Raw genomic sequence first — 56672 nt, 5'->3', positions numbered from 1 at the left:
TGGCGGCGTCCGCACGGTCGATCCGCGCCGATCGAATCGGGCCCTACAGCCGTTTGCCGCTCGTTGACAGGGTCGGATAGTTTTGGGAAGTCCTATATCCTTTTACGCGCCCATTACGGAGTCGTATACCATGACGACGTGTGGACGCCCGCAAGCGGGAGGTGTCGGCGATGGATAACGCCGCCGACGCCGGGGACGAACCGGACGGGGACGCCGAGACCGACGGCGGTGTTCGCGCCTACACCGTCCGACTCGAACTCGTCGACGAACCCGGCGAGTTGCTTCGCGCGCTCAAACCGATCTCCGACAACGGCGGGAATCTCCTGAGCATCCACCACGAACGCGGCAACATCACACCTCGCGGGCACATCCCCGTCGAGGTCGACATGGAGTGTCCGCCCGATCGGTTCGACGACATCGTCGGGGGACTGCGCGACGCCGGCGTCAACGTCATCCAGGCCGGTGCCGAGCGCTACGGCGAGGAGATCAGCGTCGTACTCGTCGGCCACCTCGTCGCGAACGACCTCTCGGGGACGCTCTCGCGGATCGAAGACGAAGCCAGCGCCGTCGTCCTCAATCTCTCGCTGACCGCGCCGGAAGGGACCGAAGGCCTCGCCAGCGCCCGGGTTCGCCTCGCGATCGACTCCGGCCAGACGACCGAGGCCCTCGAGTCGATCCGGGCGATCGGTTCGGCGAAGGACCTCACCGTCGTCGAACCACTGCTCGGAGGTGATGCCTGATGCGACTCGCCGTCCTCGGTGCCGGGGACGTCGGACGATCCGTCGCCGACCTCGCCGGCGAGTACGGCCACGAGGTCGTCGCGATCGCCGACTCGACCGGCGCCGCGATCGACCCCGACGGGATCGACGTCGAACAGACCCTCGAACGCAAGGTCGGCGGCGAGGCCGTCGGCACGGGCGACCCCGAGGCCGTCTTCGAGACCGACTACGACGCGCTCGTCGAGGCTACCCCGACGACGCTGGGCGACGCCGATCCCGGCTTCACGCACGCGAAACGTGCACTCGAAGCCGATCGGCACGTCGTCTTGGCGAACAAGGGCCCGGTCGCCGAACGCTACGAGGACCTGCGGGCGATCGAAGCCGAGAGCGCGGGGTCGATCCGGTTCGAGGCGACCGTCGGCGGGGCCATTCCGGTGCTGTCGACGATCGAGGACTCGACGCCACAGGCCGTGACCGCGGTCCGGGGCGTGCTCAACGGAACGGCAAACTTCATCCTTACGCGGATGGCCGCCGAGGGACTCGACTACGAACACGTCCTCGCGGAGGCCCAGGATCTGGGCGTCGCGGAGGCCGATCCGACCTTCGACGTCGACGGCACCGACGCCGCGCTGAAGTTCGTCATCCTCGCGAACGTGCTGGCCGACGGCGGCTTCGCGCTCGACGACGCCGACGTCACGGGGATCCAGGACGTCCCCGGCAGCGCCCTCGACCTCGCGGCCGAGGACGGCCGGACTATCCGCCTGATCGGCGAGGCGACCCGCGACGGCGTCCGCGTCGGCCCGCGACTCGTCCCGGAGAACGGCGCGCTCGCGGTCACGGGGACGCGCAACATCGTCCAGATCGAGACCAAACACGCCGGCAGTCTTCACAACAGCGGCCGCGGTGCGGGCGGCCCGGAGACGGCCACGGCCGTCCTGTCGGACGTCGGCCGACTCCCGGACCTGTAACCGGGACGTGCCGCTCCCCGGAACCGGAAACCGGTACGTGGCACCTCGTCGGATTGCTGCGGCTCTCGTTTCGCATCCACGATCTTGCGTCCGGTTCGTCTCACGTCTCCGATCCTGCCGCGATTCAGGGTCGACTCCGCTCGACTCCACGACGCCGTTCCCCGATCGTCCGCTCTGCGGTGGCGCCGGTCCCGACGAGCGAGGCCGAGTCAGGGCCAGGACTCCATGGCTGTCGGTGTCTCGTCGTGCCGGACTCGATCGAGATCGATCGACGTTACGGATTGCTGTACCGATTTACCGGCGCAACCGCGATCCAGGCGGTGGTTGCGCCGAAAATGACTTACAACAAACCGTAGTGAGCGCGGTCGCCGAAACCATGTGTACGAGACACAAACCGCCAGAGGGCGCCGGGTTCGTCCGAATACGCTTTCGAAATGGTTTTAACCGCAACGAGCAAAAGAGACCGATATAAGCGCCTCTGCGCGTGAGCTACAACAATGAGCGAACAACACCAGAACCTGGCCATCATCGGCCACGTTGACCACGGGAAGAGTACGCTCGTGGGACGCCTCCTCTACGAGACGGGGAGCGTACCAGAGCACGTCATCGAACAGCACCGCGAGGAAGCCGAGGAGAAGGGCAAGGGCGGCTTCGAGTTCGCCTACGTCATGGACAACCTCGCCGAAGAGCGCGAACGCGGTGTCACCATCGACATCGCCCACCAGGAGTTCTCGACCGACGAGTACGACTTCACCATCGTCGACTGTCCTGGTCACCGCGACTTCGTCAAGAACATGATCACGGGCGCGTCCCAGGCGGACAACGCCGTCCTCGTCGTCGCCGCTGACGACGGCGTCGCGCCCCAGACACAGGAGCACGTCTTCCTGGCCCGCACACTCGGGATCGACGAACTCATCGTCGGCATCAACAAGATGGACATCGTCGACTACGAGGAGTCGACCTACGACGAGGTCGTCGAAGAGGTCACCCAGCTGCTCAAGCAGGTCCAGTTCAACACGGAAGACGCCTCGTTCATCCCGATCTCGGCGTTCGAGGGCGACAACATCGCCGAGGAGTCCGACAACACGCCGTGGTACGACGGCGAAATCCTGCTCGAGGCCCTGAACGACCTGCCGGTGCCGGAGCCGCCGACGGACGCGCCGCTTCGACTCCCGATCCAGGACGTCTACACGATCTCGGGTATCGGTACCGTCCCCGTCGGACGGATCGAGACCGGTGTCATGAACACCGGCGACGACGTCGTTTTCCAGCCCAGCGACGTGGGCGGCGAAGTGAAGACGATCGAGATGCACCACGAAGAGGTGCCCAAGGCCGAGCCCGGTGACAACGTCGGATTCAACGTCCGCGGCATCGGCAAGGACGACATCCGCCGCGGTGACGTCTGTGGCCCCGCCGACGACCCGCCGAGCGTCGCCGAGACGTTCCAGGCCCAGATCGTCGTCATGCAGCACCCCTCGGTCATCACGGCCGGCTACACCCCGGTCTTCCACGCCCACACGGCCCAGGTCGCCTGTACGATCGAGTCCATCGACAAGAAGATGGACCCCTCGAGCGGCGAGGTCGCCGAGGAGAACCCCGACTTCATCCAGTCGGGCGACGCTGCTGTGGTCACTATCCGACCGCAGAAGCCCCTCAGCATCGAGCCGTCCAGTGAGATCCCCGAACTCGGGAGCTTCGCCATCCGCGACATGGGTCAGACCATCGCAGCCGGCAAGGTCCTGAGCGTCGACGAGAAATAAATGCAGCAGGCACGCGTTCGACTCGCGGGCACGAGCCCGGACGACCTGGACGACATCTGCGACGACGTCCGCGAGATTGCGAACAACACCGGCGTCAACCTGAGCGGTCCGATCCCGCTGCCGACGAAGACCCTCGAGGTGCCGACCCGGAAGTCGCCTGACGGCGAGGGCACCGCGACGTGGGAGCACTGGGAGATGCGCGTCCACAAGCGCCTGATCGATCTGGACGCCGACGAGCGCGCGCTCCGTCAGCTCATGCGCATCCAGGTGCCGAACGACGTCTCGATCGAGATCGTCCTCGAAGACTGACGATCGCGATCGGAACCGCCGAGCGAGTTTTCGCTTTCTTTGGGTCCGAGCCGTAGCTGTGCGGTCGTCGATATCGTGACTGCGGGAGCCGACCGGGTACCGCCACCGCGAACGTCCGCCATCGCGCCGACGCCTCCCTCGTGGGCCCGACAGACCGCTCCAGTCGACGCGGTATCCGGCCGCTGCTCGTCGTAAGCCGCGCAGACTTTTGTGGCTCGCCGCCCCACTGCCGGCTATGGCAGACCGATCGTCCCCGCGGTCGGGGCCGAAACTCGCGGGGCGACCCGACGGATCAGCCCCATCCTCCGGGACCGGACCGAGCCCCATCCTCGAACTGCTCGCGATCTTCGTCGTCGTCTTCGTCGTCCAGGCGCTCACGGCGTTCGCCGGCGCGATGACCGGCCTGTTCGTCCTCGCACCGCCGCTGGTCGACGATCCGTGGACGATCGTCACGAGCGTCTACGCCCACAAGACGGTCGGGCACCTCCTCTCGAACAGCGTCGCGCTGATCGTCTTCGGCTGGCCCGTCGCGCGGGCGACCACTCGGGTCCGGTTCCACACGTTTTTCCTCGTCACGGGCGCACTGGCCGGGGTGTCCCAGATCCTCGTCACGGGCGCGCTCGCTTCGATACCGATCGTTCCGGCATCGCCGACGGCCGGCGTGCTCGGCGCAAGCGGTGCGGTTTTCGCCGTACTCGGCTACCTCATCGCCTCGAACCGGCTCTCGGACGCGTTCGCGTCGGTGATCGACGTTCCGCGCTGGGCTACCCTCCTGGTCTTTTTCGTGCTCGCGGCGATCGTCACGCTGGCGACCGCCCAGCCAGGGATCGCGCTGGTCGCACACTTCACCGGCTTCCTGCTCGGGCTGCTGACCGGTCGAATCCGGGTGTTGAATCCGTAGTCGAGCCGATCCGGTGCGTCGAGGGGTCTCGCGGACGGACGAAGCCACGACAGTCGCCGATGTCGGCGGTGCTGTCGTTCAGTAGGTTTTTTGCTCGCTCGTTGTGATTCGGTAGCCAACAGGTCACCGACGATGAACGACTATCGGCTCCGGCTTTCGCTACTGATCCGCATGTGCGCGGCCGTTGGCGTGCTCGCGACGCTGTCGGTCGTCGTCGCACTCGTCGTCGCCCTTCTCGGCGGAGCGCTGGGGATCGTCGCCTGGGAGTGGATCGGGACCGGCCTCGAACTCGTCGGGCGGTTCCCGGGAATCAGCGACGCGACGGCCGTCTCACCCCCGGCCGCAACCCTCGTCGCCGCGGTCGGCCTGATCGCCGTGGTGAACTGGTGGCCGCTGATAACGCGCTACACGCCCGTCGAGTACCTATTTCGGCCGACCCCGTCCTCCCTGGCCGTTACGGGCTGGGTGCTCGGCTGTCTGTACCTCCTCGTGGTCGAGGGAAGCGCGGCGACGACGTGGGCGATCGCCGAGGCGCTCTCGCCGATCGAGAGGCTCCTGCTCGGGTTCGGGCTGAGCGGACTCCTCGTCACGGTCCTGCTGGTCGTCGAATCGCGTCGGGAGATCCGTCGTCTTCAGGACCAGCTCGTCGCGGACAGCGTCCCCGCCGCGGCGGCCAACCCGGGGCTCGAAGCGACTGTCCGGCGGCTCGCGAAACTCGCAAGCGTTCCGGAACCGGACGTCTACGTTACCGAGTCGGACCGTCCCGAGTCGTTCACCGTCGGGAGCGGCACGTCGGCCGTCGTGGTGGTGTCGGCGGGGCTGTGCGAACGGCTCTCCGGAAACGAACTGGAGGCCGTGCTCGCCCACGAGGTCAGCCACCTGGCGAACGTGGACAGCCGGCTCATGTCCGCCGCGATCGTCCCGGTGGTGATCGCCGACGACTGGATCGAGCGGGACTCGCGGGACGTGGGCGACCGGCTCTGGAACCTGTTTTTCGGGGCCCTGAAACGCTACGGCCAGTTCGGCGTCGCCGTCCTCTCGCGGGGGCGGGAGTACCATGCGGACGCCGGTGCGGCCGCGCTGGTCGGTTCGCCCGCGCCGCTGGCCAGCGCGCTCGCGACGCTGGACGGCGCCAGGCACAGGCCGGCGACGGACCTCCGGGCGTGGGAGCAGTCGATCGTCGCCCTGGATATCCTCCCGCCCGCGCTCGAGGACCGCGTCTCGGGGCCGTTTCGAACCCATCCCCCGACCGAGGACCGGATCCGGCGGTTGGAGCGTTTGGCGGCGGCCGCCGGAGAGTGATCCACAGCGGCGTGGTCCGGGACCGACCGTCGCCGGCGATCGAGCCGTGCGTGCGGTTCACGTTCCGGTGTCGAAACACAAGGTACAAATACAAACCCGAGTTAGAAACGGGCGAGGGCTCGTAGATCAGTGGCAGATCGCTTCCTTCGCAAGGAAGAGGCCCCGGGTTCAAATCCCGGCGAGTCCACTCCGATTCTGCAACGTTTCGAATTGTTCCGATAGTCGTAGCTGTAGCTCCTGAGGAGCAATTCTGCAGTCGTACGTCGAGCGTACAAACCCCCTCTCAAAATCGAGTGAGTGAGGGTGCGGGATTCGCATCCGCGCTGTCCTGCGATTTTATCGAAGGAATTCGGGGGTGGTCGGCGTGACGATCGCGACTCGGTTGTCAGTCGATCGGTCGACGTGCCTCCACTGCGGGGCCCACGTCACCGATCGGTTCCGTCGCGTCTTCGGTGACGATCGCGATCGGGCCCATCGCTGTGGCGAGTGTGACACCTATGCGCGACTGAGCCGCGGGTCCGCAGCTGGCGCGGACGTCGAGATACCCGATCCGGAGACGTCGCCGGGACGTCACGGAGGGGAGGCAAATGCGTGATGGGGCGTTCGTCCCGGCGAATCGGCTGTACGATGTCGAAACCGGGACGCCCATAGCCCACCCAGCGACGCAAGCGACGGACGAGCAAGTTCGTCGTGCGATCGAAAGCCGAGGTGAGTCGGCGTGAGCCGCCTCGTCGAATCCGACGAGTGCGAGCGTTGTGGCGATCGCGTCGATGCACTTCGCCGACTGTGTGCTGACTGTACGCGCGACGTCCGCGATGCGCGGGAGGGTCCGCTATGAGTTCGCGGACGTCGGAACTCGAGAGTCCGACGGCCAGCGGGGACGATCGCGACCTCGAGGCGGAACTCGCGAGCGCGAGTGCGGGCCACGTCGGTATCCCCGTTGATGCGATTTGCGTGGGCTGTGGGCGGACTCGCGTCAAACGCGCCGATCTCGAGGAGATGGGACAGCACCCGCAGGTCGATCTAACGACGATCGAAGTCGCGAACCTCGAGTCGTTCAAGCACGTCTGCCACCCGTGTCAGGGGGCAACGTGGTGGAATCCGGTGGCGGTGTTGACCGGTCTCCTCGAGAGTGAGCGGGGTGAGTAGCGGTGGTCCAAGTCGAGACGACACCGCACGAGATCGAGGGCCGCTGGAAGTGGCCCGACTGGGACCGTGGTCCGTACGACGCGCTCTCGTCGGTGATGCTGGGGCCGCCATTCGAGGGCTACCTCGAACTGAGTACCGAAGTCGACGGCGAACCGTGGTGGCTCGAGGTGAGATACAGCAAGTCGGGGTTCGCGCCGCGGTTATCGGACGGGATCAACGCCGAACGGCTGTACGAGTGGGACATCGTGGGCCGCGGGCAGGACGAAAAGAAAGCGTCGTTCAACATCTCCCCGAGGTTTCCGAACATGCGCCACTGGGAGACCGGCGAACCAGTGCAGCTCCCGTGGGAGAATCAGGTCGGCGAGACCGAAGGCGTCGACGTCGAGTACCACACGAGCAACATCGAAGCCGAGCGCGGCCTCGAGTTGCTGCCGGAGTTCTTCGCCGCAATCTTCGAGGAGGCGGAGGAACGGGTTCACCCGGAGTACTTTCGGGCCGATCCGCACCCGGCGAGCACGATGTGGGCGTACGAGCGGTACGTCCGAATCCGGCGCGAATGGGCGCGAAAGCTCTCGTCGGCGGGAGTTCTCCAGAAAGTCGCGCTGTATCTGTCCGACCTGGAGGGCGTCAAGGCCGAACTGCACATCGACAACACGGAGGTGATGAACCACCAGAACCGGCTGTTCCTCGAGCCGTCGTCAGTATCTGAATTGCTGCCGGGCCACACCTACGGCCGCAAGTTCGAGATCTACCAGCTGAAGGATCCAGACGCGGTATCAAAGGATCACCCGTCGTACCATCCGAAGGTCGAGGTGCTAGTCAACAAGAAAATGAACGGTGGTCAGGCGTGGGCGTGGGCCGATCGCCACGAGGTGACCGAGGAGATCGACGAGACGCTGCTGAACGCGCTGCACTGGGAAGACATCCCGCTGGCCCCGGACGGAAACGGCGTGTACGTCGCGGACGATCACTTCGACGCAGTGGCCCGTGACGATCTCGTCGAACTGTACGAGGATCCGACGCCGCGCCTCGAGGCGAAGACGGACCACCTGTTGATGACGACGCTGCGGGACATGGGCGAGACGGCTCGCGACGTCACCGAGACGGTCGCGACCGACGGCGGTGCGACCGTCGACGACCTCGCCGACCAGCTGGGGAAACACCCCGCGACAATCTACCGGGCGATCAATGATCTCGGCGAGATCCTCGAACTCGACCAGGGGAACGTCTCGTTCCGGGCCCGGAAGTATCGCGAAGAGCTGCGGGCGCTCGTCGAGAGCGCCGAGTACGCGATCGAGAGCTTCGCCGATCGCATCCAGCACGTGATGGGCCTTGCCGATCACGTCGCCGAACTTTCTCCGTTCCAGGAGTGGCTCGCCGAGAACGGCGCCGAAATCGAGTTCGACCAGAACGGTGACCCGGAGCGAGTCAGGGTCGACACGATCCTCTCGGAACTGAAAGCAAGTAGCTTCGAGAACGTCGCGACGATCGCCACCGAAGCCCTCGAGAAGTGGTCGAAGTCAGGGAACGACCCGGCAGTCCTTAGCGGCACGCGGATGACCTGGAAGACTCCCGGCGGCGGTACCGAGGAAGGATTCGTCGGCGCGATCGCCGATCGCTGAAGCGGCCTCGATAGTGGCAACACTATTCTGGCACCTTGTTTCGGCAAGTCTGATTGTCCTATAGCGGTGACTGTCCAATTCTGGTTGTAGTTCTCGCCTCGAGGACAGGGTCGGCGGCGCGATCGCGCCGCGAGCCGGCGGGGTCGTTTCGCGCTTCGCGCGAAAGCCCCCTTGGCGGGTGTCGCCAAGGCGACAGCGCCAAAAAATTACAGTATCTTACCCACACTTCCACACCGCAGTTGTTCCAAGGGATGCACTCGAAACGGCCCTCAATCGCAATGAATATTTAGATTTGCAGATAAAACGATTAAGCATGTTAGTAGAAGTGGAGGAGGTCGCCAACTGGTTTATTGGGGGCATTGCAGCGCTCTTACTATGGTCCGTATTATCATCTCTAATCAACACACAAAGGCCGGAATCACAAAAACGAATTATCACCGGAATCGCTATAACCAATGGGTTTCTATTTGAACTTAGTGTCTCCCCAATTAGTACTTTTGCTGCTGAGTTAGTATCTCTGACTCCGTTACTTTCCATCGGTTACTCGAATTTCGTACAGAGTCTGATTTTGTTAGGAACTACATTTGATCTACTATACGGTCTATCGAAAATGTGGGAAGGGAGTGGTTGGTTAGGAGTTTTGGCATTTTGTGTTGGTTTTTTGGGAGGAATGTTACTATTATATTCACCCCTAATTGCTATTCTACTTATTTTCTTTACTATTCCTTCATTAGAGATTGCCCCGGCAGAACAGTGGGTTCGAAGATAGTCTGCTAAGCCCTTGAGAGCAAGCTATTAATCGTTTATATCCATGGATCATTCACTGTAAAAAGTGTGGAAATCATCCATAAATATCATTTCGTATCTCCTGAGAAAGCTCAATTGCTTCACTCATTGATGTCAGCCACACCATTGTTTCTTTGCGATCTGAATATTCGAGTGGAATATCATCATCATCATCCATTTTCTCCACAATACGCTTTACATATTCGTCATCTTCGCCGACGATCAAATCACAAAGTTCCTTAACTTCAATTTGTACAGAAAGATGACGTGTTTTTTTGCATATCTTAGAAGAGTATAACATCCCTAAGATGCACGCGATTATCACTCTCTCTTTATCCACGTCAGAGCACATTTATCGGCTTGAAATTCTTGGTCGCGGGTATTAAACCCATTGTTGCAACAGTGCAAAGGGGAGATGAATCAGTGCAATTTTGTAGGTGGTGGTAGTAGTAGTCACCATGAGCCCGAGTAGTGACTCAACCGAGATTAACGGCTACGCGGATACTTCCACGTTTGTCCGTCTTCTCGCGACTAAAGGGCGTGTCCGGATACTGGATGTGTTATTGAGAAGACCAGCATCAAAATTAACAGCGCAACAGATCTCAGAAGCCGCTGGCATTGATCCTGGTACGTTTAGCCGTAACAAAGACGTGTTGATAGAATTCGACATAGTTGAAACTCATAAGATAGATAATAAAACGCATTACAAAATAAATCTAGAAAATCCGGTCGTGAAAATCCTTGGCAAAGCTCATAACGAGTTGATGGAATATGCTCCAGAGTATGTTGCAAACACTAAGGTAAAAAAGAATGACTATATTGGGAGAGTGATGTCTATCGAATATAGTGGATCCGAAGATTTCCAGATTGCGAACGGCAAAGACTCGCCTGAAGAAGAAGAAGAGAGCGAATGGGATCCGACTGATGAATTGACAGTAAATAGGTGACTGGAAATATGGAACGAGATATTGATCGTGGGTTTCATCGTCCGTACTATCTGGTGAATTTCATAGATACAACTGATGATGAAATAATTGCTGAGTTAACAGAACGACATGATTTCCCAATCCCAGAAAAAGGAGCAAATGTCACCCTGACATCAGTCTATTACGAAGGTCCGATTGAAAGTGACACTCGAAAAGAAGAGACCGTCGGAAGGTATACTGTAGAAGATATTTCCTATGAATATAGTATTGTGAGCCCTCCAACTAACTCTGATGAACAAGAGGAGAAGGAAGCATCTGATGAGAATGAACAAGAGGAGAAGGAGGAACGGCCAGATGTAATGTTTGTCCGAGCTGATGTTGAAGTCACACCAATTCAGGAGTGATTATACTTTTTCTTCACCTGGACCTCTCTCACAGGCCCCAGGGGTCGGATGTCGTGACGATCGGTTTCCCGAATATGAACACGAGACGAGTACCGACCGTGTTCATATCGGGCCATGCCCATCGCGATCGCCCCGGCCACCGCGCCGCTCGAGGCGAGCCCCGACACCCTCTTTATAACATGGACCGGTTCGAGTGGACCGAAAAAACTAGGAATAGCGGATCGTGTTCACGGCTATGTCTCACAACGAGACTCCGGGTTCAGTCCGAATCCGAACCGACGACGGGAACGAATGGCGGTTCGACGCCATCCAGAAGGCCGCGAAATTCTACGACTGTAACCGATCGAACGCGATCGCGTTCGCGTGCAACGACGTCGACGAACTCGTGGCCGCGGCTCGACGCGTCCTGGAGCGCGACGATCTGACGACCAAGCAGCGACGGGAGATCGCGGAGACACTGAGCACGAGAGCTGTCAGTTTTGATGTTGAGACCGAGGTCGCCATTCAGACGAAAGGAGAAATGTAATGCACAGACCTGGATCGTTACTCGCGATAAGGATCTGTGGAGTACATCAAAGGTGAAAGCACCCAACAAATATGCCGGAACACTAATGTAACTTGACTATTATGTGGGCGATATGCAACGCCGAAAGCTATTGCTGTTGACCAGTGCATCGATTTCTGCTGTGCTTGCAGGCTGTGCAGGTAACGAAGATGATGTTGATGGCGATTCAAATGAGGATGGAAGCAATAGCGACACATCCGATGATGAAGATAGTGACGAAGATGCTGAGGAGTCTGATAATAGTAGTTCCGAGTCAGATGGCAGCAGCAATGATGATAGCGGCAAACCTTCGTTCGAGGTCAAATCACTTGATATGCCTGACGAGGTGGAAATGGGTGAAGAATTCAGTTGGTCGATTACCATCGAGAATACTGGTGATTCTGACGGCACATTTGAAACAGCTGTTTACGCGAAATTGGCCGATACTGATTTTGAGCACATTGGCGACCTTTCACTCGAAATCGCCGCAGGAAAGACAGCCACACATGAATCAGATACAGGTAGTGTCGACTACCTCACGCGTGCAACCTACAGATTCGAAGAACTCGATCTTGAACATGAAATCAGCGTCGTCTCTCGTTCATTGACGTTCGGGGAATCGTATGAAAACCCGGAAAATATTAAGACGACTGCATACGGGATCGATTTACGCGATCGCTATAATTACGAAGGGTATAACGGTGATACCGAAACCGAAGAAGCCAGTTCCGGTAACCAGTGGGCTTTCGTGGATTTTGAAGCTGTAAATGAATCCGGATCAAGCGGGTATGCCCCGCTCGAAATGGATATCAGCCTAATCGCTGAGGACGGCCAATTCGATTCGGAGTACATCAGCAAGGAGGAGGGTAAATATGAAGGAGGAGAGATCAATGATGGTATTACTCGTCAAGGATGGATCGCTTATGAGATTCCAGCCGACCTGACAGTTGCTGATCTTGAGGTGGCGTATAGCGATTCGGATTTCAATGGTGAATGGTCGGTCCGCTGGCGGTCTCAATAACATTCGAGATTTGTTCCTTTATTAATCACAACGCCATCATTGCGGGACCGTTAAGGGCGTGAATCCTCCCGTGTATTACGGCTACTGAGTTCGTTAAAACACATCTGTAATAGCGATTTTCGCCTGCTCGGTCCCACGGTGATCGCCACCTCCATGCCACCGAAGCAGCGGGAGATCGACCGATCGGAACATCTTATCTCGTAGAATCGTCAGCCCGCTACGCCCATGCGGGCGATACACCACGAAGCAGTACCAGCCGCCGTGCCGCCGCAGTTTCTCGTGATACTTCCGATAGATCTTGAAGTTCCCCGGTTGGCCGTTGGCGTGCTCGTGCATCGTCGATTTGATCTCGACTGGCGTGCCGTTGCCGAACTTGGCATCGTGCCAGCTGCACCGCGCAAGCTCGAACTGGCGCTTCTTGGCCATCCGTTTCTCGACGATCGTGCCGAAGTGGTTGGCGCGCTTCGATCGCGACCGACTCACACGAACCACGCGCTCCGCGCGCCGATATATATACTCCTCCGCTGGCCACGAGATCGCGCGCCCATTGCGATCGCCTCGTTCCCGCCAGGGAGCGAGCGCAGTGGGCTGTGGGCTACAGTGTAGGGGGCTCGCTTACGCTTTACAGCTTGACACCCCGACGCTCTCATGCGATCACCTGCTCGACGGTGTCAACCCAGTCTCGCTTCTCGCCGCCTTCGTCGATCTCCTTCCACCAGTTCGAGACGGTAGCGTGGCTGTAGGGGACGAACTCGGCGGTTTCGCGTGCCGACATTCCTTGCTTTCGACACTCCTCCATCGTCCAGGCCGCGACCTGCTTCACGTCCTGTTCGTCGATCGGGTCGTCGTCATCGTCGCCTCCAGGAGCGTTCCAGTTCCAGTCGGCCTCGTCGTTCGTGTGCGGCTCGAAGTCCGCGGGCGGGATGCCGGTCAGCGGCCGCGGATCGACGTCCTGAAGCTTCCCGCCGGAGATGCGCTCGGCGACGATCGCCTTGCCCTTGCTGTTCCGATCGGGTTTCTTGATGATCGTGCCGACGCGCCAGAGCAGCGGGTGGATCGAACTCTCGTCGTGGCCGATGTAGATGAGCGCGCCGTTGTACTTGCGGATCTTGAACACCAGCGGCCCCATCAGTTTCCGCACCTTCTGCCCGTCCGCACCGGTCCCCGAGGCGTTCGTCGAGAACTCGTCGCCGATGAAGAGCTTCGGCTGTTGGGGGTTCTCGACCGGGTCGCCGTCCTGCTCGACCCACTCCTCGAGGAGCGGGTAGTGCGGAATCCAGCCATCCTCGACGCTCCCGTCGTCGCGTACCCAGTCGTCGTTCCGATCGAGCGTGCGGATGTTCGATCCCACGAGGAGGTCGCCGTCGGTCCACCGGTCGCGCAGTTGGGCGAGCAGACAAGCGAGGTTCGTCTTCCCCGCGCCCATCTCACCCAGCACGACGATCACCGGTGCGGGTCCGGCGACGATCTCCTGGAGGCGCGTAATCGCCTTGATGCCAGCGAGGTCGGCCTCTTGCGCGGGATCGCCGATGTAGTGTTTCAGCGTGAGCGTGTCGCCGTTCTCGAGAGCGTTGCGGGCGGTATGGCTGCCCTCGCCGCGGAGGATGTTGCGGTTCTTACCGACGTCCATGTACGTCGCCGCGGCCTTGGTGTTCCACCGATCGGGGTCGTGATGGAGCGCCCGTACGGTCAGCTGCCGATCAACCTTCTCGTCGCGGACGAATCCTGAATGCGGGAGTACCTCGTCAGGATCACGTTCGAGGTTGTTGTTCTGGTACTCGCGGAAGCCACCGACCGTGTAGTTGTCCTGTTCGTCGCTCATCGGTCGGTCCCTCCGTCGGTCGCTGCCTGTTCTGCAGCCTGTGCGCGCGTCTGAGGTGGCCCGCTGGCCGTCTGGATCCCGTGTTCGTCCGCGTAGTCCTGGACGTGCGCGGTGACGTCTTTGATCTCGTCGATGTCGCGGTCTTCGGCGTCCTTTTTCGCCGATTCGAAGCGCTTCTTCACGGCCGTTCGCGGGTTCATCAGTCCGCGCTCGTCGGCTTCTGCTTCCTCGTTGATGACGTCGCTCTGGATTTGGAGGCCCATCTTGCTGATCCGACCACGAAGGCGATTATACTCGAGGAACGCCTCGACGAGATCGCCGTGGACGTCCTCGAGCATGGCCTTGGTCGTGACGAGTTTCGAGTCGGCCATCTGGCTGAAGTAACAGCCGGTGACGATCAGCGTCCCGGTCTCGCCCTGGTCCGGGTGCCAGTCGAACTCGCGAACCTCGAACGCCTCGTCGTCGTTCACCCGGTACGGACTCGGGCCTTCGACGACTTTCTCGTCCCAGAGCCCCGGCTCGACGTAGTACTTTTCGCGGGTGTCGGTCACGCCGTTGATGTGGTACACCTCGACCATGTTCCGACTGCGGAGCTTCCGTGCGCCCGTGATGAATAGACCGAGCAGCGGCGGGCCGAGCAGCATGATCGAGGCGATCCAGCCGTGCACGATAGGTGGGATGCCCGGCAATTCCGGCCGGAGCCAGATCAACGCGATCGCGATCGACATCACGACGCCTGCGACGAGCAACTGGGCTTCGGCGACGACGTAGGTCACTCGATCGCTCCAGGAGCCGAACGTGGCGCTGGTCTCGCTCATGCCTCGAGCACCCCGCTGTTTTCGGATCGGACGACGTAAGCGGCCGAGACGGCCGCGATCGTGACTGTCAATACCACACCCGAGAACAGCCCGGACTCACCGCCGAAGTGCCGGAACGGGTTTTGCTCGATCTGGCCGATCGAGACGAACACACCGCTCCCCTGCGAGAGTGACCGGCGCGTCGCGATCGCGACTCCCGCGCCGGGCCGATCGGTGACCGGCATGGTGACCGTGTTCGATCCCTCGTCTAACGAGACTTCCTGATAGTTGAAGCTCCCCGTTCCCTCTTCAAAGTCGCCGGCTTCGGTCATGCTCACTTCGGTTTCGCGATCGGCCTCGATTTCGATCGTGAACATACCGGGCCGGTAACTCCAGTCCGTGATTCGGGTCTCGCTGTCGATTTCTCTCAGATACTCGCCGTCGGTTTCGGCGACCGTCTCGTTCTGGTCGGTCTCGTTCGCCGGCTCGTCCTGGTCGCCGTCACGATCGTCGGGAGAGTTCGGACCTTGGTCGCCGGGGTACACTTCGTCGGTCTCGTTGGTATCGTTGGTCGCGTTCTCCTGCGCCGCGACGCCCATACTGCCCATGCCCATCGCGAGCGCGAATACCAGTGCTACTGCCGCTGTAAGTCTGAAAATCCTCTGCATGGTTAGTTACCCAGTCCTGGAATGAGGTCGGTCGCGACGCCGACCATCCACATAATGATCAGCGCGATAATTCCGAGACCCAGCAGGTCGCCGTTCGACCAGTCGCCGAATCCCGACAGGAAGCCCCAGCCGTCGTCGCCGTCGTCCGTCGTCTCCTCCTCGTCAGCCTCCAGTTGCTCCAGATACGACTCCAGTGTGTTCAGATAGTCGGCGAACTGCTGGCTGTCATATGTGTCATACTCGGGTCGCTGGTAATCCGTCTCCGTGACCGTCACGTCAGCGCCGTCGCCTTCGCCGCCGATCGTCGCGTCAGCCCCGTAGTGGTCCAGAATCTCCTCAACATGGACGATATACTTGATGTCGTCCACCGAATCAAACTGGTCCATGTCCGATACCACCGAGTCAATCGAGTCCGGCGTTGCGTCCAGCGCCTCGATGTCGGCGATCGTCTCGTCGCTGACGTGCTCGATCGTCGCGCCTCCGGCGTCCCACATATCCGTTACGTCGATGACTCCGCTGGTGAACGAGAGTTCCTTGTTGTTTTCCTCGTCGTGCATCAGCGCGTCATGAAGGATACCGTCCACCGGACCCGGATCGTGGATCGCGATAAATTCGGGATCAGCGCCGGTGTTCCAACTCTCGATTACGGAGCCGTCCTCGGCGTCCAGTATCCAGCCGTTTTCTTCACCAGACAGCGCCACAACGCGATTTCCGTCCGGCGTGAAGTGTGCAGAGTAATAATCGAAGGACCCTTCGGAATGTGTCCAAACCTCCGTATCATCGTCAATATCGTACATGATGAGCGACGGCGAATCGCCACCACACAACACAGCGCGACCGTCTCGAACGTCAGTAACTTGGCCGAATCCTCCGCTTTTGAGGTCACTTTCGGACGATTGAGTACTCTGGATTTCGGAGCCGTCCGACGTGTCGACGACATAGATCATCCCGTTTTCGTTGTAGTACAGGACCCGATCGCCGTCGTCATCGAACCCGATACCCATTACGTTCGCATCGGTATCGTAGTGCTCGTGAAGCACGTCACCGGTTTCCGCATCGAGAATGTGCAGACCGTTCGAGTAGTCGCCAGTGGCGACTAACTCGTCGTTCGGGCCAACAGCCGCTCGCGTATCGCCGTCAGTGAGAGAGTGAGACCACAGTTCTGACCCGTCCTCGATGTCGAACCGTCTAATCGTCTCATTCGCATCGTCAACGCCGACCAACACGTCGCCAGACTGCGAGACACGGACCAGATCGGACGTGGTGGATACCGACCACAGTTCTGTCTCAGGGTCCGAAGCATCAACAGCACGGGTGTTGCCACCGGCACAATACAGCGTCGACCCGTCCGGCGAGATCGCCATTCCAGGTGCCGACAGGTCCCCGTACTCCGGCCTCGAACTGCCATCAGACAGGTTTCGGCGCGTCACGTTACCGCTTTGGTCCATCTCGAAGAACAGCGGATCTACCAGATACGTCCGACCCGTTTCAGGACTGACAGTCGACGAGTCGTCTTTGAACAGCACGCCGGTATACTGCTCGTCAGATACGTAGTCGCCAGGGTAGACGTGCCGATCGCTCAGGTCCGGGTCAGTATCCACGTTGCGGCCTGTCGCGCCGGAATACGTCACGTCCATGCCACTGACGAGACTGAAATCCGGCTGTTCCATGCCGAACGTTTGGAGCATCGAGATCCGCCAGCGCGCGTTTGTTGGGTCGTCTGTCCCCGACAGATAGCGAACCATCCCGTCCGGTCCCCTCACCTGCTCCGGCGTGATGTTTCCGGCGTCCAGCTCCGCATAGATGTCCTCGACGAACTCGACCGAATAGTTACCCACCACGTCGTCGCTTTTCGCCTGGATGTCCGACAGCAGAGTGAAAAACTCCACCCCGTCGAACACACGTTCGGACTGCAAGTCTTCGCTTTCGCTCGGGATCGTGAAGCGCAGGTCCGTTTCGTAGGTGCCGTTCGCTAGATCGTAGGTCACGACCTCGTTGGACGAGTCCCACGAATCAACCACGTCCTGCGTCAGGATCGGACTGGTATCGTCCGGCTCGCCGTCGTAGGTATCAGCGTCACTCTCCGGCCAGAACTCCACGACCGGCACCTCCAACTCCGCGCTTTCATACTCGTCCCCGAGTACGGCGTCTTGCTCCGCATCGGACGGGTTTACGTTGCTGATCGCGGTCCCGTTGTGAAGGTTGATCGTAACCGTCTCACGTTGGGCCGAGATACGCATCTGATGGAATGCGTCACCGTCGGCTGTGTCGTCGGCGCTCCCCACGATGTCGAACGTCGGATCGGTCGAAGTACCAGAACCAGCGATGTAGCTGTGTTGAAGTAGCGATTTGTTCGTAACGTGGTAATGGTTAAACTCCAGAAGTTCGTAATACTGCCGTATAAGGTCCAGCGCGTCGTTATACGCCTCACTGGAGCTTTTGTTTTCTTCCCACGCCGTCGCGATCCCGTGCCGCGCCTCCAGGTTCGCGATCGGTCGCGTATCCTCCAGGTGGTTTCCGAAATCGACCTCGTGAGTCGTCAGCGACTCCATTTCTGAGGTAGCCAACTGGTGAAGGATCGACCGATCAGCCGAGGGACTCTCGTTCAGTGACTCCCGCAGTTTTCGATACGCGATCACGCCGGTCATCCCGCCGAGAGGATGGGCCGCGATCGCGTATTCCGCGCCGTCGATCGAGGCCGCGCGATCGACAGCCGACCGAACGCCATCAACCAGATCAGCCCGCGCGGTCCTGGTTCCGAATGCTGTTACCCCCGTAACTGTGGAACCTGCCGCCAGCGCGCCGGTCTTGATCGCGTCACGTCGCGAAATTTTGTGGGCCGTGGGCTGTGGGCCGGTCTCCCGATCGGGAGCCGGCTCGGTATCAGTTGACATCAGGACCCACCCCGGAAGCGAGCGACGCCGGCCGCGACCGCGATCGCCGCGACCGCGATGGTCGCGCCGAATCCTGGCTGCGAATCGTCCCCGTCGAAGAACCCACCGCCAATCGTGGCATCGTCAGGCGAGACGTACCCGCTGGCAATGTGGTTCTCGTCGCCGGCTTCGACGAAGACGCGATACGTTTCGTTGGCCGCGAATTCGGTTTCGTTCAGCGTGTAGTGAACGTTCACCGTGTCAGATGGGCCGCCGGTCACCGTGTCCGAGACGACGGTATCTGCGGTGAGTGTGAGCGACAGCACCGTGTCGTCGTCTGTCAGCGAATCTTCCGTGTGATCCGCTAGGTCAACCGTCCCGTCAGACGCGACGTCGCTCCCGTTGAACTCCACCGTCGTCCCCGATGAATCCAACTCCGCGGAATACGTCGCCGGCGTGTGGACCGTGTCGTCAATCGTCAGGACCGTCCCGTTAAGGGTCTCGCTGTAGTTCCCAACCTCTTCACCGTCGTCTTGCCAGGCCGACTCGTTGTACGCATTGAATTCGACGGTCTCCTCGGACGTGTCGTTGAACGAATCGGCGAACTGTACGTCTAGTTCGACGTATTCGGTCTCGTTCGTGGTCTCGATCGTACTGTTCTCGATCGTGTCCAGGTCGGAAGACTGAGCCGCGGCCATGCCGACCAGCCCGACGCCGATCGCCGCGATCGCGGCCAGAACCAGGAGCGTGACTGTCGTCGATCGACTGAAAGAATTGCTCATGTTCGGTCACCTCAGTAGTACGCGATCAGGTAGTAGCCGGCTCCGTTGATCGCGATCAGCAGGAAGCCCGCGTACCAGTACGTCGTCAGCGCGCTGTTCACCGCGGGAACGATCGCCGAGAACAGGTTCAGTAAGACCATCCCACCGACGACGGCCGCCTGTTCCTGGCTGAAGTCGTCCCAGTCGCGCGCCTCGTTCGAGAGCCAGGCGATCGCGATCGCCCCCATCGTGAAGATGAACGCCCAGGTGATCTCGGTCCCGGACGACGAGTACAGCGCGTCGCTCAGGTAGAACGTGACGGGGTTGTCGATGCCGATCGTGCCGATCCCGCTCATCGCGAGCGTCGCCGCGACGAACAGCGGGGCCAGCACGGCGTCGATGAGGTCGACGCCCTCGTGATTCTTGATCGAACCGAAGGTTCTCGTTGCCATAGTGCAACGCCGGCAGATCTACCCACCTCGTTGAAAGCGTCAGGAAAACCGCCGGAATCCCTCGGGAGTCCCGATACTCACCAACTTTTATGAGTTGGGGGGTTGCCCGCCGGATATGGCGCTGAACAAACTCCGGCAACTGGACCAGGATTCAGTCGGGATCACGCTCCCGAAAGACGACGTCCGCGTGGAGGGGCTCCTCGACGAGAACGGGCGGCTCGAAGGCGAGCACCACGTCCACATTCGGCACGTCGACGAGGGCGAATGGACACTCGAACTGGTCGAAGAGATCGGAACGTAGGAAGTCAGTTTTCGGGTTCTGACCGTGTTCGGTATCGTGGCTGCAGTCGAAGTGAACGAGCGGCGTCGGCCGAGATCGTCACCATTCGATCGCCGGACGTGACGCGCTCACCGGCGACGTCCTCGATGAGCGCGGCCAGCTCGTCGCGGTACGATTTGGGCCGCTGTTCCTGTATCTGGACCGTATCCTTGTCTCGATGGTGAAGCGCGCGGTTCGCGAGGTACGCGAGCACGAACGTTTCTCGGGTCTCGTCCGGTGCATCGTCGAGATACTCCGGTAGAGAGATGTCGTCGACCTCGGTCTTGGGGCCGATCGGAGCCCCCAGGACGGTGAGCACTCGCCCGAGTACCGTTCCGTGTTCGGTTGGCCGAACCTCGGTCGCACGATCGTCACTGTCGTCGTGGACGAACTGATAGTCGACACCCGTCGCCTCGAGCGCGTCGACGACGTGCGAATGTCGTCCGTTTTCGTTGAGCGCGAACGACGGACTGTAGTTCTCCGCCGCAATCGAGCCGCCGGAGAACACGTTCGCGACGAGTGCGTTCAGTCCGGTGAACGACTTGTTGTCGTAGCCCACGTCCAGCCAGCCGTGCTCGCGAGCGGTTTCGATCGCTCGGACCGGATCAGGATAGCCGCCGTCGTCGATCCAGGTACGAAGCCGTCCCCGTGGAAGATCGAGTGCACTTGCGGTCGCGGTCGAGCCACAATCGTTGCGCGTGGCGTACGCGATCGCGCGTCGATACTGCGCTACCGCTTCCCAGGCGTCGGTGTAGTAGCCCCCATCGAACGTGCGCGCGAGTCGACGTTCGTCGACGAGCGAAACCCCATCTCCCATACGTGTCCGTCTGATTCCGTGGCCATAATCGTTGTTGCCCCGCCTTCGGCTGAACGAAATCGCCAGACAGAACGGTTTCAAGAGGGTGTTGTACGAATTCTGCGACCCGCTGATTATCACAATTGAAACCGTTGTCAGACAGGGATACACTCACGATCCCATAAATATATGAACCCCCGACCGACTGGTCACTATCAGCACCGGAAACGGAGACGGCAGGAAGGTGGGCGCTGGGATGGTGTGCTTACCCCCAATCCCCGAGCGCACGTCGGGGTACCAGATACCCCGGCATAAGCCTTCTCACCGTTCACGTGGGTGCTGTGTGGTAAACAATGCTCGAAAACATCGGAACAAAGCTCGTCGGAGACGACGAGGAACGTGCAGTAAGTCCAGTTATCGGCGTCATTCTCATGGTCGCGATAACCGTTATTCTCGCGGCCGTGATCGCGGCGTTCGTCCTAGACTTAGGTGGCAGCGTAAGTCAAGAAGCAAATGCTGCCGTCGAAACTAATGTGGACAATGATGCGGGTGATGGGGAGATTGAGTTTTCCGTGACATCCATGGGTAACTCCGAAGAGATTGTTCTACGTGGAGATGAAACTGATTTCGACGGCGCCTCAGATGGCAGTGATTTAGGAGATGGTGATGATTTGAAAGAAGCTGGTGATAAAGTCACACTGGAGGCTGTAAGCGCCGCTGAAGATGGTGAAGTTGCAGTTGTCGCAATTACCGAAGATGATGAGGAAACCGTAATCACGACGGTTGAGTACGACTTTGCCTAATCAACAATGATCCTTTCATCCAAATTGGTTGGTGAGAAGGACGAACGGGCTGTGAGCCCAGTTATCGGCGTTATCCTTATGGTTGCGATAACTGTCATTTTGGCAGCAGTGATCGCCGCGTTCGTTCTGGACCTCGGTGGTAGTGTGGATAATGAAGCGAATGCAGGGACAGATATCGAGATTGATGATCGTGCTGGAACAGTAGAAGTTTCAGTAACCTCGATGGGGAACTCTGAAGAACTCGAGATCCGTGGTGAGGGTATTAACAGTCCTGGTTCTCCACTAACGGAAGCAGGTGAACACCGAGTCCTTGACGTTGATGAGGGGGATATAGAGGCAGACGGTACTGTATCTATAGTCGGCATTACTGACAGCGGTAGTGAAACGACAATTTCAAGTGAGGACTTTGGGTTCGAACCAACTGTTGACTTCAGCACCGGTGATGAAGAGATTGAAGTAACTGCAACAACTCTTGCGGATACTTCAAGTATTGAATTTGAAGTCTCCAGTAGTGGTGACTCAGATGGAGATACCATCTCATTCTCTGATCCTGATACTGATACATTCGATCTTGATGCTGGTGAGTCCGGTACTGTGACAGCAAAAGATGCTGACGGTACGGAAATCGATAGTATCGAGTTCGACTTCTAATAGCATCTCTCACTAATCCAACTCCTATTATATTAGAATAGTTGTGAAAGTCTATATCAGCTTTCACGAAGTACGTCCAATGTAAGCCGCTATTCACTTAGTTATTTGAATCAGTTTTTAAGTCGTTTGCATCGAGTTGGCCTTTGAGATAGGCTTGTCCACGGTTAGTGATCCGGTACAGACCCCGGTCTTCGTCGTAGTACTCGACAAGTCCGCCATCCTGCAACGCCCGGAGTCGACGACGAACGTGTGATATTTTGTAATCGATATTCGCCTCGACGGTGGACGGGTTCGCGACGATCGGCTCGTTCCCCTCGTTCAATAGGAACTCGAGGATCGCGTCATCGGCTCGCGTCATCCAGTCCACCCGTGGTCGTCGCATTCGCTTTCTAAGACACAGAACTCCATGTTAGAATGCTCGGTACGATGGTATTTGAACGCTATTCGACTCCTTGTAGTGCATTGTTCAATGCATTAGTTTGAAGTGCTACCCGTTCCTGGGTGAGTGCAACGGAAGCCAGACGGACCCGCCGCTGCCCGGTCGGGTCCTTGTGAGAACGCGGACCCGGTGTTAGGGGCACCGGCCCGCTGGCCTCCGTAAGTGAGTACGGAAGCATGCTATCGGAGAACGCACCGGGGGAAAAGTCCCCCGATCGACCGCATCGATCGACCCGCGGCCCACAGCCCACGCCCGACTCGGACAGTTATCGGAACGGTATCGGAAATCACCGAGAGTTCCAAAATCGCATTCGAGAAGCAGTCAATCACCGATTCCTGAGTATCAGAAATATCGGAAACCACCCTCGAGAAACTAAGAGGGTACCGTGCAGTCGTTACGAACCACCGACGGACAGTGACCGCGCGCGCCGACCAGTCCTACGTAGCAGCGCGCGCGGTGAGTCCGCGGTCCCACAAGTGTGAGACCATGACACACCAGACACGCCACGACGGTAAGCGTACCGGATACTGTAACCAGCACGATACTCCCGAGGTGGGGCGATGAGTGCCGCCGATCGCGACGTCCCACGCTGCGACGGATGCGGGCTGACCGCGGGCCGAGTCCGTGAAGTCGAGGTCCAGGACCCTGACGGACGAGTCACCGTCTGCGACAGCTGCGAAGACAGCCTTCGAGCGACGATCGTCGCGGAGGTGCGGGTCTATGTCTGAGACCGATCGCGATCGGCGAGTCGACGCGATGGAACGCCAGGCCGAGGCGCTCGAGGCGATCGCGACGGAACTGCGCTACCAGAACGCGGCGCTCGTCGAGACGATCGACGCGATCGACGACTTGGCCGCACGCGTCGACGAGTACCACGTACCGGATACCCGGCCGCGGGATCGATCCGGAACCGCGCTCCAGACGGCGATCGCCGATCGGCTGTTCGAACGCGACGATCTCGAAGACAGCCCGATGAGCGCGCTCGCGCGCGCCGAGAATTGGCAGGAGCGTGATCGGTAGTGAGCGACGATTTGGAACCGCTCGCACCCGAGGAAGGTGTGGATATGTTCCTCGAACATCGGAGCCCGAGTATTCGGGAATCATCGATGCAGAACGCCAGGCACCGCCTGTCGGTGTTCCTCGAGTGGTGCGAAGAGAAGGAGATTAACAACCTGAACGACCTGACCGGTCGTGACCTCTCGCTGTTCGTCAGCTGGCGGCAGGGCGATGTCGCACCGATCACGCTGCAAAAGCAGTTGAGTAGCGTCCGGATGGCCCTGCGCTGGTGGGCCGACATCGAGGCAGTCGAAGATGGGCTCGCAGAGAAACTGCATGCCCCGGAATTGCCGGATGGTGCTGAGTCCCGCGAGGTCTTCCTCGAGGCTGATCGCGCGAAGCAGGCGCTCCGGTACTTCGACCGGCACCACTACGCTAGCCGAGACCACGCGCTGATCGCCTTGATCTGGCGAACCGGAATGCGACGCGGTGCGGTCCGTGGGCTCGACGTCGACGATCTCGACGAGGATGACCAGGCGATCCGTGTAGAACACCGTCCTGACACGGGGACACCGCTGAAGAACGGTGACGACGGGAGCCGCTGGGTCTACCTGGGACCGCGCTGGTACCGGATTCTCGGCGACTATGTGGATAACCCCGATCGGGAAGACGTCGTCGACGAGTACGGCCGCCGGCCACTGTTCACTACCCGACAGGGAACCCGGCCCAGCGGCCACTCGATCTACAAATGGGTGATCCGGGCGTTGCACCCGTGCACGTACGCGGAGTGTCCCCACGATCGAACGCCAGCCGAGTGCGAAGCCCGAAGCCGTGATTCGGTACCGTCGAAGTGCCCGTCGGCGCGATCACCCCACGCGATCCGTCGCGGTGCGATCACGAATCACCTGAACGAGGAAACGGCTCCAGAGACCGTGAGCGAACGGATGGACGTCTCACTCGACGTACTGTACGAACACTACGACGCGAGAACTGAGCGCGAGAAGATGGCGGTCCGTCGTCAAAACATTCCAGACTGAACCATGATTTGCAAAACCACCCGACTCGTCGGGGTTTCACCATCCCGGCGAGTCCATGATTCTCGCGTTGCGAGCAAATTCGCGAGCGACGCGAATGGTATTGTAGCCACTGAAAGTCACTGCACACCTGATCGCAGGGCAGCGTTGCGATCAGTGTGTAACTCGTTTCAGTGGCTACTATAGACCGCCGGTGCGATCGGTCCCGTTTACGATCGTACTCGGCCAGACGGTAAACAGTTAGGCAGAATCGACATGACTGTATCTGCACAACTCAGGGTCAGGCTGGAGTGGTAGGTGGGACTAGTGGTGGTCTCTCTCCAGCCCGATTTTGGATTTTCCAACGTTGGTCTTCAATCTCACGTTATTAGTTGACGGACACCAGTGGATCGAAATGGAGTGCGCCTAGCGATCGAACGGCCACGATTTTCGCCTATTCGGCCCCTGAGGTGTCCCACAGCAACTCCGGTTCCCGGCTAGCACGCGCCATGTTCGTGGATCACCGATTCGACCGAATTTCCGAAAGCGGACGTGGGTCGCCCGCGAGACGTCAGTCCCGAACCGCAGCCAGCGTATCCAGGTACCCGTGGCCGTAGTACTTCCGATCGTATTCGGCCGGCACCTCCGCCGTCCGAGTCAACGCGTTCGCCACCTGGTTCGCGTTGTACCCCGGATTCGCACTCGCAACCAACGCAGCGGCCCCGGCGACCTGCGGCGCGGCCATCGAGGTCCCCGCGAACCAGGCGTGGCCGTAGTCGGCACCGAGATACGTACCGTCGTCGTCGAACTTCGGGAGCGCGATCGCGTTCAGCACGTTATCGTGCGTGAACTCGCCGCCCGTGCCGCCGGGAGCGGCGAGATCGATCGCACCGACGCCGTGGGTCGTGTACGTCGAGGGCGAGTAAGGTGGCTCGTCGTACGCTCCAGTCTCCGGATCGAACCCGACGGGGCCCGTGGCGCTGGTGGTGAGTCCGCCGGCCGTCTCCGAGGAGTCGGTCTCGTCCCGGTTGAACTGGAGGCTCTCGCCCCAGTTGCCCGAGGCGTGGGTGTGGACCATGCCCTGGCGTCGGACGTAGCGACCCACGCGCTGGTGGACCGTGCCCCAGAATTTACCCCAGCCGTCCATCCGCATCTCCCAGGTCCAGCCGAGGCTGAGGTTCGCGACGTCGCAGCCGATCTCGGCGGCGTAGACGAGCGCCGCCATGACGTCGCCCATGTACGTCTCCCGCCAGTACGCGGGCGGCAGATCCCCGCGATCGCGGCTCTCGAGCGCCGCCCCGAAGACGCGCAGGTCGACGAGTTCGGCGCCCGGGGCGGAGCCGACGACCCCGCTCCCGTCGTCGGTCGCGGCGACGATCCCCGCGACGTGGGTCCCGTGGGCTCCGCCGTACGGTTCGCCGACGCCGTACTCGTCCGGGGCGAAGCTCCGGGACAGGTCGAGGTCGACCTGCCCTGTTAGGTCGGGGTGGCCGGCCGCGATCCCGGAGTCGATGATCGCGACGCGCGTTCCCTCGCCCCTGGTGATCTCGTGGACCTCGGGAACGCCCTGGTCGCGTTTGTCCCACTGGAAGTCGGTCAGGTCTCGTGCCGGTGCGGACGACTCCACACCGGCGACGGCCGTCGGCCGGTATCGATCGACCGCCAGTTGCCGGTCGGGGGCGTACGCGGCCCCCGATCGATCGAGTCGGTCCGCCGTCGCCCGGACGACGAGCAGATCGACCGGATCCAGTTCGTGGACGATTTCGAGATCCGACTCGGTCCGGAGGCGTGTGCGATCGACGACGAAGCGGCCGGTCGAATCGGCCGTCGCGGCCGTCGATCCGAGAGTGAGTGCCCCGAGCGATGCGCTACCCGCCGTGATGAAGGTTCTTCGATCCATGGTATGAGGGTGGAGAGGTACCGGCCCCGTCGCCGGGTCCGGCTGACACCGCGATCGTCTCTCACGCCCGGAATACTGTCGAAAACGAAGTTATATTTGTGTTGGATTATCAGAAACTGTGATTGAAACCAACGTTTATGATTCGGACCGGTTCCGGGAGCAGGGCGGTAATGGCGGACGGCTGGTCGGGGAGTACAGCCAAGGTCCCGGCGTGCCAACGTCCGAGTATGCCTGCGGATTCCAACCGCGCCGACGACCCCGACCCGATCGAGGAGGAGCCGACGGACACGCTCGACCTCGCACACCCCGACGAGGTCCAGATCGGCGTCACCCGCGGCGAGGCCGACCTCGAGATCGGGCCGCCGCGGGACTACCCCGATCGGGCGGACGTCTCGGTCCGACCGGCGGACGATCGGGTGGTCCTGAGCGTCGATGCGATGGCCGGCGACCACGGGACGGGTCACGCTGACGCGACGCTGACCCCGGTGGAGGCGCGCCAGTTGTCCGAGCGCCTCGCCGAGACGGCGCGCTGGATGACCGAAGACGAGCCACCGGACGAGGAGGAGTGATCGACCTACGGCGTTCGACTCGGGACGATTACCGATCGGGCGACGGGGTAGAAACCCGCGAGAGGTACGCCGCCAAGTCCGAGGTCGTGACCATTCCGATGACGCCCTCCTCGTCGTCGACGACCGGCAGGTGGTGGAACGAGTGTTCGACCATGACGTCGGCCGCGTCGACGATACTGTCCTGCGCCGAGGCGGTGATGACGTCGGTGGTCATGTACCGCGAGACCGTCGTCTCGGCTTTCGGGTGGCTCTCGGCGACGATGTTGACGAAGTCGGTCGTCGTCAGGATCCCCTCGAGCTGGTTGTCGTCGTCCACCACGACGACCGAACCGATGCCGTTCTCGAGCATAACGTCTCCCGCCTCCTCGACGAGCGTGTCCGGCGTCACGGTGTGGAGTGACGTGGACATTACTCGTGCGACGAAAATGTCGTCCATAGACGATCATGATCCTATATCAGTATAAGGGTTGGCCAACCGGTTCGATTCGTCGGGACCGCGGTCGGGCGTCAACCGCCCGCTGGCGGTGACGATCCGGCGGTCGCAACCGTCCCCGCGACTCGCTCGTCGCTGTCGGGGCCGACTCCGGACCTCGCTCACGGGCTCCCTAACAAAGCCCCTGGGGGCACGACTGCAACGTATGGCGGACGACGACGCGGTCGACGATCGCGAGGGATCGTCTTCGCTGGCGTTCGACGGCGGCCCTGACGCCGGTAGCTCAGGTCCGGATGTCGTTCCCTCGCCCGCGGACACGAGCGGCTACGGACTCTCCCTGACGCTCGTCGGGGCCGTCCTGCTCGCGCTGGCGTACTACGGGGTGGTCGCGACCCGGGGCCCGCGAGAACTCGGGCAGGCGATCCCCGAACCGTTCTACGGGCTGGTCGTCGCCTTCCTGTTCGTCGCCGAGTTGCTCCAGCGGGGCCGCCTCGACGCCATCACGCTCGGCCGCGCGATCGCGCTCGCCGTCGTCTACGGCGGCCTATTCGTCTTCGCCGTCGAGGGCGCGGCGTACCTCTGGGAACGGCCGGAGGTCGCCCTCACCGGCTACGTCGGGGTTACGGTGTTCGCGGCCGCGCTCGTGGTCGCGGCCCTGCTGTACGTGGGCTACCTGACGATCGTCGGGACCGATCGTACCGGGTCGTAAGCGAGGGTCTTCGGAATCGCACCGGGTCGTAAGCGAGGGCGCTCGAAACCGCGCCGGATCGGGCCGGGGCGTGATGGTGGGCTTTATTCGCGATCGGACGAACACCTCGGTATGATCGAGGCGACGCTGTGCTTTCCGCTCCAGGAGCGCGGGTCCGCCGACCGAGCGGGCGGTGACGTTTGCGACGCCGCACGTGACGAAGTGCTCCTGATCGAGAAGCGCCGCGGACTCGGAGAGGGGTGGTACAACGGCCCCGGCGGCAAACTCGAGGACGGCGAGACGCCCCGGGAGTGTGCCGTCCGCGAGACGCGCGAAGAGGTCGGACTCGCGGTCCGGGACCTCGAGAAGGCAGGCGAACTCACGTTTACGCTCGACGGTGATCCGCACACGTTCTGTCACGTCTATCGGACGCGATCGTTCGACGGCGAGCCGACCCCCTCCGACGAGGCCCGCCCGGAGTGGGTCCCGATCGACGAGGTGCCGTACGATCGCATGTGGGAGGACGATCGGCTCTGGCTCCCGACCGTCCTCGAGGGCGACACCGTGGCCGGCGAGTTCCGGTTCGAGGGCGGCGAACCGCTCGACGAAGCCGACTTCGTTGATCACGACCTCGAACGAGACGTCTCGTTCGAGGATCGATCGTAGTCGATCGCGACGCGAATCTGTCACCGCCCTGAATCGACGTTCGCGGCCAGTGAGAGGGTCGAGAACTCTCTTCACCGGAGTCGTGGTAGCCCCGAGTTCGCATGGTCGACCAGTCTCGACGCCGATCAGTCCTCGTGGCGGCCGCTGGGGCGGTGACGACCGCGCTCGCGGGCTGTCTGGGCGACGACGGAGGCGACGACGAGTGTGCCGACTGCGAGAACGAGATCAGGGACGTCGGTGGGGAACGATCCGCCACCGGCTACTCGGGGACGGCGGTCACGATCGACGATGATACGGACGAGAGCGTCACGGTGGACGGTCCCGTCGAGGTCCGCGCCGGGGTCGCGGTCGGCGGCGACGTCAGCGGCGTGTCGGTGACGATCGGCGAAGACGCCGCCGTGGACGGGAGCGTCTCCGGCACCGCGGTGACGATCCGTCCGGGCGCGATCGTCGCGGGTGACGTGATCGCCGAGTCGATCGAGGTCAGCGACGACGCCGAGGTCAGCGGGACGGTCGAGGCGGCTGAAGAGGATGCCGACGGAGGTGGCGATGAGGACGAAGACGAGGAGCGCGAAGATGACGGTAATGAGGGCGACGACGAGGACGGCGATGACGCTGACGAGGAACGGGACGACGACGAGGGGGGCGATGATGAAGGGGAGAACGAGGAGGATGATGACGGAGGCGAGGACGAAGACGACGAGGAGGACGATGACGGAGGAGAGGACGAAGACGACGGGGACGATGATGACGAAGATGGGGACCAGGCTGACGAAGACGAGAGCAACGGTGACGGCGAAGACGAGGACGGGGACGATTGAGGCGGCGACGAACACCGATGGTCACCCAGTAGCCGATCGGGCGTCTCGACCGGGAACGCGATCGGTTCGGCTCCGTTTCATACGGATTGCTGTAACGATGTACCGGCGCAACCGCGATCCGGGCGGCGGTTGCGCCGGAACTGACTTACAGTAAACCGTATCAGGGCGTCAGGACGACTTTACCGGAACTCTTGCGGTCTTCGATGTACTGATGGGCCTCGGCGGCGTCCTCGAGCGCGAACTCCTCGCCGAGGATCACCTCGAGGTCGCCGCTCGTGAGTCCTTGCGTGAGATCGGGAACGGCCTTCATGATCTTGTTCGGATCGTGGTAGGCTGCCTGCCCGAGGTGGAACCCTTTGACGGTCTTGTTCTCGAAGAGGAGCCGCTGGTTCTCGGCGCTCGCGGGGACGCCGCTCGCGACGCCGTAGGTGACCATCCGGCCGAAGTGGGCCATCGCGTCGAGGCTGCGATCGAAGACGTCGTCGCCGACGCTCTCCAGGACGAGGTCGACGCCATCGCCGTCGGTCTCCTCGTCGACGACGTCGCGAAAGTCCGTCTCGGTGTAGTTGATCGGGTGGTCACAGCCCAGGTCGGCGGCGAGGTCGAGTTTCTCCTGCGTGCTCGCGGTGCCGAACACCTCCGCGCCGTGGTTCGAGGCCAGCTGGACGGCGGCCGTCCCGACGCCGCCCGCGGTGGCCTGGATCAGGACCGTCTCGTCTTCCTCGAGTCCGCCCCACTCGAACAGACAGGAGTGAGCGGTGAGGAATTGGACTGGAAAACCCGCGGCCTCCTCGAAACTCATGCCCTCCGGGATGGGAAAGAGCATCTGCGCGTCGGCCGTGACGTACTCGGCGTAGCCGCCGCCGTTGAGCATCGCGACGACCCGATCGCCCTCGTCGAGGCCGACGCCCTCGCCGGTCGCGTCGATCGTTCCGGCGGCTTCCATGCCGGGGATGTAGGGCGCGTCCGGCCCGCCCGGGTAGTGCCCCCGGCGCTGCATGATGTCCGCGAAGTTGATGCCGGCGGCCTCGACGTCGATCCGGACCTCGCCCGCGTCCGGCTCCGGTCTCTCTCGGTCGACGACCGCGAGCTGTTCGCTGTCTCCGTACTCTGTTACCTCGATCGCTTTCATAAACTTACATTCGTAATCGAAGACCATAAAAATTCGACAACTGGAAAGAACGCACGGGACGTTGCGGCGGTTCGGTGTGCGCCTCTCGGGTCGGCACGATCCGTCGCCGGGGCGATCGGCGGGGGATCACGGTTCCGTCGAACCTTCGCATGGTTTAAGCCCGCCGTGGCAGTGAGTCGATGTATGAGCGACGAGAGTCAGGAACTCGGGATCACCGAGTCGAAATCGCACAAACCCGGCGAGTGGTACGCCGAGGTCGTCCAGAAGGCGGGACTGGCGGACTACGCGCCGATGGGCGGGTTCATTGTCACGAAGCCCCGCGGCTACGCGCTGTGGGAGTCGATCCAGGACGCGCTGGACGGCTGGTTCAAGGAGACCGGCGTCCAGAACACCTACTTCCCGATGTTCATCCCGGAGAGCTACCTCGAGCGCGAGAAGGACATCGTCGAAGGGTTCGACCCCGAGGTGGCCTGGGTGACTCAGGGCGGCCACGAGGAACTCGAGGAGCGCCTCGCCGTCCGCCCGACCAGCGAGTCGATCATCGCGCCGTTCATGGCCGAGTGGGTCCGGAGCCACCGCGACCTGCCGCTACGACTGAACCAGTGGTGCTCGGTCGTCCGCTGGGAGGCCACCGAGACCAAGCCGTTCTTCCGGACGAAGGAGTTCCTCTGGCAGGAAGGCCACACCGCCCACGCGACCGACGCGGGGGCCTGGGAGGAGGTCTGGACGCGGCTAGGCCAGTACGAACGCGTCTACGAGGAGGTGCTCGCCATCCCGGTGCTTCGCGGCAAGAAGCCCGAACACGACAAGTTCCCCGGCGCGGACACGACCACGACGGTCGAGGCGCTGATGCCCGACGGCAAGTCCGTCCAGGGCGGCACCAGCCACCACCTCGGTCAGAGCTTCGCCGAGGCGTTCGACATCACGTTCGTCGACGAGGACGAGAACGAGCAGACCGCCTACACCACCTCGTGGGGACTCTCCTGGCGCGCGCTCGGCGCGCTCATCATGACCCACTCGGACGATCAGGGACTCGTTCTCCCGCCGACGATCGCACCCACTCAGGTCGCGATCGTCCCCATCTGGCAGGCCGACACCAAGGAGAAGGTGCTCGACTACGCCGAAGAGATCGCCGACGAACTCGAGGCCGCGGGCCTGCGCGTCGAACTCGACGATCGAGACGAGCGCAATCCCGGCTTCAAGTTCAACGAACACGAACTCAACGGCGTCCCGCTCCGGATCGAGATCGGCCCCAACGAGGTCGACGACGAGGAGGTCACGCTCGTCCACCGGCCGGACACCGAGAACGTCGTCGCCGATCGCGAGGGACTCGTCGAGACCGTCGAGGAGAACCTCGACGCGATCTACGACAAACTCTACGAGGCCGCCGAGGAGACCCTCGAGGAGAACGTCCGGGAAGCCCACAGCCCCGAGGAGATCCTCGGGACGATCGGCAAACACGGCGGCTACGTGAAGACGCCGTGGTGTGGCGACCAGGCCTGCGAGGAAGCCATCAAGGAAAAGATCGCCGCCGAGATCGTCATGCAGCCGCTGGCGGAGGAAGGCGGCGCGAGCGCGGGCGAACCCGTCCGTCCCGACGACGACGCGACGTGCGGCGTCTGCGGTGACGACGCCGACGAGATCGCGTACTTCGCGAAGTCGTATTAGGGACGGTTCGGGGCCGTCTCGGAGAAGTGAGAGGGCCGTCCGTCGCGTCATTACGTTTCGGTTTCTCGAGCACGGAGTGATCCTTCACTGAGAGAGTACTTTTGGCCGACCCCATTTTCGAAATGCGTAACCGCACTCCGTGAACGGGACCCGAGGGCGGACGTGGGATCGTTGAAGACCGATTCGCAGCCGCTCCGTGCCGATCTGTTAGCGACTGTTTACTTTTCTACTGGGAGACTATCCAGCGCACTAGAATGCAACGGAGAGATCTTATTCGGTTGCTGGCAACTGGGGGGCTGACGCTCCCGCTCGCAGGCTGTACCAGCGGTGATGAGAGCAGTAGCGGGACTGGGGAAGGTGGTGCTGACGGGAACGACGGTACTGGCGAGAGCGGTAACGAGGGCACTGGCACTGGAGACGATGATCGTGACGACGAGAGTACCGGTGGTTCCGATGGGCCGGAACTCCTCGACCACGAGTTCTACGAGGAGGAACTCCAGGCGGGTGTCGACGGGAGCGTACGCAACGATACTGGTGACGAACTGGATCACGTCGCGGTCACGGTCCGGTTCTACGATACGGACGATCGCCAGATACACGAGGGGGTCGATAGCACGGAGGGCCTCGACAGCGGGGCGGAATGGGCGTTCGACGTCCCCCTTCTCGGTGCGCGCGCGGAGGAAATTGGTGACTACGAAATCGAAGTCTCCGAGAGCCCCGTTTAGCGATTCCAGACTCAGCTATCGCTTCGCTTCGATCTTTGCGACGTCGTACTGCTCAGTCGCACGCGAACGGTGCCGTTCTGACCGATGGGGTTTTCTGCCAGCGTTGTTCGGTACTACCCACCTGACGACCGCCGCCAGGCGGTGTCACGGAGCGCAGTGCGTGCGACGACGTAACTAGTCGAACGACGATCGACGTCACTCTACTCGAATATCGGCCACACAGACCCTGAGGGGGCGGTCTGTGGGAGTGATGCACATGGCCGTGACCGTAGTACCAATCGAGTGAACCTAATCGTTTACCCAAATAGGGCTTCCCACTGGAGAACGAACCACGGGTGTGGTGTTCACTCTGGTGGGTGAGCACTACATGCCTCTGACACTTCTGTTCCTTCGTCCGGTCATTTATCGTCCGGCCGTCGCCAGTTCGGACCGGTGACCGACGATCCAGAGACCGCGTCGATTTCGTGCCCGAGATCGATCGTCGGTGCGGGGACGATCGAACGCCGCGATCGGCGTTCGATTTCGAGCGTTTTATACCTTATATTCGATTATATGTGATTATAATACATTTAGCCATTATGGAGTAGCCTCTTATGTACGGTCGCGCGAGTGAGGGGTATGCCACAGCCACACTCATCCACCGAGCGTTCGCAGGGTCTCGCCGATCCGGCGGACGAGCGGTCGAACTGCGGGGTCGGCGTCGTGATGGACCTCGACGGTGAGGGGGGACACGACGTCGTCACCGACGGTCTCGAACTGCTCGTCAATCTCGAACACCGCGGGACCACGGGCGCCGAGAAAGACACCGGCGACGGGGCAGGCATCATGCTCCAGCTTCCGGATACGTTCTTCGAGGGCGTTCTCGACGCCCCGCTTCCGGATCCCTACGCCGCCGGCTCTATCTTCTTTCCGCAGGACGAGGCCGCACGCGACGAACTGATCGCGATCGCCGAGGACGTCTTCGATCGGTACGATCTCTCTGTCGTCGAGTGGCGCGACGTGCCGACGGACAACGGGGACCTCGGGGCGACGGCCGTCGACTCCGAACCCGACGTCTGGCAGGTGTTCATCACGCCCGAGGACGACGTCACGGGCGCGGACTTCGATCGACGGCTCTACGTCGCGCGACGCGCGCTCGAAAACGAAATTGAAACGCGTGACGTCGAGGGCGCGGATCGCTTCTACGTCTGCTCGCTCGACTCGAAGACGATCGTCTACAAGGGCCTGCTCAAGGGCGAGCAGGTGCCCGCCTACTACCCCGATCTCACGGACGAACGGATGACGTCGACGTTCGCCATGGTTCACGAGCGGTTCTCGACGAACACGCTCGGCGCGTGGCACCTCGCCCACCCCTATCGGAACATCGTCCACAACGGCGAGTTCAACACCATCCAGGGCAACATCAACTGGATGCGCGCCCGCGAGACGGACATCGAGAGCGACGTTCTCGACGATCTCGAGGCCGTCAAGCCGATCATCGACGACCCCGACCAGTCCGACACCGCGAGCGTTGACAACGCGCTCGAACTACTCATGCAGGACGGACGCGACCTCGCACACGCCCTGCGGATGCTCATCCCCGAGGCCTGGCGCGGCGACGACGCCATGGATCAGGATCGCAAGGACTGGTACGACTTCCACGCCTCGCTCGTCGAACCGTGGGACGGCCCCGCGCTCGTCGCGGCGACCGACGGCGAACGCGTCGGTGCGGTGCTCGATCGCAACGGCCTCCGGCCGTGCCGGTACGACGTCACGACTGACAACCGACTCGTCATGGCCAGCGAGGCCGGGGCGCTCGACACCGATCCCAGCGAAATCGAGGAGCGCAGCCGCCTCCAGCCCGGCCAACTGTTCCTCGCCGACCCGAACGAGGGACGCGTCATTCCCGACGAGGAGGTCTTCGACGACCTCACCGACGATCGGTACGGCGAGTGGATCGAGGAGGAACAGGTTCACCTCGACGACGTCCACACCACGGCCGACAGCACCCCGCGAGAGGCGGTCGACGGCCTCCGCGACTACCAGGCCGCGTTCGGCTACACGCGGGACGAACTCGACAACATGATCGCGCCGATGGTCCAGCAGGGGAAAGACCCAGTCGGTTCGATGGGCGACGACACGCCGCTGTCGGTACTCACGGAATTCAACCGTCCGCTCTTTTCGTACTTCAAGCAGCTGTTCGCGCAGGTCACCAACCCGCCGCTGGACTACATCCGCGAGGAACTGGTCACCTCGATGGAAAGTCGGCTGGGCTTCCAGCGCAACCTGCTTTCCGAATCGCCCGCACACGCGCGCCAGCTGGTGCTCGACTCGCCGATCCTTACCGACGCCGAACTCGCGTCGATCCGCGACTGTGACGCCAACGGGATCACCGCGGCGACGGTCGACATGACCTACGAACCGACGAGCGACGAGCCCGGAACCGACCTGGAGGCGGCGATCGAACGGGTTCGCGAGGAGAGCGTCGCGGCGATCGAGGCCGGTCACGACGTCCTGATCCTCTCCGATCGCAACGTCGACGAGGATCGTGCGGCGATCCCGAGCCTACTCGCGACGGGCGCCGTCCACCACCACCTCGTCCGCAACGGCCTGCGTAACCACGTCGGCCTCGTCGTCGAGTCCGCCGACCCGCGGACGGTCCACCACTTCGCGACGCTCGTCGGCTACGGTGCCGGTGCGGTCAACCCGTACCTCGCTTACCAGACGATCGCGGACATCACGGCCGGCGAGGACGGCGCGGATACCGGCGTCGCGATCGACGCCTACGTCGGCGCGGTCGAGGACGGCCTGCTGAAGATCATGGCCAAGATGGGCATCTCGACCGTCGAGAGCTACCAGGGCGCCCAGATCTTCGAGGCCGTCGGCCTCGATTCGGACCTGGTCGAGGAGTACTTCGAGGGAACCGAGAACCGGACCGAAGGGATCGGCCTCGCCGAGATCGAAGCGGACGTCCGCGAGCGCCACGAGACCGCCTTCGGCGGCGACGACGCGGATCTCCCCCGCTCGGGCGAGTTCGAGCACCGATCGACCGGCATCCACCACCAGTGGAATCCCGACACGGTCGGCACGCTCCAGCAGGCCGTGCGATCGAACGACTACGAACGGTACGGGGACTTCGCCGAACAGATCAACGACCAGCAACAGACCCTCCAGACCCTGCGCGGCCTGCTCGAGTTCGAGAGCGATCGGGATCCGGTCCCGATCGAGGAGGTCGAACCGATCAAAGACATCGTCCAGCGGTTCTCGACCGCCGCGATGAGTCTCGGGAGCCTCTCGCCGGAGGCCCACGAGAACAACTCGATCGCGATGAATCGCCTGGGCGCCAAGAGCAATTCGGGCGAGGGCGGCGAACCGCCGGAACGGTTCGGTACCGAAAAGGAGTGCAACGTCAAGCAGGTCGCGTCGGGGCGCTTCGGCGTCACGAGCACCTACCTCTCCTCGGCCGACGAACTCCAGATCAAGATGGCCCAGGGATCGAAACCCGGCGAGGGCGGGCACCTTCCCGGCGAGAAGGTCAACGAGATGATCGCCCACGTTCGCAAGTCCACGCCCGGCGTGGGTCTCATCTCCCCGCCGCCGCTACACGACATCTACTCGATCGAGGACCTGAAACAGCTGATCTTCGACCTCAAAGCCGCGAACGAGGAGGCGGACATCAACGTCAAACTCGTCTCCGAGGCGGGGATCGGCACGATCGCGGCCGGCGTCGCGAAGGCCAACGCCGACGTGGTCCACATCTCGGGTCACTCCGGCGGGACGGGTGCCTCGCCGCGCACCTCGATCAAGAGTGCGGGGCTCCCCTGGGAACTCGGCCTCGCCGAAGCGAACCAGATGCTCTGTGCGACCGGTCTGCGCGATCGGATCCGCGTCTCCGCCGACGGCGGGATGAAGACCGGGCGCGACGTCGCCGTCGCCGCCCTGCTCGGTGCCGAGGAGTACGTCTTCGGAACCGCCTCGCTCGTCACCAGCGGCTGTGTCATGGCCCGGCAGTGTCACGAGAACACCTGCCCGGTCGGCGTCGCCACCCAGCGCGAGGACCTGCGCAAGCGGTTCCCCGGTGAACCCGAACACGTCGTCAACTACATGACCTTCATCGCGCAGGAACTGCGCGAGATCATGGCCGACCTCGGCTTCCGCACGGTCGACGAGATGATCGGACAGGTCGACGTCCTCACCCAGCGCGACGACGTCGATCACCCGAAGGCCCGCAACGTCGACCTCTCGGACGTGCTTGCCGACCCCGAGGGCGATATCCGGCGCAAGATCCGCGAGCAGGACCACGAACTCGAGGATCAGCTCGATCGGGACATCATCTCGGCGGCGGCCAACGCCATCGAAGACGAAGAACCCGTGTCGCTCGCGACCGAGGTTACCAACGTCGATCGGACCGTCGGTGCGATGCTCTCGAACCGCATCACGAGCCGCTACGGTGAGCCCGGGCTCCCCGAGGACACGATCTCGATCGATCTCGAGGGGACGGCCGGCCAGAGCTTCGGCGCGTTCCTCGCCAGCGGCGTCTCGCTCCACCTCGACGGCAGCGCCAACGACTACGTCGGCAAGGGGCTCTCGGGCGGCAAGATCACGGTTCGGACGCCGGAGACGGCCGCCTACGATCCGACGGAGAACATCGCCATCGGCAACGTCGCGCTGTACGGCGCGACGGGCGGGCAACTGTACGTCAACGGCGTCGCGGGTGAGCGCTTCGCCGTCCGCAACTCCGGCGCGAAGGCCGTCGTCGAGGGTGTCGGCGACCACGGCTGTGAGTACATGACCGGCGGCGTCGTCGCCGTGCTCGGCGAGACGGGCACGAACTTCGCGGCCGGGATGTCCGGCGGCGTCGCCTACGTCTACGATCCGGACCGGGAATTCGAGGCGAAGGCCAACACCGGAATGGTCTCGCTCCACGAGGATCTCGAGGAGAAAGACGAGGCGATGCTCCGCCGTCTCGTCGAGAACCACGTCGCCTACACCGGCTCCGATCGAGGTGACCTCCTGCTCGAGAACTGGGAGCGTGCGCTCGACGCCTTCGTGAAGGTCATGCCCGAGGCCTACCACCAGGCGATCACCGAGCAAGGGAGCGACGACGTGCGCAACGAACTGCCGGGCGCGCCCGACGCGGAGGCCGTCGCCGAGTCCGCGAGTTTCGCCGCGAGCGACGACTGACCTGCGCCAGTCCCCGCTCGCCCCGATGGGGTTCGAACGCCACCATCAGCGCGCGGAATACGGCGGCCGAGGTCGGCATGACTGCGGAGTCCAAACCGCCCGATTTCTCGTCAGTGCCGTAGCTGTGCCTACTGAACGCTCGCCTCGCTTCGAGACTGACCGGGGAGCACCGTCGACGGACGGGTCACTCCGGTCGTCCGTCGACGGCGACGAACGTCGTTCCGCCGCAGGAGCAGGCCCGCCGACCGATCGGTTGCAGACCGCCGTTCCTCGGCTTTCGGCCGACGTGTACGTTTCCGCACCGTTTGCAACTCACCATTAGCAGGCTCAACCGCGGCGACATTTCGACACCGACGTGTTGGAAGTGTGGTCGATCAAAATTCGTTGCCTCGTTTCGTTCCGCTCGCAGTTATCCTCGAGTGACCAGCCGTTTGATCCGGGCGACCAGTCCTTCGTTCGGTGCATCCGTGTCCTGTGCGTCCTGATCTGTGTCTGATTCGGACATCGATGGCAATTCCCACCACCTTTATTTAAAACCAAACGGCCGTTCTGAATACGTCATTCAGAACGTCTGACATCCGTTAGACGGCCGATCTGGAATATTTTCCGGGGCACTCTCGACTGACCGGGGATTGAACGGTGATGAACGGACGCCACATATTTAACGGGGGCCTTTCGAGTAGAATTAATCGTGCAAACCGATAACTGTGGCGCGAACGACGAAGCGGAGCGCTGTGACGACCGTCCGACACGATCCGTCGAGCAAGTCGCTCGTTCGAGAGCGGGTACTCCGTTCGGTCGCGACTCACCGTGTGGGGGGGACGGTGTTTCTCGCGACGGGACGGCGAGTCTCTGGGACGATCCCGACCGACCGTTCGCGGAACCCTTCCGCCGCTAACAGTGGTATGGAGAACCAGAACAGTCGCGTACGGGCCTCGAGAACCGCCGAGAAGTCGTTCGACCGATCGGTCGAAGACGTCCTCGACGAACTGCTCGAGGCCCTCAGATCGGACCAGGGGGGTGCGCGAACGGAGGCACTCCGGCGGGCACTCGAACAGGAGTCCAGCCCCCAGCGGATAGACAACGAGCGGCTCGCGGACCTCGAGTCGAAGGTAGCGCAACTGTCGGACGAGGTCGATACGGACTCGGACGACGATCACGGGGCAACCCTCGAGGACGTTCGATCCGAACTCGACGGGACCGCCGACGAACTGGCGACGCTCCGAACGGTGATCGACGAGAGAGAGGCGACGGACGCGGCCCTCGAGGCGCGAATCGACGACCTCGAAGCCGCAGTCACCGAACTCGCCGATCGCTTCGCGAGCGTCGAGGCGGCGACGCGGCGCGATCGGTCGGAACTCTCCGCTGACCGCGACTCCCTCGACGTCGACGCCGCCGGGAGCGGGGAGCAGGTCGAGGACGACGTCGCCCGGAGGGTCACGCACGTCGAGAAGAATCTAAACGCACGAACCACCGCCCTGGCGTCCCGAATCCGGGATATCGAACAGCTGGAGGCGCGGATCGACGACCTCGAGGAGCGAATCGACGAACGAACGGCCGCCCTCGAAACCGGAATCGACGACGTCAACTCCACGATGCAGGATGCGATCACGCTGCTCCGAGAGGGAACGAAATCGGAGCTTTCGGCCGTCAAGACGGACATCGAGGACCTCGACGGTGAGCTTCGGTCGTCGATCGAATCCCTGGAGAAGGACGTCGACGCGCTCGAAGCCCACGCGGCCGACATGACCCTGTGGCGGAACTCGATAGAGGGTGTGCCCGAGGGCCTGGGAGACGGTCGCGACGACGAGCCCCAGTGATCGGTCTCCGCGTCGACACGTTTCGAGCGGACGACGGTTCCCGACGACACCCGACGCACCCGCCTCGCGACGATCGGCCAGCGTGACTGGGGGCGTTTCTCGCGGTCGACCGGATCGCGATTCGGAGGTGTTCCGAACGCACACGCGGGAGCGCCGGTGGCGTCCCGTCTCCGCGGTCGGCCCGCCGCCTCGTCCGGTATCGGCTGCGACGCTTCGGTGTCGGTCCCGCAAGACTGCACCGTGTCGGGCAAGACGGTGTCGAAGTTGCGGACGGCGTCGAGTTCCAGCCGTTACGCCTGAATCAGGCGGTGATCACGGTTTCACTTCCGACCGATCGTGTGGAACTCGTCGTTCGGGCGCATATCGGCGAACATCGCCAGTCGGTTGCTCAGGTTGTAGAACGCCGCGACGGACGCGATGTCCCAGAGCGCTTCCTCGCTAAACCCCGCCTCCCGGAGCGCTTCCAGGTCGTCTTCCTCCACCTCGGTCGGACGTTCGGTGAGTTTCACGGCGACGTCCAACATCGTCCGGTGGGCGTCGTTGACGTCCGCCGTTCGGTAGTTCGCCACGAGTTGATCGGCGAGTTTCGGGTCGTCCGCGTAGATCCGAACGAGCGCGCCGTGAGCGACGTTGCAGTAGTAACAGTGGTTGACTCCCGAGACCGCGACGACGATCATCTCGATCTCCTCGCGCTCCAGGGCGGTGTCCCCGACGAGCGCGTCGTGATAGTCGAAGAACGCCCGGAAGTGTGACGGCTTGTACGCCATCGCCGAGAACACGTTCGGCGTGAATCCCGCCCGATCGGTCTCCTCGACGATGCGGTCCTGGAGATCGTCGGGAAGGTCCTCGAAGTCGGGGACGGGGAACCGATGCATGGCGTCGTCGTCGAGTTCCGGTTGCGATTCGGCCTCGGCGTCCTGGTCTGGTTCGGCCATGACTACAGGTTCACAGTCGATCGTCATAATTCGCGGTGTCGGATCGGCGGCCACTCGTTCCCACGCGCGAGACGTCGATCGGCGGCGTCACTGGTCCGCGGGCCTGCCGCCTTCGGCCGTCGCCGCCTCGCGGACGGCATCGGCGTCGGGCGCGGCGAGCAAATGGGCCGGGCAGTCACAGTCCGAGGCCCCGAATCCCGTGATCCGATCGCCCGGCAGTAGATCGGCTAGCTCGCACTCCCGATCGGCGTCGGGGAACGTGATCGCGGTCTCGAGTCGCGTCTCGGGGTGACCGAGCAGGTAATCGACGTGCCAGTGGCGGGTGTCGCGCTCGCCGCGAGCGAGTTCGCGGTGCCGATCGACGCGGGCGAAGCCGCCAGGGCCGAACGCGGTTCCCACGTAGGCGTACGCGCCCGCCCCGAATTCGCGGGTGTTCAGCGCCCCGACGTCGATCTCGATCGGTTCCGGAACGTCGATCACGAGCACGTACGTGCCGCCCATATCGGACCCTGGGCACGAGACGAACAAAAACGGGCGTGGTTTCGGGACGCGATCGGGGTGTGGATCGATCGGCGTGGCCCCTCACTCGGACTCGTACCGATCGTCTCCGCTCTCGTCGGTCGGATCCCGCTCGTGGACGTGCCGGCGGTTGCTCTCGTCCTCGTCAGTCCCTGCGTCGCGTTCTCGTCGCTGATCCCGGTCCCGTTCGTCGATCGATCGATCCGCGGTCCAGCTGCCGGATTCGTCGCGCGGTCGATCGGGTTCGTACTCGAGACCGCCGCCGGTCCGATCCGCCGCTCCTCGCGAGCCCCGCGACGTCTCGCCGGTTCCACGACCGGGTTCGTCCCGACCGCGAACGTCGCGCCGCGGTTCGCCCTGGCCGCGGTCGCTGTGCTGGGATTCGACGTGACTGCGGTCCTCCTGCCGGGACTCGCGTCGACGTTCCTGTCCGGTCCGACGCTGTGGGTGCTCCCCACGGGACCCCTGGCTCCGCTGGTGTCGCCCTCCCTGGGGCTGTCCCGGCCGGTGCTGGTGGGTGTCGCGTTCCTCGCGCCAGCGCTCCGCGGAACCCTGCCGTTCGCGACGATCGCGCTGGCCGCCCTCTGGCTGGCCCTGCTGGCGCCCCCGTGGCGGCCCGTGCTGGCGGTCCATCCGCTGTCGACCCTCGTGGCCCCGTTGACCGTGCCGGTGCTCTCCCTGAGGCTCGGGCCTGCGCTGGCCCTGCTGGCGGCCTTCGCGGCGTGCTTCCCCGCCGTACTGGAGATCCGATTCGCCGATCGCGTCGGTGTGGAAGCCCTCCCGTTCCGCGCCGCCGCGATCTTCCGCCCGCCGATCGCGACCGCCACCTCGAGCGCGGCCTCGCTGCTGTTCCTGGCGCCCCTGCCGCTGGTGCATCTCGCGATCGTGCTGGCTCCGATCGCGGCGGTCCCCACGACCGCGTCGCTGGTCGCCGCGATCCATCCGCTGTCGACCCTGTCGACCGCGCTCGCCGCGCTGGCGCCGCTGGTCGCGGGCCTGTTGCTGTCCGCCACGCTGGCGCTGTCCGCCGCGTTGCCGGTCTCGCTGCCCACGATCGTACTGTTCGTGCCGTTCCGGTTCACGACCGCGCTGGTCGTATTGTCGTTCTCCGCGGTCTTGCTGACCGCGCCGTTGTCCGCCGCGGCTGTACTGCTCGCGGCGATGCTCGCCCCGTCTCTCGGCGCCGTACTGTTGCCCGCCGGCCCTTTCGATTTCGTGCGAACCCTGCTGGTGACGTTCGCGGCGTGCCTCCCCGCCGTACTCGAGCGTCCCGTCCTCGATCGCGTCGGTTTCGAATCCCTCGCTCTCCTCGGATCCGTACTGTTCGTGGCCCTCGGATCCGTACTGCTCCCGGCGTTCGTGGCGACCGCGGCTCCGATCGCCCTCGCGTGGCGTTTCACGCCGGTTGCGGCCCTCGGATTGGCCTTCTCGTCGCCAGCCGGGGTCCTGCTCCTGGCGGCGCCGTTTTCCTCCTTGCTTCCTGTCGCGTTCGCCCTGCACGCCGGGGCTCTGGCCCCAGCCGGGTTCGCCGTAGGGCGTGTCCGTCGGCTGTCTGTCTTCGGTCTCGCGGTGTCTCCCGCGATCGCCGCGCCCCCGTTCTTCGCTCCCGCCGCGACTGAACAGTCCGTGGAGCCAGCCGCGATCGTCGCCGCTTCGAGCCCGGCCGCGATCGTCACCGTGATACCGATCCCCCTCGTGCTGTCGGTCGGTTCGTCGGTCCCGCCGTCGTCGGTCGTCGTCGTATCGGTCGTTCATGATTGGACGTGAGTCTCGCCCGGATGACGTGCTGATGGCCGCCGCTACGCTCGTTCTGCGGTCGGAGGTTCGCCGATCAGGCGAATAAAGGCACGGCGTGCGTTCGCTTGCAGCCGTTCGCCCGCCGATCGGCGCTCCGTGTGGCGGGTTCGCGGTCCTGCCCGATACGGACTACTGTATGTCAGTTCGGTACAACCGCAAGGCGATCGCGGTTGTACCGGCACATCGGTACAGCGGACCGTCTCACCGCCGGTCGACGGCGCGAGGCCCGTTCCCGAAGTCGTAGTCGTACACCTCTCGCGCATCCGTCGACGAGCCGAACGCGAACAGGCCCCGGGCCGGTTCGTACTCGTAGGTGATCCACTGCGGCAGGAACTGCGCCCCGATCAGTTTGCGCACCCCGAGTTGCTTGAGTCGCGTCTCGGGCGTGAACTGGTCCGTCAGTCGCAGGTCGACGATCCCGTCGAAGACGTACTCGTCCTCCGGGTAGCTGTCGCTTCCGGCGGTCGTCGCCCCCGCGACGATCGGCACGTACCGGGCCGTACAGACCGTTCCGCGAACCTCCGTGACGAAGTCGTGGACCCGATCCCGCTGGAGCAATCGGCCGAGTTCGTCGAGCGAGTCGATCGTCACCAGCCCCGTTTCGGTCATCTCGAGCGCGTCCAGCGCCTCGTGCAACGCGTCGGCTACCGTCGGCCCGTCGTCCGGTTCCGCCACGGAGACGATCGAGTCCGCCGCGGCCTCGCCCACGAACGTCTGCCACTCGTTGCGGCTCTCGAGGAACGCCTCGCGATCCGAGAGCCGATGGGTGAAGCAGTCGACGATCCGGAGCCGATCGGTCTCGAGCGCGGGGAGGACGTTCCAGCCGTTCCCGAAGAACCGCTCGAGGGTCGCCGTCGGCGGGTTGGCGAAGGAGACGAGGACTGCGGGTTCGCCCCGTTCGATGGCGCGCCAGACGAGTTCGGTCAGGAGTTCGCTTCGGCGAGTTCCCTCGTCACCGGAGAGGAGGAGAAACGAGTCCGCCGGGATCCCGTTGGGTACGAGCGAGTCGAGCGGTTCGATCCCCGTCACGACGCGTTTGTAGGCGTCGGGGTCGGGCATCGTCGACTCGCCGTCGGCGGCTTCCCGGCAGGTTTCGGAACAGTACTGCCCGTCTGCCGCCTCCACCGGGCCGTCCGGAATCGGATAGTGGCAGTGATCGCACTGGAGCGGATACGGGTGTGTCCCTCCGGTCCGCAGGTGCTCGCTCATGACGCCGGTGCTACGACGGTCGGCGAAATAGTTCCCTTTCGTGACCGGCCTGACTGTCCGACGCGGCGAACGGAACCACGCGGTCGGCTTCGCCATCGTTTTCCCGGCCAGCGACGACGATCGGACATGGAAACCGCACTCGTCATCGGTGGCACGCGCTTCATCGGCCGCCACCTCGTGGACGACCTGCTCGCACACGGCTACGACGTGACGATCTTCAACCGCGCCAGTCACGACGACCCGTTCGCCGACGACGATCGGGTCAGCCACGTCGAGGGCGATCGGACGAACGACTCGGCGCTGGAGGCCGCGGCCGAGACCGTCGACCCGGACGCCGTCTTCGACTGCGTTGCCTACTATCCGAAAGACGTGCAGGCGGCGACCCGGATCTTCGCGGACTGCGAGGCGTACGTCTACATCTCGAGCGGAGCGGCCTACGGCCGCGAGGAGATTCCCAAGCGCGAAGGCGAAACGCCGCTCGAACCGTGCACGCCCGAACAGGCGACCGACGACTCGAACGATACCTACGGCGCTCGCAAGGCCGAGGGCGATCGGGCCGTCTTCGCCGCCGCGGAACGCGGCGTGAACGCGATGTCGGTCCGTCCCTGCATCGTCTACGGCCCCCACGACTACACCGAGCGCCTGGACTTCTGGATCGATCGCGTGAACCGGTTCGATCGCGTGATCGTTCCCGGCGACGGGACAAATATCTGGCACCGTGCCTACGTCGAGGACGTCGCGTCGGCGATGCGGATCGTCGCCGAGCGCGGCGAGGCGGGCGAGGCGTACAACGTCGGCGATCGGCGACTCGTCACGCTCGAGGAGATGGTCGACCTGATCGCCGACCAGCTGGAGACATCGGTAGCGGTCGTCACGGCCGGGCCGCGCGAACTCGCGGCCGCCGACGTCGCTCTCGACGACTACGTCCTCTACCGGGAGTACCCGCACGTCCTCTCGACCGCGAAACTCGCCGCCCTCGGCTGGGAATCGACCCCGCTCGAGGAGGCCATGGCCCGATCGGTCGACGCCCACCTCGAGAGCGATCGGACCGGGCGCGAACACGGACCCGATCGGGAGGCCGAGGAGCGCGTGCTGGGCATTCTGGACACGTTCTGATCGGGACCGCGGCCGTGGATTCTACGTGACAATCCGATCGCGAACGGACCGCCCGACTCCGTGTCCGACGTTCGGATCGACGAGAACGGTTTTATGTGCTCCACTGCGTGGAACGACGTATGTTCGAGAAGTCGACGTGGATTCGCCTGCCGCGAAACGTCGTCGTCGGCCACGGCGTCATCGACGACGCCGTCGACGTCGTCGACGACCTCCACCTGCAGGGCCGACCGCTGTTCGTGACCAGTCCGACTCCCCGGGAGGTCGCGGCCGACCCGATCGCCGACGACTTCGCGGCGGCCGGGATCGAGCCAGCGATCGTGACAGTTGAGAAAGCGACGTTCGACGCCGTCGAGCGCGTGATCGAGGCCGCCGAGGCCGAGGACGCCGCCTACCTCGTCGGCATCGGCGGCGGGAAGGCGATCGACATCGCGAAGATGGCGAGCGACCACCTCTCGATGGGCTTTCTCTCCGTCCCGACGGCGGCCAGCCACGACGGGATCGTCAGCAATCGCGGCTCGGTTCCGGACGGCGATACGCGTCACAGCGTCGCCGCCGAACCGCCGCTGGCGGTCGTCGCCGACACCGAGATCCTGGCGGAGGCCCCGTGGGAACTCACGACCGCGGGCTGTGCGGACATCATCTCCAACTACACCGCGGTCATGGACTGGCGGCTCGCCAAGCGGCTCAAGGACGTCGAGTACTCTGAGTACGCCGCGGCGCTCTCGGAGATGACCGCCGAGATCCTCGTCGACAACGCCGACCTCGTCCGTCCCGGACTCGAGGAGTCGTCCTGGATCGTCACCAAGGCGCTCGTCTCCTCGGGGGTCGCGATGAGCATCGCCGGCTCCTCCCGGCCGGCCAGCGGTGCCGAGCACCTCTTCTCCCACCAGCTCGATCGGCTCGCCCCGGGCGCGGCCCTGCACGGCCATCAGGTCGGCGTCGGCTCGATCATGACCGCCTACCTGCACGGTGGCGATCGCGGCTTCTGGCGGAACATCCGGGACGCCCTCTCGAGCATCGACGCGCCGACGACGGCCGCCGAACTCGGGATCGACGACGAGACGGTGATCGAGGCGCTGACGACCTGCCACGAGATCCGCGATCGGTACACGATCCTGGGCGACGGGATGAACGAGCGGGCCGCACGCGAGGTCGCGACGAAAACGGGCGTCATCGGCTGAGGTCGATCGACACGCTCACCCGAGGTCGGCCCGCTCGAAGCCCAGCGTCTCCAGTACGATCGGGACGCGCTCGCGTCGACCCTTACGTATCACGTTCGGACCCGCCTCGCGCAGTACGAGTACCCCCCACGATCGAGTTCGTCGACGAACTGCCGACGACGACGGGGAAGGGTCGCCGCGCGGACCTGCGCGAGCGAGAGGGGCTGGAGTAGACCGGGTCGTCAGTTTCGGTGTGAGCAGGCTCAGACGTGCTCGTCGAGGAAGTCCGCGATCGCGGAGTACGCTTCGATTCGGTTCTCGAGCTTCGAGAAGCCGTGGCCCTCGTCCTCGAAGATCAGCTTCCGGACCGGGACGCCGTGGTCGGCGACTTTCTCGACGATCTGTTCGGCCTCCCCGACCGGGACGCGCGGATCGTTCTCGCCGTGGAGGACGAACAGCGGTGCCTCGATGCGATCGACGTTGTTGATCGGCGAGATCTCTTCGAGGAACTCGCGGTCCTCGGCGAGCGATCCGTACTCCGCCTCCCGCAACTCGCGGCGCCAGTCGCCGGTGTTCTCGAGGAACGTGACGAAGTTGGCGATGCCGACGACGTCGATCCCGGCCGCCCAGAGGTCGGGGTACTCGGTGAGCGCGGCCAGCACCATGAACCCGCCGTAGGAGCCGCCCTTGGCGGCGATCCGATCGGGGTCGACGGCCGGGTGGTCCTGGAGCCACTCGACGCACGCTTCGATGTCGGCGACCGAGTCCATCCGCTTCTCGACGTCGTCGAGCGCCGCGTAGTCTGCGCCGTACCCCGCCGAGCCGCGAACGTTCGGCTCGAAGTAGGCGTACCCCCGATCGAGGAAGTACTGTTTGACGCTCGAGAACGACGGGCGGCGCTGGCTCTCGGGGCCGCCGTGGATGTCGACGATGACCGGGACGCCGTCGCCGTCGCTGGCCCCGGTGTCGTCCGCCTCGTCCGGCAGGGTCAGGAAGCCGGGCACCTCCAACTGGTCGAAACTCTCGACGTGGACGAGATCGGATTCGTCGAACGTTTCCCGCGGAATACCCGCGGTCGGGGCGTCCGTCCACCGCTCCGTCTCGCCGGTCTCGAACTCCACGACGAAGACGTTCGTGTTGACCGTGTCGCCGGAGGTCGAGAGCGCGAACCGTTCCGCGTCGGGACCGAAACTCACGCCGCCGGCGACGCCGCCCGGCAGATCGGGTTCGGAGACGGTCTCGAACGCCGTCGGATCGTCGGGGTCGAACTCGCCAACGGTCAGGTCGGTGTAGCCCTCGACGTTCCGCGAGTAGACGAATCGGCCGGTCTCGTCGTCCAGCGCGATGCCGTCCACGTTCCACCCCTCGCCCTCGACGATGCTCTCCAGATCGCCGGTCTCCAGGTCCAGGTAGGCCAGGTAGAGCGTGTCCGCGTCGCCCTCGTCGGTGACGAGGTAGATCCCCTCGCCGTCGGGAGCCCAGTTCGCGCTCCCGTACCGGACGTTGCCCTCGTGGGGCGTGAGGTGGTCGAGCTTCCCCGTCTCGAGGTCGAGGACGTACAGGTCCTGGTCGAAGTTGGAGTAGGCCTGCGAGACCAGCAGCCGGGAGTCGTCCGGGCTCCACCCCGCCAGCGAGAGCCAGCCGTCGCCCTCGTGGACGAGGGTCGCCTCGTCGCCCGTCTCGTCTCGCCCCTGGACGTAGATATCGAAGACGGCCTCGTCGCGGCGATTGGAGGCGAACGCGAACCGATCGCCGTCGTGGCTCCAGCCGCCCCAGCGGTGTTTGGCGTCGGGCATCGCGGTCAGGTTCTCGATCGCACCCGTCTCGGCGTCGAGCCGGAACAGTTGTGCCCGTTCGTTGCCGCCCTCGTCCATCCCGAAGATCAGTTCGGGACGCTCGGGCGACCACGAAGCGAAGGTCACCCGCTCGTCGTAGAAGGTGCGCTGTTCGGGCCACTCGCGGGGGCCGGTGAGCGTCCAGACTTGCGGCGTCCCGGTCGTGTCCATCAGGAAGGAGAGCCGATCGCCGTCGGGCCCGAACGACGCGCCGTACGCGCTCCGGACGTTGAGATAGCGTTCGATGTCGTAGGGAGGCATGGGAGGGACGTACGGAGCCGATCCTGTAGTGGTTTGTGTTGTGGCCGTCACATCGACCCCGGTCGTCACGTGTGGGTTTCGCCCGCGAACGCGACCAATCTTCGGATACGATGACGGTAGAGTCTGTGAACGCTCGTAATCCGTTCGTACAGCGGCTGTTGGGTATCCGTTCCCTGCGCAGTCGATCGGTTTTCGAACGCGCCCGTCGGTGGCCGCCTCCGCGGCGCTCCCGGTCGGCGCGGTACCGATCGTCGCGCGTAACAAAGCGGTTCGGACGGCCTAGACGGAATCGATGACAGACGGTGGGACCGAATACGACACGGACGACGCTTCGCTTCGTACGGTTCTCCTGACGATGCTGATCGTGCTCGCCGCGTTCGGGGCGATCGTCGCGGTCGTCGCACCGGCGTTCGTGGTCGGCGATTCCTCGCCTCCCGAGGACGGATCAGGATCGACCGATATCGACTCCGAACCGGCGACTGACGCGGACGAGGTCACAGACCGCGACGGCGCCTCGACCGATCGGCAAACCGACTCCCCGGAGGACGGATCGGCGAGCGACGATACTGACGCGGACGGCTCAGAGGACGGAGATGACCCCGATACTGACGAGGACGACGGAGAGGACGGTGACGAAGCCGATACCGACGAGGACGACGGGGAAGACGATACCGACGAGGACGACGGGGAAGACGATGTCGCGGGCGACGATAGCGATACGGACGACAGTGATAACGGCGAGTCGGACGACACCGAGTCGACCGACGTGGACGACGCTCCGGACGACGCCGACGACCGGTCCGATTCCGGGGCGGATGCCGGTGAAGACGACCCCGATCCCGCCGTCGACCCGGTAGACGGGCCCACCGACGACGGCCGGGACGGGAGCCTGCTCGAACGGATCGAGTCGTACCTCGAGGATCTCGTCTCCGGATTCGACGAGGACTGACTCGATCGCGAGCACGCCGTCGACCCCGTATCGGGGTGCGAGCCGTTTTTCCTCACCTCGATCGCGGTATCGAAGGTGAACCGACGCGTCCCGCGATCGGAAATCGCCGAACTGAACGAAAGAAGTGATTTTTTATCCCCACACTGCGTGCCGACGGCATATGCGCATCGCGTTCGTCTCGTACGAAACGGTCCACCACCGCGATACCGAGACGAACCAGCGGTTCCAGTCGATCGTCGACCTCCTCGCGGCGCGCGATCACGACGTGCACGTGTTCTGTACCCAGTTCTGGGACGGCGAGCAGGGCCGCATAGAGCGCGACGACGTCACGTACCACGGCGTGTCGGTCGGCCTGGAGGCGACGGCTTCGTTCCTGTTGCGGCTGCCGTTCGTCCTCGCGGCCGCGCGGCCGGACGTCGTCCACGCGAGCGCACAGCCGTCGGGACAGGTCCTCGCGGCCAGCGTGGGGGCGACGCTGGCCCGCGTCCCACTACTCGTCGAGTGGTACGGCGACGGCGGCGTCGTGGACGATCGATCGACGCGGCTGGCGGCCGGCCGCCCGGACTGGATCGTCACCCCGTCAGAACTCGTCGGCACGTGGGTCCGAGAGCGCGGGGCCGACGGCGACCTCGTCGAGCGGATCCCCAACCCGATCGATCTGGAACGCATTCGGGCGGTCGACCCGGACGAGCGCGTGGACGTGATCTACGCCCGCCGTCTCGACGAGGGTGCCAACCTCGAGAGCCTCCTGCTGGCGCTCGCGGAGCTTCGCGACCGGGACTGGACGGCGACGGTCGTCGGCGACGGGCCGGAACGGGAGCGGTACGAACGGCTCGCGAGCGACCTCCGGATCGACGATCGGATCACGTTCGCCGGCGCGCTTTCCCTCGACGAGCGGATCGCGGCCTACCGCGGGGCCCACGTCTTCGCGCAGACGGCCGAACACTGCGTCTTCCCGACGGAGATGCTGTGGGCGCTGGCGGCCGGCTGCGTCGGGATCGTCGAGTACCACGTCGACTCCAGCGCCCACGAACTCGTCGAGGGCTGGGACCGCGGCTTTCGCACGACGAGCGAGGACGAACTCGCCGACGCGATTCTCGAAGCGGGCGACCTCGAACACCGCGACGTCGACGAGACGTTCGCCGAGTACGACGCCGACGCCGTCGCCGATCGGTACCTGGAGCGGTACCGGGCGCTCCAGGACGATCACGGCCTCTTGTGACCGGGGTGGCGGTCGCCGCGTCGAACCCGGCGGTGGCCCGACCTACGCGCCCTCGATCTCTTCGATCGCGAGCTGGGACTCCGGGAGGGTCTGTCCGCCGTCGACGACGATCGAGGTGCCAGTGACGTAGCCGGCTTCCTCGGACGCCAGGTACGCGACCGCGTAACCGACGTCCTCGGGCGACCCGAGTTCGCCCTTCGGGATCGAGTTGCGCATCTTCTCCAGGTACTCCTCGCCGAGGTCGTCGAGCCCACCCGTCGCGATGTTTCCGGGGAGGACGGCATTGACCGTGATGTCCGAGGCGGCGACCTCGAGCGCGGCCGTTCGCATGAACCCGAGGACGCCGGCCTTGGTCGCGGCGTAGTGGGTCCAGCCGGGGTAGCCGACCATCGGCCCGGTGATCGAGGACGTGATCACGATCCGGCCGTAGTCCTGCTCGCGCATGTGCGGAAGACACGCTCGCACGGAGAGGAACACGCCCTTCGCGTTCACGTCGAAGACCCGGTCCCAGTCCTCGACCGAGAGTTCCTCGAGGGTGGCGGACGGAAAGATCCCCGCGTTGGCACAGAGCACGTCGATCCGGCCGTACTCGTCGACGACGGTCTCCGCGAGCGCCGCCGTCTCGGCGGGATCGGTTACGTCGGCCTCGACGCCCATCGCCTCGCCCGGCAGGTCGTTCGCGACGCGTTCGGCCGCTGCCGCGTCCACGTCGGCCAGCACGACCGTCGCGCCGGCCGTCGACAGTACGTCCGCGATTCCCGCCCCGATTCCGCTGGCGCCGCCAGTGACGATCGCGATTCGATCTTCGACGGTCATCGTTCCGGGTCGACAGTCCACCGATCGGGACTTAATCGTATCACCCGCTGGTACCGCGGCGGTTGCGGGCGCTCGGGCGCGGGCGGCTCGCGATCGACGATCGGTGCCCGGTCAAATCGTGCGGGACAGCTATTACGATCGGCTCGTAACAGGGAGACGAACATGCAGGGCGACTGTGATTTCTGTCGGATCGTCGCGGGGGAGGACGCTGCCGCGTGTGTCGTCGACGACGATCGCGTACTCGCGTTTCTCGACCAGCGACCGGTCACGACGGGCCACACGCTGGTCGTGCCGAACGCACACGGGTCGGAACTGTTCGAGATGGACGAGCGGACCGTCGGGGCCGTCTTCCGGACCGTCCGGCGGCTCTGGACGGCGATCGACGACGTGCTCGATCCGATCGGGATCAGCGTGTTCTACACCACGGGCTCGATCGTCGGGACGGTCGAGCACGCACACGTCCACCTCGTCCCCCGGTTCGAGGACGATGGCGTCACCATCTCCCTGGTCAGGGACCGACTCGACGACGCGGACGGCGACCGACTCGCGTCGCGATTGCGGGACGCGGTCTAGAGATCGAACTTCGCGGCCGCGGTCTCCATGTCCTTGTCGCCGCGCCCGGAGAGGTTCACGAGGATCGTCTCGTGCTCGCCCGCTTCGGCGAGTTCGATCGCCCGGGCGATCGCGTGACTCGACTCCAGTGCGGGAATGATCCCCTCGGTCTCGCTGAGTTCCCGGAACGCCGCCAGCGCCTCGTCGTCGGTGACGCCCGTGTACTCGCAGCGGCCGACGGCGCGGAACATGGCGTGTTCGGGGCCGACGCCGGGGTAGTCGAGGCCGGCCGAGACGGAGTGGACGTCGACGTCCTCGCCGATCACGCGCGTTTTCATCCCGTGGTGCACGTCGTCGGTCCCCTTCGCGAGCGGAGCGGCGTGCCTGCTCGATTCCGCACCCTCGCCGCCGCCCTCCGCGCCGTAGAACGCCACGTCGTCCTCAGAAATCTTCGATTTCTGATGGGATGCGGAAGACGACGTAGTCGTCTTCCGAACGTCGTCCCGGAAGGCGTGGAAGAGGCCGATCGCGTTCGAGCCGCCGCCGACGCAGGCGACGGCCGCGTCGGGGAGCCCACCCGTGCGCTCCCGGAACTGCTCGCGGGCTTCCTCGCCGATGACGCTCTGGAAGTCACGGACCATCCGCGGGAACGGGTCGGGACCGACGACGCTCCCGACGAGGTAGTGGGTGTTGTCGACGTTCTCGGCGAAGTCCTCGAGCGCCGCGTCGACGGCGTCGGCGAGGCCCTCGTCACCCCGGGTGACTTCGTTGACCTCGGCGCCCATCAGCCGCATCCGGAAGACGTTCATCTCCTGGCGCTGAACGTCCTTTTTCCCCATGTAGATCTCCGTCTCGAGGCCCAGCAGTGCGCCGACCATCGCGGTCGCGACGCCGTGCTGGCCGGCCCCCGTCTCGGCGATCAGCCGATCGCGCCCCGCTCGCTTGGCGAGGAGGGCCTGGCCGAGACAGTTGTTGATCTTGTGCGCGCCGCCGTGGAGCAGGTCCTCGCGCTTGAGGTAGATGTCGGCCCCGTACCGATCGCTCAGGTTGCTCGCGTGGTACAGCGGCGTCGGTCGGCCGGCGAACGATTCGAGCAGGTCGCGAAAATCGGACTGGAACGCGTCGGTCGTCGCGACCTCGTCGTAGGCGGCCGCGAGTTCCTCGAGCGGTTCCTCGAGCGGTTTCGGCACGTGTCTCCCGCCGTACCCCTCGAACTCTCCGTTGGACATACCCGGCGACTCTTTCTCGACGGTATTAGATGCTCCCATCTGGACTGCGATCGGGGGTCAAAACAGGGCCGCCAGCACCGCGAGCGAGAGCGCGCTGGAGACGAGCAACGAGACCAGGACGACGACGACGGGCGTCGCGCCGGTGGTACGGAGTTCGGCGAGCCGGATCTCCGTCCCGAGGCCGACGAACGCGAGCAGGAACAGCCAGTTGTAGGCGTGCTCGATCGACGCCTGCTGGGCGGCCGAGAACGCGCCAGCGCTCGCGAGCGCTGCGAGCGCGAGAAAGCCGACCACGAATTTCGGAAACTCGCTCCAGAGCGTCCGGAAGGAGCCGCGATCGCCGGTCCCGGTCCGGGCGTAGTAGCTCGCGTAGCCGAGCACGACGACCCCGATCAGGGCGTTACGCGCGAGTTTCGTCATCGTCGCCCACTGGCCGGCGACCTCGGAGTGGGCGACCCCGACCGCGACGACCGGGCCGGTCGAGAACATGCTGACCCCGGCCCAGACTCCGAAGACGATGCCGGAGAGGTCGAGCAAGTCGCCGACGATCGGGTAGACGACGAGCGTCACCGCGTCGAACAGCAGGACGGTCGCGGCCGCGTAGGCGATCTGGTCCTCCCGGGCGTCGATCGAACCGGCCACCGCGACGACGGCCGAGACCCCGCAGATGCTGGCCCCGGCCGCGAGCAGCGATCCGAGCCGATCGGCGATCCCGAAGACGTTTCGCGCGAGGCTCTCGACGACGACGAGCGTGACGCCGGCGACGCCGATCACGACGAGGAGGACGAGTCCGCCGACGTCGAGCACCGTCCCGAGCGACAGTGATGCACCCATCAGGACGATCCCGGCCCCGAGCCAGAGCTTGTGTGTCTCGAGCCCCGGTTCGAGTCGCTCCGGAACGCCGACGGCGTTCTCGAGGACGAACCCCAGGGCGATCGCGACGAGCAGGTGATTGGGGCCGCCGGCCAGCGCGATCGCTCGGGCCGCGATCGCACCGATACAGAGGGCGAACAGTCCCGGAAGCAGTCGGCGCGCACTCATCCGGTCACCACGGGATCCCGAGGTTCAGCACCTGGACGAGCACGACGATCACTGCGCCGACGACGACGCTTCGCCAGTCCCGTTCGAGGGCCGTCCAGGTGGACCGGACGGCGGCCGCGCCTTCGGCCAACGGCTCTATCGACATCTGATCGATGGTCCGGTCTGCCGACCTTAATCCTTGGCGATTCCGTCACAGATGGCGGCCATATTTACCGTTAGGCGACCGGGAAACGGGGCGTGCCGTCTCCTTATCGATCGACGCTCCCGAGGACGATGTCGAGACTCCCCAGCGAGGCGATCAGGTCGGCGACGTACCCGCCTTCGGCCATCTCGGGGAGGGCGGAGAGGTTGTGGAAGCACGGGCTCCGGATCTTGAACCGGGCGGGCGAGTTGGTGCCGTCCGATCGGACGTAGATCCCGAGTTCCCCCTTCGCGGATTCGACCGCGCGGTAGGTCTCTGTTCCCGCGTCGGGTTTGAGCGTCCGGGGGACGTTGCTCTGGACGGTTCGTTCGTCCTCTGGCCAGTCCTCGAGCAGGTCGAGACACTGCTGGACGATCTTGGCGGACTCCTCGACCTCCCGCATCCGGACGAGCACCCGCGAGTAGTTGTCACAGCCGTCGAGGGTGACGACGTTCCAGTCGAGGTTCGGGTAGTAGCCGTACGGGTCGTCGCGGCGCAGGTCGTAGTCGATTCCCGATCCGCGGGCGACGGGACCCGTACAGCCGTAGTCCTTGGCGACCTCGGGTTCTAAGACGCCGGTGTCGACGCACCGGATCTGGAAGATCTCGTTCCCGGTGAGCAAGGCGTTGTACTCGTCGACCTTCGCGGGCAGTTCGTCGAGGAAGTCCCGGCACTTCTCGACGAACTCCTCGCGCGGTCGGGGCAGATCCCACGCGACCCCGCCCAGCCGGAAGTAGTAGAACATCATCCGCTGGCCGGTCAGGTCCTCGAGGATGTCCTGGACGACCTCCCGATCGCGGAAGGCGTACTGGAAGATGGCGGTGAAATCGCCGTAGACGTCGAGCGCGAAGGTGCCCAGCGCGAGGAAGTGGCCGAGCATCCGGCCGAACTCGGTCGACATGGTCCGCAGGACCTGGGCGTACTCGGGTACCTCGATGTCCGCGAGGTCCTCGATCGCGCGGGCGACGGCCCACTCGTTGGGGAGGTTCGCGGTGTAGTCCCAGCGGTTCGAGTAGGGGATGATCTGGTGGCGGTAGGTCCCCTGCTGGCACATTTGCTCCTCGCAACGGTGGAGATAGCCCACGTCGGGGTCGACGTCGACCACGGTCTCGCCGTCGAGGGTCGTCTTGAGGTGGAGCACCCCGTGGGTCGCGGGGTGGTGGGGCCCGATGTTGATGAGCATCGTGTCCGATTCGGTCAGTTCCCGATCGGGTTGTAACGGGTTCGCGTGTTCGGCGAACCGAACGACCTGCGGCTTCTCCTGGTCGTACTCGAGCGCGAGGGGGTGTCCCTGCCACGACTCAGGAAGGAGGATCCGGCGGAGGTCGGGGTGGCCCTCGTACTCGATCCCGACGAGGTCGAACGCCTCGCGTTCGTGCCAGTCGGCCGTCCTGAAGACGGGTTCGGCGGTCTGACAGACCGGATCGTCTTTCGGCACCTGCGCGATCAGCGTCACCTCGTGGG

At 63.7% G+C, this 56672-nt stretch carries 54 protein-coding genes, 1 tRNA gene and 1 pseudogene (1 of these 56 only partly in view); 33 read left to right on the top strand and 23 right to left on the bottom strand.

Annotation, left to right across the window (positions count from 1 at the left end; translation table 11 throughout):
- The first annotated feature begins 170 nt into the window (after positions 1–170).
- The 10 genes from AC6I6X_RS18520 (at position 171) to AC6I6X_RS18475 (ending at position 8730) form a co-directional block, all read left to right on the top strand.
- Positions 171–740, top strand: a complete 570-nt coding sequence (locus AC6I6X_RS18520) for an amino acid-binding protein (RefSeq protein ID WP_497932036.1) — start codon at positions 171–173, stop codon at positions 738–740.
- The gene (locus AC6I6X_RS18515) at positions 740–1687 is read left to right on the top strand and encodes a homoserine dehydrogenase (protein ID WP_497932035.1); all 948 of its coding nucleotides are present in this window, start codon (positions 740–742) and stop codon (positions 1685–1687) included. Before AC6I6X_RS18520 ends, AC6I6X_RS18515 begins: the two co-directional genes overlap by 1 nt.
- A 497-nt stretch (positions 1688–2184) precedes the next feature.
- Complete coding sequence (gene tuf, locus AC6I6X_RS18510) at positions 2185–3447, top strand: translation elongation factor EF-1 subunit alpha (RefSeq protein ID WP_497932034.1); 1263 nt, start codon at positions 2185–2187, stop codon at positions 3445–3447.
- Positions 3448–3756 (top strand): 30S ribosomal protein S10, encoded by a 309-nt coding sequence (gene rpsJ / locus AC6I6X_RS18505; protein ID WP_004215311.1) that lies wholly within the window; start codon positions 3448–3450, stop codon positions 3754–3756.
- A 235-nt stretch (positions 3757–3991) separates the two neighbouring features.
- Positions 3992–4657 carry a rhomboid family intramembrane serine protease gene (locus tag AC6I6X_RS18500; RefSeq protein WP_497932033.1) on the top strand — a complete coding sequence of 222 codons (666 nt, stop codon included), beginning with the start codon at positions 3992–3994 and terminating at the stop codon, positions 4655–4657.
- A gap of 132 nt (positions 4658–4789) precedes the next feature.
- Positions 4790–5959 carry a M48 family metallopeptidase gene (locus tag AC6I6X_RS18495; protein ID WP_497932032.1) on the top strand — a complete coding sequence of 390 codons (1170 nt, stop codon included), beginning with the start codon at positions 4790–4792 and terminating at the stop codon, positions 5957–5959.
- A 115-nt stretch (positions 5960–6074) separates the two neighbouring features.
- Positions 6075–6146: transfer RNA gene (locus tag AC6I6X_RS18490), tRNA-Ala, on the top strand.
- Positions 6147–6314: 168 nt separating this feature from the next.
- Positions 6315–6554 carry a DUF7563 family protein gene (locus AC6I6X_RS18485; RefSeq protein ID WP_497932031.1) on the top strand — a complete coding sequence of 80 codons (240 nt, stop codon included), beginning with the start codon at positions 6315–6317 and terminating at the stop codon, positions 6552–6554.
- 239 nt (positions 6555–6793) lie between these two features.
- On the top strand, positions 6794–7108 hold the full coding sequence (locus tag AC6I6X_RS18480; RefSeq protein ID WP_497932030.1) for a hypothetical protein: 315 nt from the start codon (positions 6794–6796) through the stop codon (positions 7106–7108).
- Between the two features lie 2 nt (positions 7109–7110).
- Positions 7111–8730 (top strand): DUF7845 domain-containing protein, encoded by a 1620-nt coding sequence (locus tag AC6I6X_RS18475; protein WP_497932029.1) that lies wholly within the window; start codon positions 7111–7113, stop codon positions 8728–8730.
- Between the two features lie 841 nt (positions 8731–9571).
- Here the strand turns inward: AC6I6X_RS18475 and AC6I6X_RS18470 are convergent.
- Positions 9572–9856, bottom strand: coding sequence for a hypothetical protein (locus tag AC6I6X_RS18470; RefSeq protein ID WP_497932028.1), 285 nt, complete (start codon positions 9854–9856; stop codon positions 9572–9574).
- A gap of 118 nt (positions 9857–9974) precedes the next feature.
- Between AC6I6X_RS18470 and AC6I6X_RS18465 the strand changes: the two genes are divergently transcribed.
- The 4 genes from AC6I6X_RS18465 (at position 9975) to AC6I6X_RS18450 (ending at position 12411) form a co-directional block, all read left to right on the top strand.
- Complete coding sequence (locus AC6I6X_RS18465; protein ID WP_497932027.1) at positions 9975–10463, top strand: winged helix-turn-helix domain-containing protein; 489 nt, start codon at positions 9975–9977, stop codon at positions 10461–10463.
- An 8-nt stretch (positions 10464–10471) separates the two neighbouring features.
- Positions 10472–10846 carry a hypothetical protein gene (locus AC6I6X_RS18460; RefSeq protein WP_497932026.1) on the top strand — a complete coding sequence of 125 codons (375 nt, stop codon included), beginning with the start codon at positions 10472–10474 and terminating at the stop codon, positions 10844–10846.
- Between the two features lie 235 nt (positions 10847–11081).
- A complete protein-coding gene (locus tag AC6I6X_RS18455; RefSeq protein ID WP_497932025.1) occupies positions 11082–11372 on the top strand; it encodes a DUF7692 domain-containing protein in 291 nt (96 codons plus the stop codon).
- Between the two features lie 112 nt (positions 11373–11484).
- Positions 11485–12411 (top strand): DUF4352 domain-containing protein, encoded by a 927-nt coding sequence (locus AC6I6X_RS18450; protein ID WP_497932024.1) that lies wholly within the window; start codon positions 11485–11487, stop codon positions 12409–12411.
- A 93-nt stretch (positions 12412–12504) separates the two neighbouring features.
- Here the strand turns inward: AC6I6X_RS18450 and AC6I6X_RS18445 are convergent, their stop codons facing one another.
- From AC6I6X_RS18445 to AC6I6X_RS18415, 7 genes are all read right to left on the bottom strand, one after another.
- Positions 12505–12903, bottom strand: coding sequence for a PD-(D/E)XK family putative nuclease (locus tag AC6I6X_RS18445; RefSeq protein ID WP_497932023.1), 399 nt, complete (start codon positions 12901–12903; stop codon positions 12505–12507).
- 154 nt (positions 12904–13057) lie between these two features.
- Entirely contained in the window at positions 13058–14233 is a 1176-nt protein-coding gene (locus AC6I6X_RS18440) for a hypothetical protein (protein ID WP_497932022.1), read from the bottom strand.
- The gene (locus tag AC6I6X_RS18435; RefSeq protein ID WP_497932021.1) at positions 14230–15051 is read right to left on the bottom strand and encodes a hypothetical protein; all 822 of its coding nucleotides are present in this window, start codon (positions 15049–15051) and stop codon (positions 14230–14232) included. Before AC6I6X_RS18435 ends, AC6I6X_RS18440 begins: the two co-directional genes overlap by 4 nt.
- Entirely contained in the window at positions 15048–15698 is a 651-nt protein-coding gene (locus tag AC6I6X_RS18430) for a DUF8063 family protein (protein WP_497932020.1), read from the bottom strand. The genes AC6I6X_RS18435 and AC6I6X_RS18430 overlap by 4 nt, the downstream gene beginning before the upstream one ends.
- Positions 15699–15700: 2 nt before the next feature.
- Positions 15701–18592 carry a WD40 repeat domain-containing protein gene (locus AC6I6X_RS18425; protein ID WP_497932019.1) on the bottom strand — a complete coding sequence of 964 codons (2892 nt, stop codon included), beginning with the start codon at positions 18590–18592 and terminating at the stop codon, positions 15701–15703.
- Positions 18592–19353, bottom strand: a complete 762-nt coding sequence (locus tag AC6I6X_RS18420) for a PGF-CTERM sorting domain-containing protein (protein WP_497932018.1) — start codon at positions 19351–19353, stop codon at positions 18592–18594. Before AC6I6X_RS18420 ends, AC6I6X_RS18425 begins: the two co-directional genes overlap by 1 nt.
- Positions 19354–19364: 11 nt before the next feature.
- Entirely contained in the window at positions 19365–19784 is a 420-nt protein-coding gene (locus AC6I6X_RS18415) for a DUF8023 family protein (protein ID WP_497932017.1), read from the bottom strand.
- Between the two features lie 115 nt (positions 19785–19899).
- On the opposite strand from AC6I6X_RS18415, the gene AC6I6X_RS18410 reads away from it, so the two are divergent.
- Complete coding sequence (locus tag AC6I6X_RS18410) at positions 19900–20085, top strand: DUF8053 family protein (RefSeq protein WP_497932016.1); 186 nt, start codon at positions 19900–19902, stop codon at positions 20083–20085.
- Positions 20086–20089: 4 nt separating this feature from the next.
- On the opposite strand, the gene AC6I6X_RS18405 is transcribed toward AC6I6X_RS18410, so the two are convergent.
- Complete coding sequence (locus tag AC6I6X_RS18405; protein ID WP_497932015.1) at positions 20090–20920, bottom strand: hypothetical protein; 831 nt, start codon at positions 20918–20920, stop codon at positions 20090–20092.
- Positions 20921–21252: 332 nt separating this feature from the next.
- Here AC6I6X_RS18405 and AC6I6X_RS18400 point away from each other — a divergent pair, with 332 nt between their 5' ends.
- Positions 21253–21702 carry a type IV pilin domain-containing protein gene (locus AC6I6X_RS18400; RefSeq protein ID WP_497932014.1) on the top strand — a complete coding sequence of 150 codons (450 nt, stop codon included), beginning with the start codon at positions 21253–21255 and terminating at the stop codon, positions 21700–21702.
- Between the two features lie 6 nt (positions 21703–21708).
- A pseudogene (locus AC6I6X_RS18395) lies at positions 21709–21844 on the top strand (archaellin/type IV pilin N-terminal domain-containing protein); the annotation flags it as partial.
- Positions 21845–22450: 606 nt separating this feature from the next.
- Here AC6I6X_RS18395 and AC6I6X_RS18390 read toward each other — a convergent pair.
- Complete coding sequence (locus AC6I6X_RS18390; protein ID WP_497932013.1) at positions 22451–22735, bottom strand: winged helix-turn-helix domain-containing protein; 285 nt, start codon at positions 22733–22735, stop codon at positions 22451–22453.
- Between the two features lie 777 nt (positions 22736–23512).
- Between AC6I6X_RS18390 and AC6I6X_RS18385 the strand changes: the two genes are divergently transcribed.
- Both AC6I6X_RS18385 and AC6I6X_RS18380 read left to right on the top strand, forming a co-directional pair.
- The gene (locus AC6I6X_RS18385; protein ID WP_497932012.1) at positions 23513–23812 is read left to right on the top strand and encodes a hypothetical protein; all 300 of its coding nucleotides are present in this window, start codon (positions 23513–23515) and stop codon (positions 23810–23812) included.
- Positions 23812–24825, top strand: coding sequence for a tyrosine-type recombinase/integrase (locus tag AC6I6X_RS18380; RefSeq protein ID WP_497932011.1), 1014 nt, complete (start codon positions 23812–23814; stop codon positions 24823–24825). The genes AC6I6X_RS18385 and AC6I6X_RS18380 overlap by 1 nt, the downstream gene beginning before the upstream one ends.
- Positions 24826–25372: 547 nt before the next feature.
- On the opposite strand, the gene AC6I6X_RS18375 is transcribed toward AC6I6X_RS18380, so the two are convergent.
- Positions 25373–26701 (bottom strand): S8 family peptidase, encoded by a 1329-nt coding sequence (locus AC6I6X_RS18375; protein WP_497932010.1) that lies wholly within the window; start codon positions 26699–26701, stop codon positions 25373–25375.
- A gap of 227 nt (positions 26702–26928) precedes the next feature.
- Here AC6I6X_RS18375 and AC6I6X_RS18370 point away from each other — a divergent pair, with 227 nt between their 5' ends.
- Entirely contained in the window at positions 26929–27270 is a 342-nt protein-coding gene (locus AC6I6X_RS18370) for a hypothetical protein (protein ID WP_497932009.1), read from the top strand.
- A 28-nt stretch (positions 27271–27298) separates the two neighbouring features.
- Here AC6I6X_RS18370 and AC6I6X_RS18365 read toward each other — a convergent pair whose 3' ends face one another.
- Complete coding sequence (locus AC6I6X_RS18365) at positions 27299–27706, bottom strand: CBS domain-containing protein (protein WP_497932008.1); 408 nt, start codon at positions 27704–27706, stop codon at positions 27299–27301.
- Positions 27707–27908: 202 nt separating this feature from the next.
- On the opposite strand from AC6I6X_RS18365, the gene AC6I6X_RS18360 reads away from it, so the two are divergent.
- The 3 genes from AC6I6X_RS18360 to AC6I6X_RS18350 all read left to right on the top strand — a co-directional run bounded on the left by AC6I6X_RS18360 (position 27909) and on the right by AC6I6X_RS18350 (position 29878).
- Positions 27909–28412, top strand: a complete 504-nt coding sequence (locus AC6I6X_RS18360; RefSeq protein WP_497932007.1) for a hypothetical protein — start codon at positions 27909–27911, stop codon at positions 28410–28412.
- 111 nt (positions 28413–28523) lie between these two features.
- Positions 28524–29057, top strand: coding sequence for an 8-oxo-dGTP diphosphatase (locus AC6I6X_RS18355; protein WP_497932006.1), 534 nt, complete (start codon positions 28524–28526; stop codon positions 29055–29057).
- Between the two features lie 101 nt (positions 29058–29158).
- On the top strand, positions 29159–29878 hold the full coding sequence (locus tag AC6I6X_RS18350) for a bactofilin family protein (protein ID WP_497932005.1): 720 nt from the start codon (positions 29159–29161) through the stop codon (positions 29876–29878).
- Between the two features lie 160 nt (positions 29879–30038).
- On the opposite strand, the gene AC6I6X_RS18345 is transcribed toward AC6I6X_RS18350, so the two are convergent.
- Positions 30039–31010, bottom strand: a complete 972-nt coding sequence (locus tag AC6I6X_RS18345) for a quinone oxidoreductase family protein (RefSeq protein WP_497932004.1) — start codon at positions 31008–31010, stop codon at positions 30039–30041.
- 183 nt (positions 31011–31193) lie between these two features.
- On the opposite strand from AC6I6X_RS18345, the gene proS reads away from it, so the two are divergent.
- The 4 genes from proS to AC6I6X_RS18325 all read left to right on the top strand — a co-directional run bounded on the left by proS (position 31194) and on the right by AC6I6X_RS18325 (position 40386).
- Entirely contained in the window at positions 31194–32678 is a 1485-nt protein-coding gene (gene proS, locus AC6I6X_RS18340) for a proline--tRNA ligase (protein ID WP_497932003.1), read from the top strand.
- A gap of 254 nt (positions 32679–32932) precedes the next feature.
- The gene (locus AC6I6X_RS18335; RefSeq protein ID WP_497932002.1) at positions 32933–33403 is read left to right on the top strand and encodes an FxLYD domain-containing protein; all 471 of its coding nucleotides are present in this window, start codon (positions 32933–32935) and stop codon (positions 33401–33403) included.
- 618 nt (positions 33404–34021) lie between these two features.
- Entirely contained in the window at positions 34022–38566 is a 4545-nt protein-coding gene (gene gltB, locus AC6I6X_RS18330) for a glutamate synthase large subunit (RefSeq protein ID WP_497932001.1), read from the top strand.
- 905 nt (positions 38567–39471) lie between these two features.
- A complete protein-coding gene (locus tag AC6I6X_RS18325; protein ID WP_497932000.1) occupies positions 39472–40386 on the top strand; it encodes a hypothetical protein in 915 nt (304 codons plus the stop codon).
- A 320-nt stretch (positions 40387–40706) separates the two neighbouring features.
- Here AC6I6X_RS18325 and AC6I6X_RS18320 read toward each other — a convergent pair whose 3' ends face one another.
- The 3 genes from AC6I6X_RS18320 to AC6I6X_RS18310 all read right to left on the bottom strand — a co-directional run bounded on the left by AC6I6X_RS18320 (position 40707) and on the right by AC6I6X_RS18310 (position 42473).
- On the bottom strand, positions 40707–41321 hold the full coding sequence (locus AC6I6X_RS18320; protein WP_497931999.1) for a peroxidase-related enzyme: 615 nt from the start codon (positions 41319–41321) through the stop codon (positions 40707–40709).
- Between the two features lie 87 nt (positions 41322–41408).
- On the bottom strand, positions 41409–41822 hold the full coding sequence (locus AC6I6X_RS18315) for a GIY-YIG nuclease family protein (RefSeq protein ID WP_497931998.1): 414 nt from the start codon (positions 41820–41822) through the stop codon (positions 41409–41411).
- Between the two features lie 81 nt (positions 41823–41903).
- A complete protein-coding gene (locus tag AC6I6X_RS18310; protein ID WP_497931997.1) occupies positions 41904–42473 on the bottom strand; it encodes a hypothetical protein in 570 nt (189 codons plus the stop codon).
- Between AC6I6X_RS18310 and AC6I6X_RS18305 the strand changes: the two genes are divergently transcribed.
- On the top strand, positions 42459–43607 hold the full coding sequence (locus AC6I6X_RS18305; protein WP_497931996.1) for a hypothetical protein: 1149 nt from the start codon (positions 42459–42461) through the stop codon (positions 43605–43607). The genes AC6I6X_RS18310 and AC6I6X_RS18305 overlap by 15 nt on opposite strands.
- Before the next feature lie 231 nt (positions 43608–43838).
- Here the strand turns inward: AC6I6X_RS18305 and AC6I6X_RS18300 are convergent, their stop codons facing one another.
- On the bottom strand, positions 43839–44846 hold the full coding sequence (locus tag AC6I6X_RS18300) for an RAD55 family ATPase (RefSeq protein ID WP_497931995.1): 1008 nt from the start codon (positions 44844–44846) through the stop codon (positions 43839–43841).
- Between the two features lie 126 nt (positions 44847–44972).
- Here AC6I6X_RS18300 and AC6I6X_RS18295 point away from each other — a divergent pair, with 126 nt between their 5' ends.
- Both AC6I6X_RS18295 and AC6I6X_RS18290 read left to right on the top strand, forming a co-directional pair.
- Positions 44973–45962 carry an NAD-dependent epimerase/dehydratase family protein gene (locus AC6I6X_RS18295; protein ID WP_497931994.1) on the top strand — a complete coding sequence of 330 codons (990 nt, stop codon included), beginning with the start codon at positions 44973–44975 and terminating at the stop codon, positions 45960–45962.
- A gap of 119 nt (positions 45963–46081) precedes the next feature.
- Positions 46082–47143 carry an NAD(P)-dependent glycerol-1-phosphate dehydrogenase gene (locus tag AC6I6X_RS18290; protein ID WP_497931993.1) on the top strand — a complete coding sequence of 354 codons (1062 nt, stop codon included), beginning with the start codon at positions 46082–46084 and terminating at the stop codon, positions 47141–47143.
- 242 nt (positions 47144–47385) lie between these two features.
- Here the strand turns inward: AC6I6X_RS18290 and AC6I6X_RS18285 are convergent, their stop codons facing one another.
- Positions 47386–49218: a S9 family peptidase gene (locus AC6I6X_RS18285; protein WP_497931992.1), complete on the bottom strand. Its 1833-nt coding sequence runs from the start codon at positions 49216–49218 to the stop codon at positions 47386–47388.
- A gap of 292 nt (positions 49219–49510) precedes the next feature.
- Here AC6I6X_RS18285 and AC6I6X_RS18280 point away from each other — a divergent pair, with 292 nt between their 5' ends.
- A complete protein-coding gene (locus tag AC6I6X_RS18280; protein ID WP_497931991.1) occupies positions 49511–50167 on the top strand; it encodes a hypothetical protein in 657 nt (218 codons plus the stop codon).
- Positions 50168–50327: 160 nt separating this feature from the next.
- The gene (locus AC6I6X_RS18275; RefSeq protein ID WP_497931990.1) at positions 50328–51389 is read left to right on the top strand and encodes a glycosyltransferase family 4 protein; all 1062 of its coding nucleotides are present in this window, start codon (positions 50328–50330) and stop codon (positions 51387–51389) included.
- A 42-nt stretch (positions 51390–51431) separates the two neighbouring features.
- Here the strand turns inward: AC6I6X_RS18275 and fabG are convergent, their stop codons facing one another.
- Positions 51432–52205 (bottom strand): 3-oxoacyl-ACP reductase FabG, encoded by a 774-nt coding sequence (gene fabG, locus AC6I6X_RS18270; RefSeq protein WP_497931989.1) that lies wholly within the window; start codon positions 52203–52205, stop codon positions 51432–51434.
- Between the two features lie 162 nt (positions 52206–52367).
- Here fabG and AC6I6X_RS18265 point away from each other — a divergent pair, with 162 nt between their 5' ends.
- Complete coding sequence (locus tag AC6I6X_RS18265) at positions 52368–52778, top strand: HIT family protein (RefSeq protein ID WP_497931988.1); 411 nt, start codon at positions 52368–52370, stop codon at positions 52776–52778.
- Here the strand turns inward: AC6I6X_RS18265 and trpB are convergent.
- The 4 genes from trpB to AC6I6X_RS18245 form a co-directional block, all read right to left on the bottom strand.
- Entirely contained in the window at positions 52775–53986 is a 1212-nt protein-coding gene (gene trpB / locus AC6I6X_RS18260; RefSeq protein WP_497931987.1) for a tryptophan synthase subunit beta, read from the bottom strand. The genes AC6I6X_RS18265 and trpB overlap by 4 nt on opposite strands.
- A 57-nt stretch (positions 53987–54043) precedes the next feature.
- Positions 54044–55027 carry a YeiH family protein gene (locus AC6I6X_RS18255; RefSeq protein ID WP_497931986.1) on the bottom strand — a complete coding sequence of 328 codons (984 nt, stop codon included), beginning with the start codon at positions 55025–55027 and terminating at the stop codon, positions 54044–54046.
- A gap of 4 nt (positions 55028–55031) precedes the next feature.
- Positions 55032–55172: a hypothetical protein gene (locus AC6I6X_RS18250; protein ID WP_497931985.1), complete on the bottom strand. Its 141-nt coding sequence runs from the start codon at positions 55170–55172 to the stop codon at positions 55032–55034.
- 103 nt (positions 55173–55275) lie between these two features.
- Positions 55276–56672, bottom strand: the 3' portion of a protein-coding gene (locus tag AC6I6X_RS18245) for an NADH-quinone oxidoreductase subunit D (protein ID WP_497931984.1). Its footprint extends 289 nt past the window's final position; the window shows 1397 of its 1686 coding nt (coding positions 290–1686); its start codon lies beyond the right edge, outside the window — the gene reads right to left on this strand; its stop codon occupies positions 55276–55278.

It is taken from the genome of Halosolutus sp. YCN4, assembly GCF_059736495.1.
Note: the sequence above shows the minus strand (reverse complement) of the source record. Positions and strands in the feature narration are given on the sequence as shown.

Bases quoted from the DNA above. Each gene is read 5' to 3' on its own strand.
- AC6I6X_RS18385 (WP_497932012.1), top strand. From the start codon at position 23,513: ATGTCTGAGACCGATCGCGATCGGCGAGTCGACGCGATGGAACGCCAG.
- fabG (WP_497931989.1), bottom strand. From the start codon at position 52,205: ATGACCGTCGAAGATCGAATCGCGATCGTCACTGGCGGCGCCAGCGGA.
- AC6I6X_RS18345 (WP_497932004.1), bottom strand. From the start codon at position 31,010: ATGAAAGCGATCGAGGTAACAGAGTACGGAGACAGCGAACAGCTCGCG.
- AC6I6X_RS18425 (WP_497932019.1), bottom strand. From the start codon at position 18,592: ATGTCAACTGATACCGAGCCGGCTCCCGATCGGGAGACCGGCCCACAG.
- AC6I6X_RS18515 (WP_497932035.1), top strand. From the start codon at position 740: ATGCGACTCGCCGTCCTCGGTGCCGGGGACGTCGGACGATCCGTCGCC.
- rpsJ (WP_004215311.1), top strand. From the start codon at position 3,448: ATGCAGCAGGCACGCGTTCGACTCGCGGGCACGAGCCCGGACGACCTG.
- gltB (WP_497932001.1), top strand. From the start codon at position 34,022: ATGCCACAGCCACACTCATCCACCGAGCGTTCGCAGGGTCTCGCCGAT.
- AC6I6X_RS18325 (WP_497932000.1), top strand. From the start codon at position 39,472: ATGGAGAACCAGAACAGTCGCGTACGGGCCTCGAGAACCGCCGAGAAG.
- AC6I6X_RS18290 (WP_497931993.1), top strand. From the start codon at position 46,082: ATGTTCGAGAAGTCGACGTGGATTCGCCTGCCGCGAAACGTCGTCGTC.
- AC6I6X_RS18455 (WP_497932025.1), top strand. From the start codon at position 11,082: ATGTCTCACAACGAGACTCCGGGTTCAGTCCGAATCCGAACCGACGAC.
- AC6I6X_RS18405 (WP_497932015.1), bottom strand. From the start codon at position 20,920: ATGGGAGATGGGGTTTCGCTCGTCGACGAACGTCGACTCGCGCGCACG.
- AC6I6X_RS18375 (WP_497932010.1), bottom strand. From the start codon at position 26,701: ATGGATCGAAGAACCTTCATCACGGCGGGTAGCGCATCGCTCGGGGCA.
- AC6I6X_RS18435 (WP_497932021.1), bottom strand. From the start codon at position 15,051: ATGAGCGAGACCAGCGCCACGTTCGGCTCCTGGAGCGATCGAGTGACC.
- tuf (WP_497932034.1), top strand. From the start codon at position 2,185: ATGAGCGAACAACACCAGAACCTGGCCATCATCGGCCACGTTGACCAC.
- AC6I6X_RS18450 (WP_497932024.1), top strand. From the start codon at position 11,485: ATGCAACGCCGAAAGCTATTGCTGTTGACCAGTGCATCGATTTCTGCT.
- AC6I6X_RS18390 (WP_497932013.1), bottom strand. From the start codon at position 22,735: ATGCGACGACCACGGGTGGACTGGATGACGCGAGCCGATGACGCGATC.
- proS (WP_497932003.1), top strand. From the start codon at position 31,194: ATGAGCGACGAGAGTCAGGAACTCGGGATCACCGAGTCGAAATCGCAC.
- AC6I6X_RS18315 (WP_497931998.1), bottom strand. From the start codon at position 41,822: ATGGGCGGCACGTACGTGCTCGTGATCGACGTTCCGGAACCGATCGAG.
- AC6I6X_RS18480 (WP_497932030.1), top strand. From the start codon at position 6,794: ATGAGTTCGCGGACGTCGGAACTCGAGAGTCCGACGGCCAGCGGGGAC.
- AC6I6X_RS18420 (WP_497932018.1), bottom strand. From the start codon at position 19,353: ATGAGCAATTCTTTCAGTCGATCGACGACAGTCACGCTCCTGGTTCTG.
- AC6I6X_RS18465 (WP_497932027.1), top strand. From the start codon at position 9,975: ATGAGCCCGAGTAGTGACTCAACCGAGATTAACGGCTACGCGGATACT.
- AC6I6X_RS18250 (WP_497931985.1), bottom strand. From the start codon at position 55,172: ATGTCGATAGAGCCGTTGGCCGAAGGCGCGGCCGCCGTCCGGTCCACC.
- AC6I6X_RS18295 (WP_497931994.1), top strand. From the start codon at position 44,973: ATGGAAACCGCACTCGTCATCGGTGGCACGCGCTTCATCGGCCGCCAC.
- AC6I6X_RS18285 (WP_497931992.1), bottom strand. From the start codon at position 49,218: ATGCCTCCCTACGACATCGAACGCTATCTCAACGTCCGGAGCGCGTAC.
- AC6I6X_RS18310 (WP_497931997.1), bottom strand. From the start codon at position 42,473: ATGGACCGCCAGCACGGGCCGCCACGGGGGCGCCAGCAGGGCCAGCCA.
- AC6I6X_RS18500 (WP_497932033.1), top strand. From the start codon at position 3,992: ATGGCAGACCGATCGTCCCCGCGGTCGGGGCCGAAACTCGCGGGGCGA.
- AC6I6X_RS18280 (WP_497931991.1), top strand. From the start codon at position 49,511: ATGACAGACGGTGGGACCGAATACGACACGGACGACGCTTCGCTTCGT.
- AC6I6X_RS18335 (WP_497932002.1), top strand. From the start codon at position 32,933: ATGCAACGGAGAGATCTTATTCGGTTGCTGGCAACTGGGGGGCTGACG.
- trpB (WP_497931987.1), bottom strand. From the start codon at position 53,986: ATGTCCAACGGAGAGTTCGAGGGGTACGGCGGGAGACACGTGCCGAAA.
- AC6I6X_RS18440 (WP_497932022.1), bottom strand. From the start codon at position 14,233: ATGAGCGACGAACAGGACAACTACACGGTCGGTGGCTTCCGCGAGTAC.
- AC6I6X_RS18320 (WP_497931999.1), bottom strand. From the start codon at position 41,321: ATGGCCGAACCAGACCAGGACGCCGAGGCCGAATCGCAACCGGAACTC.
- AC6I6X_RS18370 (WP_497932009.1), top strand. From the start codon at position 26,929: ATGCCTGCGGATTCCAACCGCGCCGACGACCCCGACCCGATCGAGGAG.
- AC6I6X_RS18415 (WP_497932017.1), bottom strand. From the start codon at position 19,784: ATGGCAACGAGAACCTTCGGTTCGATCAAGAATCACGAGGGCGTCGAC.
- AC6I6X_RS18410 (WP_497932016.1), top strand. From the start codon at position 19,900: ATGGCGCTGAACAAACTCCGGCAACTGGACCAGGATTCAGTCGGGATC.
- AC6I6X_RS18460 (WP_497932026.1), top strand. From the start codon at position 10,472: ATGGAACGAGATATTGATCGTGGGTTTCATCGTCCGTACTATCTGGTG.
- AC6I6X_RS18360 (WP_497932007.1), top strand. From the start codon at position 27,909: ATGGCGGACGACGACGCGGTCGACGATCGCGAGGGATCGTCTTCGCTG.
- AC6I6X_RS18255 (WP_497931986.1), bottom strand. From the start codon at position 55,027: ATGAGTGCGCGCCGACTGCTTCCGGGACTGTTCGCCCTCTGTATCGGT.
- AC6I6X_RS18265 (WP_497931988.1), top strand. From the start codon at position 52,368: ATGCAGGGCGACTGTGATTTCTGTCGGATCGTCGCGGGGGAGGACGCT.
- AC6I6X_RS18520 (WP_497932036.1), top strand. From the start codon at position 171: ATGGATAACGCCGCCGACGCCGGGGACGAACCGGACGGGGACGCCGAG.
- AC6I6X_RS18430 (WP_497932020.1), bottom strand. From the start codon at position 15,698: ATGCAGAGGATTTTCAGACTTACAGCGGCAGTAGCACTGGTATTCGCG.
- AC6I6X_RS18365 (WP_497932008.1), bottom strand. From the start codon at position 27,706: ATGGACGACATTTTCGTCGCACGAGTAATGTCCACGTCACTCCACACC.
- AC6I6X_RS18495 (WP_497932032.1), top strand. From the start codon at position 4,790: ATGAACGACTATCGGCTCCGGCTTTCGCTACTGATCCGCATGTGCGCG.
- AC6I6X_RS18400 (WP_497932014.1), top strand. From the start codon at position 21,253: ATGCTCGAAAACATCGGAACAAAGCTCGTCGGAGACGACGAGGAACGT.
- AC6I6X_RS18355 (WP_497932006.1), top strand. From the start codon at position 28,524: ATGATCGAGGCGACGCTGTGCTTTCCGCTCCAGGAGCGCGGGTCCGCC.
- AC6I6X_RS18275 (WP_497931990.1), top strand. From the start codon at position 50,328: ATGCGCATCGCGTTCGTCTCGTACGAAACGGTCCACCACCGCGATACC.
- AC6I6X_RS18350 (WP_497932005.1), top strand. From the start codon at position 29,159: ATGGTCGACCAGTCTCGACGCCGATCAGTCCTCGTGGCGGCCGCTGGG.
- AC6I6X_RS18300 (WP_497931995.1), bottom strand. From the start codon at position 44,846: ATGAGCGAGCACCTGCGGACCGGAGGGACACACCCGTATCCGCTCCAG.